Raw genomic sequence first — 53,576 nt, 5'->3', positions numbered from 1 at the left:
AGGCGGCGGTTGCGCGCCGAGATCTCGGCGAACTGCGCCTGCGCCACGCGAACCCGCGCGGCCGCCGAATCGCGCGTCGCGGTCTTGCGGTCGATGTCGGCCTTCGACACGAAGCCGCGTGCGACCAGCTGCTTCGCTCGGTCGAGTTCGGCCTGGGCGATGCCGAGATCGGCCTGCGCGACGCGGATGTTCGCCGCCTGCGACTGGGCGGTCTGCGACTGGACCGAGCGGTCGACGGTGGCGAGCACCTGTCCCGCGCCCACCCAGGCGCCCGGCTCGACCAGCACGCGCGTGACCATGCCGCCTTCGCCGGCGACGCCGACCGGCATCTCGCGCCGCGCGGCGAGCGAGCCGGTGCCGGTGATCGCGCGCTCGATGCTCTGGCGGCCCGGGATCGCGACGGTGACGGTGGAAAGCTGGCGGCCGCCGCCGGCCTGCGCACCCTTGGCGGCGGCACCGGCGGTCTTCTGGCCGTCGCTATCGCCCGAGGACAGCGCGAACCATGCGACCGCTGCGGCAATCACGACCAGTGCCGCGATGATGATCAGCCACTTGCGGCGCGAGCGCACCTCGGTCTCGTCCGTCAACGCCAGCGGTTCGTCCCTGCCCAACATCCCTGCCTCATAATTCATGCGCAACCCCTGCCACTCGGCCCATTTCGGGCATAGCGGGCCATCCCCGTCGCGCTGTATTAGATGAATAAGTCACCGGCCTCAATAGCCGTCTCAATCGTGACCGGGCCATTGCCTGTTTTCGTCTTGTTCCGCAAGCGAAAGCGTGCCGCGATGAGTCACCGGGCATACCCGAATCAGGGTTTGCAGCGCATTCATCCTGGGGCACTCTGCCGTCCGGTCCCGCAGAGGGCTGCAGACAGGAGAATGATATGCCCGACGGTATTCTCGGCTGGATCCTGATCGGCCTGGTGGCCGGCGTACTCGGCAAGCTCATCATGCCCGGAAAGGATCCGGGCGGCATCATCGTCACCATCCTGATCGGCATTGCGGGCGCACTGCTGGCAGGTTTTGTCGCGCCGTCGCTGGGAATCGACCTCAGCACCACCTTCCGCAGCTATGCCGCCGCCACGGTGGGCGCGATCGTGCTGCTGGCGGTGTATCGCTTGATCATGTCGCGGCGAACCTGACGCTTTCATTTCGGGGTCGTTCAGCCCGCGTTGCCCTTCGTGCGTTAGGCGCGGTGGATCAACCGCTGAAAGGCCCCAATATGGTTCGAATGCTTGCCGCCGCCGCGATGATCGCGGCGGTCCCGATCGCCGCCGCGGCGCAGGAGGCGGTGCCGGTCGCCATCGTCGATGGCACCTTGCTCGATGTCGTCGCCGAAGGGCAGGCGAGCCGCGTGCCCGATATCGCGACGATCCGGGCGGGCGTGGTGACCCAGGCGGCGACCGCGGCGGGTGCGCTGTCGGCCAATGCCGCGCAGATGACGCGGGTGCTGGCGGCGCTCAAGGCGGCGGGCGTGGCCGAGCGTGACGTGCAGACCGCGACGATCTCGCTGAGTCCGCAATATCGCTATGCCGAGAACCAGCCGCCGGTGATCACCGGCTATCAGGCATCGAACAGCGTGGCGGTGAAGTTCCGCGACATCGCGCGCAGCGGCGCGATCCTCGATGCGCTGGTGCGGCAGGGCGCCAACCAGATCGACGGGCCGAACCTGTCGATCGATCAACTCGAGTCCGCGCAGGACGAGGCGCGCACCGATGCGGTGAAGCGCGCGCGGGCGCGGGCCGAGCTTTATGCCAAAGCGCTGGGGATGCGCGTCGAGCGGCTGGTGTCGCTGAGCGAAGGCGATGGCGGCATGCCGGGACCGGTGCCGGTGATGATGGTGCGGGCGCAGGCCAAGGACGCGACTCAGGTCGTGCCGGGCGAGCAGCAGGTCGGGATCAACCTGCGCGTGCGGTTCCTGCTCAAATAACGAAAAGGGCCGCCCGGATGGGGCGGCCCTTTGTCTTTGCAGCGATCGCGCTGGCGCTTAGCGCAGCGAACCGCGGCGAACGAGGTTGACGATCGCCAGCAGGATGATCGCGCCGACCAGCGACGACACGAAGGTCATCACGGTGACTGCGCTGTTGATCGAGCCGCCGAACAGCAATCCGCCGATGAATGCGCCGACGATGCCGACGACGATGTTGAGCAATACGCCCTGCTGCGCGTCGGTGCGCATGACCATGCTGGCGAGCCAGCCGACCACGCCGCCGATGACGAGCCAGACGATGAGTCCCACGAGGTCCATTTCTTCCTCCACCTTGATGCCCGCATGCTTGCGGACCGTGTGGGGGCAGGACGCGCGAAGGCCGAAAATGGTTCCGCCCGCGTTTCGAGGCGCGGGCGGACAGGTGTGAGGGGGAAGGAGGAACACCCCTCGGTAATTGCGGTCAGTATTTGTGCTGGCGCTCGTAGAGCGAGCGGTAATGCTGGATGCGCGTCACGCGCAGCCCCGGCATGCCCGAACGGTCGATCGCACGCTGCCAGCCGGCGAATTCCTCGACGGTCAGGCTGTAACGGTCACAGACTTCATCGACGGTGAGCAGGCCGCCATTGACGGCCGCGACCACCTCCGCCTTGCGGCGGACCACCCAGCGCGTGGTTTCGGGCGGCGGCAGCGTGTCGAGCGTCAACGGCTCGCCGAGCGGCCCGATCACCTTTGCCGGACGGATCTTCTGGTTTTCAATCATCGCCTACCTCGATCAGGGCGGGGGGTCCCCGTCTTTGTTCTGTAACGACCATATCCGGCGCGGCTTGAGCATCGGCTAAGCGGCACGGTAAACAGCGCGTTCATGCCTCTTTCCGGCCGGTTAGCAGCATCGGTTCGTCGCCGTTCAGCACCAGCTCGACCTCATGGTTGAACGCGCCGTGCGCCGGCGCGAACAGGCCGGCGGCAGGCGCGGTCCAGTCGAGATCGGACTGCGCCCGCGCCGTCGGGCTGGCGGCCTGGCGCGCGGCGACGCCGACCATCAATATGGCCAGTTCGGTGGGGATCGCGGTGACCGCGGCGCGGTCCATCACATCCCGGTCGAATCGATAGCTCAGGTCCACGAACGCCACTCACCTTGAGTCGAAAACATCCGTTATGGGTAGCGGCGAAGGTTGAAGGCCCGGTAAATGCCGTGCGATTTTTGCATCCGGGGCGCGGCTGCACTATGTGCGCGCCCATGCTTTCCGGCGATTTCCAGCTTGCCGAGCCGCTGAACGCGCGGCGGATCGTCGTCGCCATGTCGGGCGGGGTCGACAGTTCGGTCGTGGCCGCGCTCGCCGCACGCACCGGCGCCGAGACGATCGGCGTGACGCTGCAGCTCTATGATCATGGCGAGGCGGTCGGGCGCGCGGGTTCGTGCTGCGCCGGGCGCGACATCCGCGACGCGCGTGCTGTCTGCGACCGGCTGGGAATCGCGCATTATGTGTTCGATCATGCCAGCAGCTTTCGCGAGACGGTGATCGACGATTTCGCCGACGAATATCTCGCGGGGCGCACGCCGATTCCGTGCGTGAAGTGCAATATGGGTCCGAAATTCACCGATCTGTTCGCGCTGGCGCGCGATCTCGGCGCCGATTGCCTTGCGACCGGCCATTATGTGCAGCGCGTGGTCGGCGAAGGACCGGAGCTGCACCGGGGTGCGGACCCGGCGCGCGACCAGAGCTATTTCCTGTTCGCGACGACTGCGGCGCAGCTCGACTACCTGCGCTTTCCATTGGGCGGCATGCCCAAGGCTCAGGTGCGCGAGATCGCCGCGGAGCTGGGGCTGGGCGTGGCGGGCAAGCCCGACAGCCAGGACATCTGTTTCGTCCCCGACCGCGACTATGCCGGGCTGGTCAAGAAGCTGCGGCCCGAGGCGGATACCGCCGGGGACATCGTCGATGAAGCGGGCAACAAGCTCGGCGAGCATCGCGGGCTGATCCACTTCACCGTCGGGCAGCGGCGCGGGCTGGAGATCGGGGGCAGTCCCGAGCCGCTCTATGTGATCCGGCTCGACGCGGCGCGGCGCGAGGTGGTGGTGGGGTGCAAGGCGGCGCTCGCGGTGCGCGCGGCGCGGATCGAGGGGCTGAACTGGCTCGGCGATGGCCATCAGGGACCGATGACGGCGAAGGTGCGCTCGCTGGCCAAGCCGGTGTCGGCGCGGCTGGAGGGCGATCGTGTGGTGTTCGAGACGCCCGAATATGGCGTCGCGCCGGGGCAGGCTGCGGTGCTCTATGCCGGCGAGCGCGTACTGGGCGGCGGCTGGATCAAGGAAACCGAGCGCGCCGAACTGGCGGCGGCCTGAGCGCGGCGGGAGGCGTCCGGGCCGGCATCGCCAGCCCGGACCAACGGCCTAACGCTTGTAGATCAGCTCCTGCAGCAGCATGTTGCCGCCGAGCTTGCGGTATTTGGCGCGCATGCCGCTCTGCTTGTCCTGATCGCGCGTGGTGGTGGCGAGATAGGCGTTCATCTCCTTCTCGCGCATCTCGTCCTCGGCCGGCGTGGTGACGCGGTCGGCGATGGTGACGAGGTACAGGTCGGGCTCGCCGGCACGTTTGTTGATGTTGGCGAGGATGAACGACTCCTTCACCCAGCCCTTCTTCTTCTGGAAATCGAGGCTCTTGCGGTAAACGCCGGCAAGGTGATCGGCATAGTCGCCGGCATGGCCGTCCTCGACGGTTATTTCCGAAACCGTCCAGAAGTTTCCGCCCTTCAATGGGTAATCCTGCGCGGCCACCGGCGCCGCAATAGCGATCGTCATCGCGCCCAGCGCGGTCAGCATCAGCTTTTTCATGGACATTCCCCTGCTCGGACCGTTGTCCGATCGACGATTTACGGCAGTCCGGCGACTGCCGGGCAGTCAAATCGCCAGCGGGTTATGAACCTGAATGTTTCTGGGCGGTAACGAATAATATCAAGCTTTGCCGCGTTGGAAAAAGGTCGCGATGACCTCTCGCCGGATGCGAAAGCCGATCGTCTCGTAGAGCGCGATCGCGCCGTGATTGTCGGCATAGCTGTGCAGGAACGGGGTCTCGCCCGCCGCGACGATGTGCGCCATCACGATCCGCATCAGCCGGCCGGCATAGCCTCTGCCGCGGAAGTCTGGGTGAGTGCAGACGGCGCTGACTTCGGTCAGGCCGGGTGCACGCATGCGCTCGCCCGCCATCGCGACGAGCCGGCCATCGACGCGCACGCCGATGAAGCTGCCGAGGCGGTGGGTGTGGGAGACGAACGGGCCGGGGCGGGTCAGGGTGGCGAGTTCGAGCATCTCGGGGGCGTCTGCGTCGGAGAGGGCGAGATGGTCGAACGGCTCGGGCGCGGCGGGATGTTCGGCGAGCATCTGGACGAGCATCGCCTGCTTGGTGACCGTCAGGCCGGGCGGGACTGGCATCGACTCGCCCTCGACCGTGACGAGCGCGCCGCCGGGCGGGGCGAGTGCGGCCAGCGCGGCAAGACTTTCGGACGAGGCATCGGCAGAAGCGGCAAGGATGTTGATCTCGGGGCTGAAGCGCAGCGCTGTTGCCGCGTCGCCCGCCGCGAACGCCTGCTGGCGCCCGGTCAGCGCGGTCCAGACGGGACGGTCGAGCGGGTGATTCACAGGGTAAAAATTCCTTCGATCACCGTCACGCACTGGCCGCGGAGGATGGCCTGATCGCCGGTAAGTTCGCAATCGACATGGCCGCCGCGCTTGCTCGCCTGATACGCCGTGAAGCGCGCGCGGCCGAGCCGGGCGGCCCAATAGGGGGTGAGGACGCTGTGCGCCGAACCGGTGACGGGGTCTTCGTCGATCCCCGCGGCGGGGGCGAAGACGCGGCTGACGACGTCGGTCTCCGTGCCCGGCGCGGTGACGATGTTGAGCGTGTCGCCGAGCGCGGCCAATGCGCGGAAATCGGGCTGGAGCGCCAGCACCGCCTCGGCGCTGTCGAGCAATGTGAGGTCGTAGCCGTTGGGATGGTGCAGCGTCTTGCCGCTGGTCACGCCGAGCGCATCGAGCAGGCCGGGAATTTCGGCAGGGGCGGGCGGATAGGCCGGCAGCGCCATCGCATAGCTGTACCCGTCGCGCGCCACCGACAGGATGCCGGCCTTGCGCGTGCGGAAGGTCACGCGGTCGAGCGCGGTGTCGCGACTCAGCAGATAGTGACCGCTCGCCAGCGTCGCGTGGCCGCACAGCGCGATCTCGACCGCCGGGGTGAACCAGCGCAGTTCGTAATCGGCCGCGCCGCTCGCATCGGGGACGATGAAGGCGGTCTCGGCGAGGTTGTTCTCCTCGGCGATGGCTTGCAGCACTGCATCGTCGAGCCAGGCGTCGAGCGGCATCACCGCGGCCTGATTGCCGGAGAATGGGCGGTCGGCGAACGCGTCGATCTGGGCGAAGGCGAGCTTCATTCGGCGTCTTTCAACTGCTCGATCTCGTCGGCCTCGCGCAGCGGGTCGCCGGGCTGGTCGATCTGACCGACGGGATCGACATGGATGAGGATTTCGGTGCCGGGGAAGGCGGCTTCGAGCTTGGCTTCGAGCTCGTCGGTAACGTCATGCGCCTGCGCGACGCTCAGCTCGCCGGGCAGGTGGATGTGGAATTGCGCGAAATCCTGTGCGCCGCTGGTGCGGGTGCGCAGGTCGTGCAGGCTTTCGAGGCGCGGCTCGGTCGCGGCGACCTCGACAAAGGCGCGGCGCTTCTCCTCGGGCCATTCGCGGTCCATCAACTGGCCCATCGCCTCGCTCGCCCCGGTCCACGCGCCCCACAGCAGCCACAGCGCGATGGCGATGCCGAACACCGGATCGGCGCCGCGCAGCGCCAGAAATTGCTCGAGCACCAGCGCTGCGATCACGCCGGTATTGAGCAGCAGGTCGGACTGATAATGGAGCCGGTCGGTGCGGATCGCGATCGATCCGCTCGCGTCGATCGCGTGGCGCTGGTACGCCGTCAGCGCGAAGGTGGCGAGGATCGCGATCAGCGACACGATGATGCCGGATTCGGCCTGCGCGGCGACCTCGCCCGAGAAGAAGCGCTCGACCGCGCGCACCGCGATGAAGCTGGCCGAGACCGAGATCAACGCGACCTGGACCAAGGCGGCGAGCGCTTCGGCCTTGCCGTGACCGAAGCGATGCTTTGCGTCGGCGGGCTGCGCGGCGATGCGCACGCCGGCCAGCGTGACGAGACTGGCGACAAGATCGAGCAGGCTGTCGGCAAGGCTGGCGAGCATCGCCACCGACCCAGTCTGCCAGGCGGCATAGCCCTTGAGCGCGCCGAGCAAGAGCGCGGTGGCGACGCTGGCGAGCGCGGCGCGGGTGGGGGTGACGGTCATGGGTAAAGCAGGCCTTCCGACCAGCCGTCATCGGTGCGCACGAACAATCGGCGCTCGTGGAGGCGGTGCTCGCGGTCCTGCCAGAATTCGATTCGCTCAGGGGTAACGCGATAGCCGCCCCAATGCGGCGGGCGCGGGACGTCGCCGCCCTCGAACCGCGCCTGCATCTCGGCAAAGCGCGCCTCGAAGGTGGCGCGGTCGGCAAGCGGGCGCGACTGGTCGCTGGCCCAGGCGCCGAGCTGCGAATCGCGGCTGCGGCTGGCGAAATAGGCGTTGGATTCGGCGTCGGTGGCGAGGCTGACCGGGCCTTCGATGCGGATCTGGCGGCGCAGCGACTTCCAGTGGAACAGCAAGGCGGCCTTGGGCACCGCGGCGAGGTCGGCGGCCTTTCGTCCCTCGCGGTTGGTGTAGAAGACGAAGCCATCGGGGCCGTGGCCCTTGAGCAGCACCATCCGCACCGAGGGCTGGCCGTCCGCATCGACCGTGGCGAGCGCCATCGCATTGGAGTCGTTGGGCTCGGTTTGTCGCGCCTCGGCATACCAGGAATCGAACAGCGCGAAGGGGTCGCCATAGGGAGTTGCGGTCATGCCGCACCAAATAGGCGGAACGAGTCGGCATCCCAAGCTTTGAATCGGCTTCGCAACGACGGCTTGTAGCAACTGGGAGTCCGGACATGGCAGCGCGCGCATATTGGCAGGGGCAGATTCGCCTCGCGCTGGTCTCGATCCCGGTGGAGATTTATTCCGCGACCAAATCGGGCGCGCAGATCGCCTTCCATCAAGTGCACGAACCCTCGGGCAAGCGGATCAAATATGAGAAGGTCGTGCCCGGCGTCGGGCCGATCGATGTCGACGAGATCGTCAAGGGCTTCGAATATGAGAAGGGCCATTATGTCCTGCTCGAGCAGGACGAGATCGATGCGGTGAAGCTCGAGTCCAAGAAGACGCTGGAGCTGACTCAATTCGTCGATGCCGACGAGATCGACGTGCTTTATTATGAAAAGCCCTATTTCGTGGTGCCGGCCGACGATCTGGCCGAGGAGGCGTTCGTCGTGCTGCGCGAGGCGCTGCGGCGCTCGCGCAAGGTGGGGCTGGGGCAGCTCGCGATGCGCGGGCGCGAATATGTCGTCAGCCTCAAGCCGTGCGGCCGCGGGATGGTGCTCGAGACGCTGCGCTATGCCGACGAGGTCAACAAGGCGCAGGGCTATTTCCGCGACATCCCCGATATCGAGCCCGATGCCGAGCTGCTTGGCCTCGCCGAATCGCTGATCGAGAAGAAGGCGGGCAAGTTCGATCCGGCCACCTTCCACGACCGCTATGTCGATGCGCTGAAGGACCTGATCGAGCGGAAGAAGAAGCAGAAATCGAACCGCAAGATCATCGAGGACAAGGACGACGGCGCCGATCCGCGCGGGTCGAACGTTGTCGATTTGATGGCGGCGCTCAAAAAGTCGCTCGAGAAGCCGGGCGGCGGGGCCGTGGCGAAACCGGCAGCGAAGAAGGCGCCGGCGAGGAAGCCGCCCGCCAAGCCCCCGGCAAAGAAGCGGGCCTGACGATGGAGCTGAACCCGCCGACCGGCTTTGGCGCGTTGCATTGGGACGTGGTGCTGCGGCTGCTCGGCGCGGCGGTGGCGGGGCTGCTGATCGGGATCGATCGCGAAGCCAAGGGGCACGGACCGGGGATGCGCACGCACGCGATCCTGTGCTTCGCGGCGTCGCTGGTGACGGTGTCGGCGCTGGCGCTCTATTATCAGCTCGGCGGCACGCAGTCGCAGGCCGATCCGCTGCGCGTGATCGAGGGAACCGCGGCGATGGCGGGGGTGATCGCGGGGGCGCTGATCGTGTTTTCCCGCGGCGAGATCAAGAACCTGACGACCGCTGCGCATATCTGGCTGGCGGCGGTGATCGGGATCGCGTTCGGCGCGGGGCTGTATCCGATCGCGGTGATCGGGACGGTGGTGTCGGTGGTGCTGCTCACCGTGTTCCAGCGCATCGAAAAAGAGGCGTTCGACGAGACGGACGGGCGCGATGGGAAAGATTGATCCGCTCGACAAATATAATTCGATGCGGGACTTCGCGAAGACCGCGGAGCCGAAAGGCGAGATCGCGCGGGGCGAGGGCCGCAAGTTCATCGTGCAGAAGCATGACGCGACGCGGCTGCACTGGGACTTTCGCATCGAGGTGGACGGCGTGCTCAAGAGCTGGGCAGTGACGCGCGGGCCGAGCCTCGACCCCGCCGAGAAGCGCCTCGCGGTGCGGACCGAGGATCACCCGATGTCCTATGCCAGCTTCGAAGGGACGATTCCCCCTGGCGAATATGGCGGCGGCACGGTGATGCTGTGGGACGAAGGCGAATGGGCGCCGGTGCCGGGCAAGAGCGCGAAGGATCTGGAGAAAGGCCATCTCCATTTCGTGCTGCAGGGCGAACGGATGCGCGGGGAATGGCTGCTGATCCGGCTGCGCCCGCGCGGGAAGGAGAAGCGCGAGAACTGGCTGTTGCGCAAGATCGAGGACGATGCCGCGGGCGCGACCGACGCGCTGGTCGAGACCGGGCTGACCAGCATCAGGACCGGGCGGACGATGCAGGAGATCGCCGAGGGGGTGAAGCCGGGCAAGCCGGCGGCCCGGCGCAAGACCTCACCCCGGCCGGCGATGAAGGCCGCGCCGAAGTTCCGCGAGCCGCAACTGGCGACGCTGGTGGACGCGGTGCCGTCGGGCAATGGCTGGCTGCACGAGATGAAATATGACGGCTATCGCGCGCTGATCGCGGTGGGGAAAGGCGGCGCGAAGGTGTTCACGCGCACCGGGCTCGACTGGACCGAAAAGTTCGCCGGGATCGCCAAGGCGGCGGCGGGGCTGGCGGTGGGGTCGGCGCTGATCGATGGCGAGGTGGTGGCCTTCAAGGACGGCAAGCCCGACTTTTCGACCTTGCAGGAGGCGCTGTCGGCAGGGCGCGGCGAGCTGAGCTTCTTCGGGTTCGATCTGCTGGAGCAGGATGGCGAGGATTTGAGCAAGCTGCCGCAGCTCGAGCGCAAGGAGCGGTTGCGGGCAGTGCTGGCGGGAGCGGACCCACGGCTGATCTTCTCGGAGCATGTGCTGGGCGCGGGCGAGAAACTGTTCGAGGCGATGTGCCGCGAGGGGCATGAGGGGATCGTGTCGAAGCGCGCCGATGCGCCCTATCGCGGCACGCGGACCAAGAGCTGGCTCAAGGTCAAATGCACGCGGCGGCAGGAATTCGTCATCATCGGCTGGTCGGCGAGCAGTGCGGCGGGACGCGGGTTCCGCTCGCTGCTGCTGGGGCTGAACGAGGGTGGCGAGCTGCGTTACGCCGGCAAGGTCGGCACCGGGTTCGACACGGCGACGAGCCATGCCTTGCGGGCGAAGCTCGACAAGCTGGCGCGCAAGTCGCCGCCGGTCGATGTGCCGCGCGAGGCGGCGCGCGGCGCGCATTGGGTGACGCCCAAATTGGTGGCGGAAGTTGCCTTCGCCGAGTTCACCGCGGAAAATGTCGTGCGCCATGCGAGCTTCCTCGGGCTGCGCGAAGACAAGCCGGCGGAGCAGGTCGTCGTCGAGAATGCGGCGAAGGCGCCGGACGCGCCCGAGAGCGACGTGAAGATCAGCAACCGCGACCGCGTGATCTTTCCCGATTCGAACGTCACCAAGGGGGATCTCGCCGACTATTATGCCGCGGTTGCGCCGATCCTGCTGCCGTGGGTGACGCATCGGCCGATCAGCCTCGTGCGCTGCCCGCAGGGGCGGGCCAAGCATTGCTTCTTCCAGAAACATGACGCCGGCAGCTTGGGCGAGCACGTCAAACAGGTCGACATCAAGGAGAAGGACGGGTCGGTCGAGCCCTATCTGTGGGTCGACGACATCGACGGCGTGCTGACCTGTGTGCAGATGGGGACGATCGAATTTCACGGCTGGGGCAGCCGGGTCGAGGATGTCGAGAAGGCGGACCGCGTGGTGTTCGACCTCGATCCCGACGAGGGCCTCGATTTCGAGCGGGTCAAGTCGGCGGCGGCGGATCTGAAGCGCCATCTCGCCGACCTTGGGCTGACCAGCTTTGCGATGCTGTCGGGCGGCAAGGGTGTGCACGTTGTGGTGCCGCTGGTCCCACAGGCGGAATGGCCGGCGGTCAAGTCGTTCGCCGACCGCTTCGCGCGCGCGCTGGCGCAGGCCGAGCCGGATCGGTTCACGGCGAACCTCAAAAAGATCGACCGCAAGGGCAAGATCTTCATCGATTATCTGCGCAACCAGCGCGGCAGCACCGCGGTGCTGCCCTATGTCGCGCGGGCGCGGCCGGGGGCGCCGGTGGCGGTGCCGGTCGGATGGACCGAACTGCGCGACATCGCGACACCGCAGCTGTTCAGCGTGCGCGACGCCGACGCGCTGATCGAACGGTCGACCTCGCGCGCGCTCAAGGGATGGGGGCAAGCGGAGCAGGTGCTGCCCGACATCTGATCTTTGTTGCGCTGCACCCTGATTGCGACCAGAACGCCCCGGCGAAAGGGTTTGATTTGGCAAGCGCTGCGGCGACATCCTTATTCGATGCAGCGACCATCGCCGCGCGCTGGGTCGCCGACTATCGCGCCGCGACCCCCGCGACCGATGTTCTCTATGCCGCCGGGCTCGACGATCCCGCCTGGAACGCGGCGTTCGAGGAACTGGCCGGGCGTTCGGGCGATGATCTTGGCCATGCCCGCGACCGGGCGCAGCGCCATGCCGAGGATATCGGCACCGGCTTTCGCATCGTCGGCGAGGGCGAGGAACGGCCCTGGCCGCTGTCGCCGGTGCCGCTGCTGATCGCCAGGGACGAATGGCAGGGGATCGCGGCGGGGGTGGCGCAGCGCGCCGACCTGCTCGAAGCGGTGATCGCCGATTGCTATGGCGAGCAACGGCTGGTGTCGGGCGGTTACCTGCCCGCCGCATTGGTGACGGGCAGCCCGTTCTTCCTGCGGCCGATGATGGCGCTGACGCCACCCGGCGGCTACCACCTCAACTTCGTCGCGGTCGATCTGTGCCGCGGGCCGACCGGCGAGTGGCGCGTGCTCGCCGATCAGCTGCGCGCGCCGGTCGGGGCGGGCTACGCGCTGGAGAATCGCCTCGCGATGTCGCGGCTGGTCGGCGGTTTGCAGTCGCGGCTCAATATCGAGCGGCATGCGCCCTTCTTCGCGGCGTTCCGCGAGGGGCTGGCGGCGCGCTGCCGCCGGATCGATCCGCGGATCGGGCTGCTGACGCCGGGGCGGTTCAACCCGAGCTATGCCGAGCAGGCGCATCTCGCCCGTTATCTCGGGCTGTTGCTGGTCGAGGGCGGCGATCTCGCGGTGCTCGACGACCGCGTCTATCTGCGCACGATTGCGGGCCTCAAGCGAGTCGATGCGCTGTGGCATCGCGTCGATCCGCGCATGGTCGATCCGCTGGCGTTCGACTCGCATTCGCAGATCGGCGTGGCCGGACTGGTCGACGCGATGGCGGCGGGCGAGGTGGTGATCGCCAACACGCCGGGCGCCGGACTGCTGGAGGCGCCGGCCTTTGCCGCGTTCCTGCCCAAGCTGAGCACGCGGCTGACCGGCGAGAATCTCAAGCTCGCCAATATCGCGACCTGGTGGTGCGGGCAGGCGCGCGAGGCGGCCGAGGTCGCGGCCGATCTCGACAATATGCTGATCGCGCCGGCGTTCGGCGTTGGCACCAATGTGCTGAGCGACGGCGCCGCGGTGCTGGGCGCGAATATGCCGCCCGAACAGCGCGCGGCGCTGATCGCCGATTTCGAGCGGCGGCCGCAGGATTATGTCGGGCGCGAGGTGGTGCGGCTGTCGACCATGCCGGTGGTGACCGAGCAGGGGCTGGCGGCGCGGCCCTTCACGCTGCGCGTGTTCGCGGCGCGCGGGCCGGACGGGGGCTGGCATGTCCTGCCCGGCGGCTTCGCGCAGATCGGCGAGCATCCCGACGAGCGCGCTGCGGTGATGGGCGAGGGCAGCTGGTCGGCGGATGTCGTGATCCACGGGCCGGACCCGGTGCAGCCGGTAACGCTGCTGCCGAGCGACGACACCACGCAGCTGCGCCGCAATCCCGGCACGCTGCCGAGCCGGGTGGCGGACAATCTGTTCTGGCTCGGACGTTATCTCGAGCGGGGCGAAGCGCTGCTTGGCCTCGTTCGCTCGCTGCTCGGCCATTCGATCAGTGCGGATACCGGCGCGGCGCTGTCGGTCGAGACGGTGCGCGAGCTGGTCTCGATCCTCGCGATGTCGGGCGCCGCGGCGGCACCGCCGAGCCTCAAGCGCGCCGACCTCACCCGCTTCGCGGCGGCGGCGATGGACGGCGCTGACGGCTGGACGAGCGTGCGCGCGATCAACCGTCAGGCGTGCGGCATCGGCGCGGTGAGCCGCGACCGGCTGTCTGCCGACATGATCCGGCTGCTCGAAGCGCCGTTTCCGACCAAGGGCGGCCAGCTCGACCGCGCAGGCTCGCTGCAGCGACGCTATTATGCACTGGCTGGGCTGGGCGCGGAGCATCTCGGCCGGACCGATGCCTGGCGGTTCCACGACCTCGGCCGCCGGATCGAGCGTGCGGTCGCGGCGATCCGGGCGATCCGCGGCTTCGGCCACGCGAATGCGACGAGCGACGATTTGTCGACGCTACTCGACCTCGCCGACAGCCAGATCAGCTATCGCCAGCGTTACCTGACCGGCATTGCGCGCGTGCCCGTGCTCGATCTGGTCGCGCTCGATCCCGGCAATCCGCGTGGCATCGCCTTTCAGGTGGCGGCGATCACCGAGCATCTCGCCAAGCTGCCCGTGCTGTCCGACGATGGCCTTGCCGAGGCGCAGCAGGCGCAGGCGGCGGAACTGGCGGCGATCATCGCGACGGCGCAGGCGGCGTCGCTCGACGAGGCCAGGCTCAACGACATCGGCAACCGGCTGGCATCGCTGTCCGACGCGATCGCGCGGCGATATTTCCTGCAAGGGGCGGAGCCGTTGCGCGCGGCGAGCCTCGTGTTCGCCTGATGCTGTATAATATCCGGCATGTGACGCGGTTCGATTACGCGGAGCCGGTGGCGTTCGCGCGCTGCAATTTGCGGCTCAAGCCAATCGCCTGGTCGGGGCAGGAACTGCACGATTATGGCCTGACGATCGAGCCGGGCGGGCGTACCTCGCCGGCGCGGGCCGAGGCGGGGCTGGCCAATGTCGTGCGGCTGGTTGTCGAGCAGGCGTCGACCAGCCTGACGATCGAGAGCCGCTGCCGCATCACCGTCGACCGGCCGGTGCCGGTGCCCGACGCCAGCGACCCGACGCTGGCCGAGGTTGCGAAATGGGCGCGCGAGAGCCGTGACGCCGGGCCGGCGAGCCCGGCGGCTTATCTCTTTCCCTCGCCGCTGCTGCCGCTCGATGCCGACATCGCGGCTTGGTGTGCCGAGGATCTCGATCCGTCGCGCGGCGCGCTGGAGGCGGCGATTACGCTGGCGCAGCGCATCCAGCGCGAGTTCGCGTTCGATCCGACCGCGACGCTGGTCGATACCACGCCGCATGAGGCGTTCGTGAAGCGCGGCGGGGTATGCCAGGACTTCGCGCAGATCATGATCTCCGGGCTGCGCGCGGCGGGACTGCCGGCCGCCTATGCCTCGGGCTATCTGCGCACCTTGCCGCCGCCGGGGCAGCCGCGGCTGGTCGGCGCGGACGCGACTCATGCCTGGGTACTGCTGTGGTGCGGCCCGGCGCGCGGCTGGGTCGGCGTCGATCCGACCAACGGCATCTGGATGGCGAGCGACCATGTGATCGTCGCGATCGGCCGCGACTATGCCGATATCGCGCCGGTCGATGGGGTGATCCTGGGCTATGGCGCGCAGGCGATGAAGGTTTCGGTGGATGTCGAGCCGCTCGAGACGGTTGTCTGACTTGCAACCGGCGGCGTCCGCGCCGATGTAGCCGCGTAAGACGGTGGAAATTCAACGGGGAAGAACGTGGCTGATCCTTACACGACGCTAGGCGTGTCGCGCGGCGCGAGCGAGGACGAGGTCAAGAAGGCGTACCGCAAGCTCGCCAAGGAGCTGCACCCCGACCGCAACCAGGACAATCCCAAGGCCGCCGAGCGCTTCGGCACGGTGACGCAGGCCTATGACCTGCTGATGGACAAGGACAAGCGCGCGCGTTTCGACCGCGGCGAGATCGATGCCGAGGGCAATCCGACGTCGCCGTTCGGCGGCGGGTTCGGCGGCGCGCGCGGCGGGCCGCAAGGCGGGTTCCGGCCGGGCGGCGGCGGGTTCGATTTCGGCGGCGGCGAGTCCGATCTGGGCGATATCTTCGAAGGCCTGTTTGGAGGCCGCGCCGGCGGCATGGGCGGACAGCCGGGCGGCTTTTCCAGCGGTTTCGGGCGGCGCCCGCCGCCGGCCAGGGGCGCCAATGTCGCCTATCGCCTGCGCGTGCCGTTCGAGGATGCGGCGGCGCTCAAGCCGCAGCGCATCCAGCTGCGCGACGGCGCGACGATCGACCTGAAGCTGCCCAAGGGCGTCGAGACCGGCACGCAGATGCGACTGTCAGGCAAGGGCGACGCGGGGCCGGGCGGCAATGGCGACGCGATCGTGACGATCGAGGTGGAGCCGCACCGCTTCTACGCGCGCGATGGCGACAACATCCGGCTCGACCTGCCGGTAACGCTCAAGGAAGCGGTCGAGGGTGCGGCGGTGCGCGTACCGACGCCCGAAGGCGCGGTGAGCCTCAAGGTGCCGGCTGGATCGAGCTCGGGCAAGACGCTGCGGCTCAAGGAACGCGGCTTTCACGGCAAGGGCGGCCGCGGCGACCTGCTGGTGACGCTGATGATCGAGATTCCGGCGGGCGACACGAAGCTCGCCGAGTTCGTAAGTGGTTGGGAGGACAACGGGAACCCACGGGCGCGGCTGGGCGTCTGACGCGGGTGAACGAAACCGAATCCATCCCCGCAATCTCCCCGGAATCGCCGGAGGCGCGGCGGCACGGGTTCCACAAACGGCTGACCGACCTCGGCGTCACCGAGCGCGCGATCGAGGTCGCCAAGCGCGTGCTGCTCGGCGCCTATAATGAGGGGTTCACCCATGCCGGGAACCTCGCCTATCTCAGCCTCGTCACCTTGTTTCCGTTCTTCATCGTGGCGACCGCCATCGCGCGGTTGGTCGGGCGCACCGGCGATGGCTTGCAGGCGGTTGCAGCGTTCCTGCGCACGGTGCCGCCGGAGGTGGCGGAGTTGCTGCGTCCGGCGATCCTCGAAGTGCTGGAGGCGCGCTCGGGCTCGCTGCTGTGGCTCGGCGCGATCGTCGGGCTGTGGACCACCTCGGGCTTCATCGAGACGGTTCGCGCGATCCTGCGTCAGGCCTATGGCGTGCAGTCGGGCACGCCGTTCTGGCGACTCAAGCTCGGCGCGATCGGCATGGTGATCGCATCGGTGGTGCTGGCGATGATGGCATTCAGCTTTCAGGTCGTGCTGATCGGTGCGGAGCAGTTCATCTGGCGTGTGATCCCGTTCGCATCGGATGCGCAGCGGATCATCTCGGTGACCAAGGTCGCACCCGCGATCGCGCTGTTCGGCGCGCTCTACATCCTGTTCTACACGTTGACGCCCAAGCGCTACCGCATGGCCAAATGCCCGAAATGGCCGGGGCCGGTGTTCGTGACCCTGTGGTGGATGGCGTGCACCGCGGCGCTGCCATGGGTGATCGGATCGTTCGGCGGCTATGGCCTCACCTATGGCAGTCTGGCCGGGGTGATGGTGGCGCTGATCTTCTTCTTTCTGATCGGTTTCGGGGTGGTGATCGGCGCCGAACTCAACGCGGCTCTGGCGGAAGTGCCTTCTTCCAGTCTAGAGGAGCCGGGGAAGGAACCGGAGGGTTAATGTGACCGGATTGATGCAGGGCAAGCGCGGGCTGATCATGGGGCTGGCCAACGACCGCTCGCTCGCCTGGGGGATTGCCAAGAAGCTGCGCGAGCATGGCGCCGAACTGGCGTTCAGCTATCAGGGCGAGGCGCTGGAGCGGCGCGTGCGGCCGCTGGCGGAGGAACTGGGCAGCGATTTCCTGATCGACTGCGACGTCAGCGACATGGCGGCGCTCGATACCGCGTTCGCGACGCTTGGGGCGCGCTGGCCGACGATCGACTTCGTGGTCCATGCGATCGGCTTTTCCGACAAGAACGAACTGCGCGGCGGCTATGTCGACACCAGCCTCGACAATTTCCTGATGACGATGAACATCAGCGTCTATTCGTTCGTCGCGGTGTGCAAGCGCGCCGCGGCGATGATGCCCGACGGCGGCTCGCTGCTGACGCTGAGCTATTATGGCGCGGAGAAGGTGATCCCGCACTATAACGTCATGGGCGTGGCCAAGGCGGCGCTGGAGACGAGCGTGCAGTATCTCGCGGTCGATCTGGGTGGGCAGAAGATCCGCGTCAACGCGATCAGCGCCGGACCGATCAAGACGCTGGCGGCGAGCGGGATCGGCGACTTCCGCCTGATCCTCAAGTGGAACGAGCTCAACTCGCCGCTCAAGCGCAACGTCACGATCGAGGATGTCGGCGGCGCGGGGCTGTATTTCCTGTCCGACCTGTCGAGCGGCACCACCGGCGAGACGCACCATGTCGACGCCGGCTATCACGTCATCGGCATGAAGGCCGAGGACGCGCCGGATATCGCGCTGGTTTGATGATCGGACTGGCCTTTCTCCTGATGTTGCAGGCGGCGTCTCCCGCTACGCAGGATTTGCCGCGTTCTCACCGCGAAGGTGCCGGCCCCTCTACAATGTGCGGAATTACCGCGGCAGACGCGAAGGGATTGCGTGCCATGGTGGAGGCGGACTCCCGGTTCATCGTTGGTGACGGCGGGTCACGGTTCGAGCTGTTCGCGACGCCCGATCAGATGATCCAATGGACGTTTGCCAAACCGGGTGAGGCGGCATTTCCGTCGGCCTCGTGTCGTGAAGTGATGCGAACTGCGGATGGCTCGCTTTCTATGAAACGTGATCTCAGGTGCGATGCCGACCGGGTGGCATGCGATAAGCTGGCTTTGGAGTATGGCGACCTTGATGCCCGCTTGACCCGTGCTCTGCAGGGCAAAACCGAGTGACCATCGCGATCCGCCCGGCGACCGGCGGCGACGTGGCGGCGATCGATGCGTTGCTGCGGCGGAGCTTTCCGGCCGCCGACGAGGCATTGCTCGTGCAGCGGCTGTGCGTCGACGGCGACATGGTGCTGACCTTGGTGGCGGACGACGAGGAGACCGGCGAGCTGGCTGGGATGGTCGCGTTCAGCCGGATAAGCATCGAGGCGGGCGGCAACGCGATCCCGGGCGTCGCGCTGGCGCCGGTGGCCGTCGGGCCAAGCTATCGCCGGCAGGGCGTGGCAGAGGCGCTGGTACAAGCCGGGCTCGACCATCTCGGCGATGCTGGCGCGGCGGTGTGCTTCGTGCTGGGCGAGCCGTCTTATTACGGGCGGTTCGGGTTTTCCGCGGAACATGCCGACGGTTTCGAGTCGCCTTATGCGGGCGAATATTTCATGGCGGTGCCATTGCAGGGCGGCAAGCTGGCGTGCGGGGCGCGGGGCAGGGCCGAACATGCGGCGGCGTTCGCGATGCTGGGGCAGGAAGTTTGAGCTACAACACCTTCGGACGCGTGTTCCGCTTCACCACCTGGGGAGAGAGCCACGGGCCGGCGATCGGCGCGGTCGTCGACGGGTGCCCGCCGGGGCTGGCGCTCTCGGAAACCGAGGTGCAGCCCTTCCTCGACAAGCGCCGTCCGGGCCAGTCGCGCTTCACCACGCAGCGGCAGGAGCCGGACCAGGTCCGCATCCTTTCGGGCGTATTCGACGGCAAGACGACCGGCACGCCGATCAGCCTGATGATCGAGAATGTCGACCAGCGTTCGAAGGACTATTCGGAGGTCGCCAACGCCTATCGGCCCGGCCATGCCGACTATGCCTATGACGCGAAGTACGGCTTTCGCGACTATCGCGGCGGCGGCCGCTCGTCGGCGCGCGAGACGGCGAGCCGGGTCGCGGCGGGGGCGGTCGCGCGGCTAGTGATCCCGGAGGTGCGGATCCGCGCCTGGGTCGAGCAGATCGGCCACTCCCCGATCCTCTATTCGCGCTTCGACGAAACCGAGATCGACAACAACGCCTTCTTCTCGCCCGACGCGACCGCGGCTACGGAGTGGGAGCGGCTGGTCGATGCCGCGCGCAAGGACGGCTCGTCGCTGGGCGCGGTCGTGGTGTGCGAGGCCTATGGCGTGCCCGCCGGCTGGGGCGCCCCGCTTTATGCCAAGCTCGACAGCGAGCTGGCCGCGGCGATGATGAGCATCAATGCCGTGAAGGGCGTCGAGATCGGCGACGGCTTCGCTGCCGCGCTGGCGACCGGCGAGGGCAATGCCGATCCGATGCGGCCGGGCGAAGATGGCCCCGAGTTTCTGGCCAACCATGCCGGCGGGATCGCGGGCGGCATCTCGACCGGCCAGCCGGTGCGGGTGCGTGTCGCGTTCAAGCCGACCAGCTCGATCCTGACCCCGGTCGAGACGATCGGGCGCGACGGCGAAGCGACCGAGATTCGCACCAAGGGGCGGCACGACCCGTGCGTCGGCATCCGCGGTGTGCCGGTGGTCGAGGCGATGATGGCGCTCGTGCTGGCCGATCAGAAGCTCCTGCACCGCGCGCAGATCGGCTGAAATCGCCCGGTCCCTGAATCGGCTCGTTTCGGGGGCGAGCCGTATCGGGCACCGGATGGAGCGAGGCCCGGTTCCGAGACTTTTGCGCCGCTTTGCCGTTACTCCGGTGCCACGTAACCAGGAGTAGCTTATGCGAACCAAGACGCTGTTCAGTCTTCTCGTCCTGTGCGGTTCGACCGCCGCGCTCGCCAACCTGCCGGCGGCGCAGGATTCGCCATTGCAGAATCAGCTGACGAATGAGGGCGTGCCGGCACCGGACACCACCGCGCCCGAGACGCAGTCGAACCGGACCGATGTCGAGCCCAGCGCCGATCCCACCGACAACGGCACCGAGGCGCCGCCCAACGCGACCTGGTGAACCGAGTTTCGTCGTTCCGGACGTGGCCCCTGATCCCCCCGCCACGTCCGGGGCGGCGAATGCCGAAGCCGGCCCCGCGTCACGCAGACGCGGGGCCGTTTGCAATCAGTCCGCGAACGGATCGCGGACCAGAATTGTGTCCTCGCGCTCGGGGCTGGTGGAGACCAGCGCGACCGGGCAACCGATCAGCTCCTCGATGCGGCGGATATATTTGATCGCCTGACCCGGCAGCTGCGCCCAGCTGCGCGCACCGGCGGTCGACTCCGTCCAGCCGTCGAATTCCTCATAGATCGCTTCGGCGCGCGCCTGATCCTGCGGGGCGGGGGGCAGATAGTCGTAATGCTTGTCGCCGACCTTGTAGCCGGTGCAGATACGCAGCTTCTCGATCCCGTCGAGGATGTCGAGCTTGGTCAGGGCGATGCCGGTGATGCCGCTGACCGCGACCGACTGTCGCACCAGCACCGCGTCGAACCAGCCGCAGCGGCGCTTGCGCCCGGTGACGACGCCGAACTCATGCCCCTTGGTGCCGAGCAGTTCGCCGATCTCGTTATCCTGTTCGGTCGGGAACGGACCCGAGCCGACGCGCGTGGTATAGGCCTTGACGATGCCGAGCACGAAGCCGACCGAGCCCGGGCCGAGGCCGGAGCCCGAGGCGGCGGAGCCGCTCACCGTGTTGGACGAGGTGACGAACGGATAGGTGCCGTGATCGACGTCGAGCAGCACGCCCTGCGCGCCCTCGAACAGGATGCGGCGGCCGCGTTCCTTGGCGTCCTTGAGCGTCAGCCACACCGGCGCCGCATAGGGCAGCACCGAACCGGCGATCTCGCGCAGGTCGTCGAGCAGCTTGGCGCGGTCGATCGGCGGCTGGCCAAAGCCCGCGCGCAACGCGTCGTGATGGGCGCAGACACGGTCGAGCTGCGCGTCGAGATCGTCGAGATGGGCGAGGTCGCACACCCGAATCGCACGGCGGCCGACCTTGTCCTCATAGGCCGGACCGATGCCGCGGCGCGTGGTGCCGATCTTGCCCGCGCCCGACGCATCCTCGCGCAGCGCGTCGAGGTCGCGGTGGAAGGGCAGGATCAGCGGCGCGGTCTCGGCGACCTGCAGATTCTGCGGCGTGATCTCGACGCCCTGCGCGCGCAGCCGCTCGATCTCGTCGCGGAAGTGCCAGGGGTCGAACACCACGCCATTGCCGATCGCCGACAGGGTGCCGCGGACGAGGCCCGAGGGCAGTAGCGAGAGCTTGTACACCTTCTCGCCGACGACGAGCGTGTGCCCCGCATTATGGCCGCCCTGGAAGCGCACGACGAGATCGGCGCGGCTGGCGAGCCAGTCGACGATCTTGCCCTTGCCCTCGTCGCCCCATTGGGCGCCGATCACTGCGACATTTGCCATGGATACACGTCTCCGCCTGCCGGGCGAACCAGGGCCGCCCTTCGACAGGACTCGGCGGCCGGGCTTTTCAGAAATGCCGGGCGCGTTTGGCCGGGTGGGCGCGCCGCGTCAAGGGGGAGTGGGCCGATGCCGTGGTTGACCCGCTTCGCCCCCTGTGGCAACTCGCCCGTCCCGGAGCGCGGGTATAGCACAATGGTAGTGCAGCAGCCTTCCAAGCTGAATACGCGGGTTCGATTCCCGCTACCCGCTCCACCGGTCCCCTCGCCCGCAACATTGACCTCTTCGCAATTGCCTTCACCGGCATATGCGGCATAACTTTGGTTAATAGATGCGAATCGGAGAGGGTGCTGCGAGTCCGGAGGATTGCGCATGCCTGGGTCGTTGACGCTGATTTTGATCCTTGCCGCGGCGGTGGCCGTGGCCGGCTGGGTTTATGTCCGCCACCGCGCGCAGGCAAAGCTCGTGCGGCGGCGGCTGCGGCACGAGCGCAACATCGCCTACCAACGCGAATGGGACGGCCAGATGCGGCAGTCGCTTGCCGCCGATGCGACGGATAGCAAGCGCGGGGATTGAGGCTGGGCCTGGCCGCCGCGCTGGGCGGGGGGTGGTGGAAGGGACTTCCATCACGTTCCCACACCTAATTCAGGAGCTTTCGGGCTACGATACCCCCAAAGCTACCCCCAAATTATTTTTCGGGCGATTGCTGCTCCGTTTCTGGACACTGCTCGATCCACTCCCGGATATCACTTTCGCGCCACGCTACAACACCGCCGCCGAGGTTGCGTGCGCGCGGGAACGTGCCGCCCGACATCCGCTCGTAAATCGTCGAGCGGCTCAGCGGTACGAGGGTCAGCACCTCCTTGAGGCGGATCAAACGGTCAGTCATGCGGCCCTCCGGGGCATCTTGGCGATAGCAGCGAGCAGGTGTTCGCTGGCGTGATACTGTGAGGAATGGATGGTGCTGCGGACGCTGCAGTCCGCAGACCGCTTGACGTTCTCCTCGGTCCAAGCCTCGCCGTGGAGCAGCGGGTCCATGAGGATATTATCGCCGCAGATCGTCATGTTCTCGTCCCCGTAGAGCTTGAGCAGCTTCGTCACGTCGGCGAGTGCAGCGCGATAGCCGCGTTCGAACCTGGTCACTCGTCCCACTCCAACCAGACATGGATCGGCCAAGTGAACAGGAACACGATATCGGCGTAGAGGCCGCGGCTCTCCGTCTGCGTGACGAAATAGGCGCCGACGGTCAGCCAAGCGCACGCGATCAGCTGGCCGACCACGTCGCCATAGAACGCGAGGGCGGCGATTACAGATACGATAATCGGCGCTATCATGACGGACGACCAGCCGGAGGCATGAATCGTTCTTCGATGGTTTCGGCGGCGAGTTCGGCGAGGTCTCGCATCATTTTCGCCGCCAGCTTCGGCGGCATGGTCGTCACAAGTATCGCCGATGCCGCCTGGATCAGGGTGAAGGGCGCCATTGGATCTCCGGTCACAAAATTTCCTGCAACCTCGCGCGCCGTGCTCTCGACCAGCGCGACCAATGCATCATCATTCATGGCGGTCTCCTGCCTGGCCGACGTGCGCGACCTCTTGTGCGATCACGAAGGCGTCGCGGGGCTGGAGTGTTGCTAGCCGATGCGCCTCGGCTTCGGCGGCCTCGAATGTCGGGTGCGCCCGGCGTGGCCGAGCGCGGTCTGCCTTATGGACGCGGAACGGTCCGGCGACTCTCGCCGTCTCAATGGTCATGCTGTTCTCCGCTGGCCCGCAAGACGGGCGGGATAGATTGGGGTCCAGACGATGGCGTTCCGGCCGCTGGCGTTGCGCCGGCGCTGGCCGCTGTCGCGGACCTTGCCGAGCCGTGAGAGTTCGGTGATGCGCGGGCGGATCGAAAGGATCGACAGGCCGAGCCGGCCGGCCACCTCATCGGCGGTGAGCCCGTTCGAGCGCTCCAGCACCGCCAGCGCCTTGGCGCGCAGCAGCGGCGCGGACTCGGCGGCTGCGGTCGCGGCGTCCCTCGACGTGTCGCGGTCCTGCGCACCGGGCTGGTGCGGATATGAGAATAGATCGCTCATTCCGGCACGTCCCACCGCGTGCTGCGCGGGCGCTGCTCAAAGCCATAAACGGTGACCACTACGGCGCCCTGCAGGACCAGCCGCGTCTTCCGGTTGATCTTCACATAGGTGCAGCCGAACTGGATGGCGGCTTCGATGATGCGGGCGTGCTGCTCGATCACGCCGATCGCCTGCACCGGCGTAAGGGACGGATTGACCCGCTCGCACCAGCGCTCGGCGGCGTGCAGCGATACGACGAAGCTGGTCATGCCGAAGCCTCGGTTTCGGGCGCATGCCAATGCCACAGCATCAGGGCGAGTTCGCGCTTGGTGGGCGCGCTTAACAACCATCCTCGAACTCCGACGGTCCAGAGGTTCGGCCCTTTGCTGAACGGTATCGGCTGGATGCGGTTGATCGCTGCTCGCACAATGCGACGCCGGCGATCTTCCGATCGCGCGTGACTCCGATGGGGAGGGTGAATGCGCGCGATCGATATCATGCCGCACCCGCTTCGCTGTAGGCGGTGACGAGGAAGTCGCGCAGGTGCCGGTTTCGATCGGTGCCGCCCTTGCACTCCCCAATCAGACTGGCCCATCCAGCCATGTCGAACGTGCGCACGGCCGCGAGCAGACGGGACTTGTCAGCGCCGAAGCTTTTATCAGCGAGGACGCTGGCAACCGCTGTGAAGACTGGGGAGCCGACGACGAGCCTCTGCCCGGCGAAGGCCTCGGACATAATCTCCAGCGCGCCGCGAGCGACATCGTCGCCGTACCGACGGCGGGCCTTCGCGATCGCACTGGTGAAGGCCACCTCGCCGGGCGCCCACGCGCCCGAACCTGTTTTCCGGCTCACCGTGAAGCCGACGCCCTCGATCATGGCGGTGATCGCCAGCACGTCCGCGTCGCCGCCGGCCTGCGCCGCATGGAAGTCGTCGAGCCGGTTTATGGCTCGGCGCGAACGGTTCATCGCCACGAACATCGCGGCTTCCTCGGCGACGCTGTCGAACACGAAGACGCAGCAGGGCAGATAGGGGATATCACCGCGCAGCTTGGTCGCCGCGAGCCGGTGCTGACCGTCAATCACATAGAAGCCGTCGGCGCGCTTCGACACGACCAGCGGCAAACACATCCGCCAATCCCATTCGTTCGCGATCTTGCTGATCAGCGCGCGGCTGGGGCCTGTGTCGATCGACCGCTGGTAGCTGTCGTCGATCTTCAACTCGCCCGGGTGGCGCATCTCGATCGATGGCGGCATGCCCTTCGGCGGCGCGAACTTGCGGCGGTTGGGGGTGGTGACCATCGCAAGCGATTCGCAGGGTTTTGCGGCGGATTTCTGCGGTTTTTGGGTGGTGCTGGCCCTAAACGATTCGCTCATCTGCACCGGCGGCTCGACCCCGCGCATCCGCAGCGAGATATCATCGGTATCGTCGGTCAAATCGGCGACATCGGCGACCGCCCGGCCATCAGCCGCGGTGCCCTTGGGCAGCAGGCCGTATGCTCCGCTTTCCTTCTCGTCCAGCTCGGCGAGGAAGGCGCGCATCTCCTCCGGGTGGCGGGTGTAGGCGACGCCCTTGCGTTCCACCACGATGTAGCCCTTGAGGACGCGCGCCTGCATCTGGCGATCGTCGATCATGGTCTTGAGCAGGAACGACCCGTTCGGATCAGGCCGGCCGACGGTGTGCGCCAGCAGCCAGCCCGGCCAGGTCGATTTCGGCTGGCCCTTGTTGAGCCACGAACGGACGCCGAGCGGTTCGGTCATGCCGCCGGCCTCGGCTCGTCGTCGCCACTCGCCGCGAGGTACAGCGCGCGCCATTCGTCCCATAGGCGCGCGACTTCCTGCGCGGCCTCCATGCGCGCTGCACGCTCGTGATCGATCGATAGCCGTTCGACCCGGTCGTACATGCGCTTGAAGCGGATGGCGGCAGCGTCGAATGCAGCCCAGGCGGCGTCTACCGGGTCATTGCTGGCGGCGAGGCGAATGCCGGTCATGCGCGCCTCCCGCCAATCGAATAGATTTTTTCGACGAAGCCGGCGCCGCGACCGTGGACCATCGTCTGATTGACCCATGTCACCCGGTCTGGACCAAGGCGGCGGATATGGCCTCGCCGTAAGTGGGCGCGCCGACTGGAGATGCTGCCGGTGCCGTCGCCAGTGCCGACAGCATTTCCGGCCAGCTCGAGCACATGGAACGGCTTAAGCGGCTCCTTGCCCTTCCTGACCCGCGCCCGGTTCAGGTTGGCCGGGGCTGGATGCTCGCTCGCTGATATATTTTTGCATGCAAGCGCCCAGCACAGGTCCATGTACGCGGCGGCCTCGTCCATCACGTCGGCCGCCAGCATGTCCATGGCCTGCGCGCCGCCCACGGTTGAGATCGCGGCGATGCACGTCTCGGGGGACATCGGAACGGCGGTTCCTGGCAGGGTGCGGCTCTCGGCAACGGCCTTTGTCATTCGCCCGGCCGCCATCATTTCGCGGCGGAAATTGCTGTCTCGCTGTTGAGCTATCCAGTCGCCATCATACTCGACATGCATCGCAACGGCGGTGGGCATCCACGCCCCCTCGCTGTCGTAGAATGGAATCGACGCGATGATCACGCCTGGGGGCAACGGACCTCCCATGATTCGTTCTGCGAATGGCGGAAGGTCGTCCTTGTGATCCCAGGCGAGCGAAATGCGCTTCGAGCACTTCGACATTGTGTAAACCGAGTCCCCCCACTCATGGCTTGCCGATGCATATTCGAGCGCAACGACGGGGAATGGCGGTCGCAGAACAAGGCCGGGCAACTCTGGGCGCGGCTTAGACCGATCCAGAAGTTGGCCCGAATCGAAAAGAACGAAGACCTGCGCCGACCTCAGCTTATCGACGAGATAGCGGAGCCCGATGGCGGTCATGGGCGCCGTGTGCTCGGCGACGGCGGCCATGGCGCTAAGATCAGCGATGGCTTTCGGCGTGTAGTTCAGGGGCTGGGTCATGCCTCAGCCCCCAATTTGCCCAGTCGGCGAATGTCGGCCTTGATCGCGGCCATGTAGTCGTCAGGGATCATACCGCCCTCAAAGCGGTCCTCGATCAGCGCCAGCTTATAAAGGATATCCGCATGGCGAGGCGCCGGCAGGTCGATCAGCTTGTCCATTGCGACGCACCAGACATCGGTCAGCTCGTCCACATTCGGAGCATCGTCGGGCGTCGCCTCGGAAATCGTCCGTGCGACGATGTAGGCGGCAATTGCCTCCAGCCATGCGGTCGCCGCCGTAGCAGGCGGCGCGGTGACCTGGCCGGCCTTCTCGATGGTCTCCCCGACCGATGAAACCTCACTGGCGAGCGTTTGAATAACGTCCGCGAAGTCGAGGACCAGGCCAGAGTTGCACTGCGGGCCTTCGTCCGAAACCAGCTTCAGTCCTTCGCAAAGCGAGCGGATGCGCGAGCCAACTTCGTAGAGCCGGATCGCTGCGGCATGGGTGTCGTCACGGGTCATGCTGCTGCCTCCAGAACTCGCCAGCCATTGTTGGTGGGCGTGCCGAGCATCCGCAGGGCGCGCTTGAGTTGAGGATCTGCGCGGTAGCGCTTGCGGACATCGATGAAGGTCATGGTAGCCACGCGGCACGCCTCGACTTCCTCGTCGGTGCCGTCGATCAAGGCGCGGGGTACGCCGCCGCCGATGAACACCCGGCCCGCCGGGGTGAGCAGGAGGCGACCGCCGGTCTGGATGAAGCTGCGCAGCGCTGCGGTCGTTTCCCGCGGATTGCGTGGCCGCCGATCCGAATAGCAGCCCCGCTCTTCAAGATAGTCGGCAAGCAGTTCCTGCCTTCCATCGATGCGGGCGAGGTCTTCGAACAGGAAGTGCATGTACCGCGAGCGGTGACGGATTTGAGGGTCACACGGCGTCCAGTGCATGAGGCCGCGGGTAGCGTCCCGATCATAGTCGAGCAGGACCTTGCAGCCGACGGTGTCGACCATGCGCAGCCACAGTGCGACATATCCAACCTCGTCGTCATCAAGCTCGCGTAAGACGTCGAGCATCTGCTCGATCGGCATGACGACGGCGATGTCGGGGCCTTGCCAATCGCGTCCGTTGAGAGGCTGGATCGGCTCGTCGGCGGTCGCGCAGTGAATAGGAAGGTCGCTCATTTCGCGCTCCCCTCGAATGCGGCCGGGTTGTAGATGCCCACCACCTTGCCGACGATCTTGTTGGTCAGCTGGATCTCGTCGAGCGGACCATCCGTGCAGATGAACACACCCGGCCGCGCATCGCGCAGAGGCCGCGTTTGCCACTTGTCCTCGCGACCGGGCATTGAACTGCGACTGGCGACGACGAGTTCGTACTGTACGTCGAGCAGGCTGGGACAATACCCCGCCCGACCGGCCCACCACATGTCCCAGGTCATCGCAGCGGTGGGGCGCTGATATTGGATGACGTAGACGCCGCCATCTTCGACGAGCGGCTCGTCCTGCGGCTTACCGCTCGTCCAAAGCTCGTCGTACACGGCGACTTCACCGGCACGGAACATCGTGGAGGAATATTTGACGGCAATGACGCCAAACCGCGGCGGGATGGCGGGAAAGATGCGAAATCCACCCTCTCGCTCGTCGCGCGCCGTGAGGATGCGCTTGGCGATAGCACCCTGCCCGGGAAGATGGCTCATGCCATTCCTCCCTGCGCCTGCGCAGCGCTGGCGAGATCATGGCTCGCCGGCACAAACTGGTCGCACCGCGAGCAGCGGACCGGCGAAACGGTTTCGGGGTAAAGCTCGTCGAAATACGGACGGGTCCGAACCCGCCATGCTCGGGCATAGGCGAGGCCATCTTCGACTTCCTGCTTCGTGCGACGCGTCCGCTGAAATTTGGACGCAACTTTCCCATCACGCACCGAGGGTGCGCGTTCTGCCACGGCGGCCATAAGCCTACCTCCTGCTCAAAGTGATGCAGGTCAGATCGGTGGAGGCTGGTCCCTATAGCCGGTGACCGAGCGCGCCTTTCCTAACCCTGCGGATCAGCTCTGCCAGGGCGTCGTGCGAGTCGTGCGCACCAGCTCGGCTGATGCGTTAACTATGGGGTGTGTCGTGGCACACTGTCAAGCGGCTAAGTGTTTTTTAGCACACCCGCGGAAATCTGGCATTCAGTGCCTCCGGAAGGACCCGACGATGCGGCCGACGATCGCGAGGTCATCCGTAGTGACCTCCACGTTCGGGACGTCCGGGTTGTCGCTGATCACAAGGATCTTCTCTTTCCCGACCACCTGCAGGCGCTTTACGGCGCCGACGCCGAACAGCGAAATTGCCCATATGCGGTCCTGCATGTTCAGCACGCGCTGCCCGAGATCGAGAATCAGTTCCTCGTTATCGTTGATGGTGCCCTGCATCGAATCGCCAATGCCGTTGACCACGCGTAGCAGGTTTGGACTGGAAGGGGTCAGACGTCGCAGAAATCCCAAGTCGAACACAACCGGCTCGCCTTCGATGTAGCTCTCATCAATGTTTGTGCCGTCGCCCATGGCGTAAGACAGGTCCATGCGCATGACGGGCACGCCCTCGCCGCCATCTGCGGTTAGGGTTGTCGGTTGATCGGAGTGCACAATCGAGCCCGATCCAGGCAGCAGCGACGCGAGCGGTATCCTCAGCTCTGCAGCGAGCTTCTCGATCGTGCCGAGCTTCACGTCCTGCGTTAATCCCCGGGTGATGTCGCGAACCACCGTCTCGCCGAGGCCAGCGGATTTAGCGAGGGACTTTGCGGTCACGTTGCGCTGGTTCATTGCCTGCGCAAGGCGCGTTCGCAGGGTGTCGAGTGCGTCGGATGCCATGCTGCGGTGTGCCATTTCACATCCTTTTGCGATAGGTGGTGATGTAAAACACTATATGCCTTGAAAATGTGTTACGGCACACGCTAGAGTGCGGTTAATGACTGACCCATTCCGAGACGAGGTCGAGGCTTTCCTCCGCCTCACGAGCATGAAGCCGACCCGCTTCAGCGCCCTGGCGACCCGCGACCGCCATTTTGTGCGAAAGTTGCGCCTCGGCCGTCGCGTCTTCGACGACACCAAAGATCGGGTGCGGCAGTTCATGCGCACTTTCGACCCGGTAACGGGCACCTCCTCCTCGGCCGGGAAGTGATCTGATGGTCGGAGGCGCAAGAGCGGCGGGGCGGCGCGCCCGCCAGCGGCTTGACGATGCCAGCTTTCGGCGGCTGGTCGACGACCTCAAAGCAGCGGTGCCGATGTCCGCGGTGGTGGGGCGCGGGGACAAGTTGATCCGCGCCGGACGGGAGTGGAAATGCTGCTGCCCATTCCACGTTGAGAAGTCGGCGAGCTTCTATGTGAACGACGCAAAAGGGTTCGCGCACTGCTTCGGCTGCGGCTGGCACGGCGACATCGTCCGGTTCGTAATGGATCGCCAAGGCTGCGATTTCCGTGAAGCCTATAATCGGCTGGCGAACGACGACCTGCCGACATGGGCGCCCGCCGAGCGGGCGAAGGCGATAGCGGAGCAACGGCTCGAGGATTTGGCGAAAGAGCAGGATGCTCGCCAATTCTACAAGGTGTCCGTGCCGATCGCGGGCACGCCGGGCGAGGTCTATCTGCGCGCGCGCGGCATCACGATCCAGCCCCCCGACGTTGTCCGGTTCGGCATGGTGCCGAGCTGGCGCGATCCCGAAAGCGGCGACTGGGGACGGAAGCGCCCTGCGATCATTTGCGGCGCGCAGGACGCGACTGGCGCCGTGGTCGGCATCCAGCGTATCTTCTTCGAGAAGGACGATCCTCGCCGCGGTCGCAAGGACTGCAAACTCAGCCTCGGCACGATTCGCGGGTCAGCCTTGCGCCTGGCTCCAGCCGGACCCTGCATCGTCATGGCAGAGGGGCCGGAAGACGGTCTGTCGATCATGCAAGAGGGGCCAGGACTCCCCGTATGGGTGCCGTTTGGCACAAGCATGATGCCGCAGGTGCAATATCCACCGCAGGTGAGGAAGGTCATCATCGCGGGGCAGAACAACACGCCCGGTCGCGTGGCTGCGAATAAGGCGGCAATCGCGCTGGCGGATCTCGGCCTTGAGGTGAGTTTCGTGTGGCCGTCATCACGGTTTGACGATTGGAACGACCAGCTGCGCGGGGTCGCCAACGATGGCTGACGGTTTCGCCCAGCAATTCGCCGACGCCGCTCCGGTCGCATCACAGCCGCTCGATCTGCGCGGCGCCACGGCCGACGCCGTCGAATACCCCATCGGCGCGCTCAGCCCAACCCTCCGCAATGCGATATTGGCGATTGAAGCAATCGCGCAGGTGCCAGTGTCGCTCGCGGCGCAGTCGGTCCTATCGGCGGCGTCTTTGGCGACGCAGGGCTTCGTCAACGTTGAGACAATCACCGAGCGCATCGTGCCGACGTCGCTGTTCTTCTTCACGATCGCCGCATCGGGTGATCGGAAGTCGACGTCCGACAATCTGGCTATCGCCCCGGTCAAAGAGCGCGAGGAACAGCTCGCCGTCAACTTCGAGCAGCGCAAGCACGAGTACGCCATCGACGACGCTGCCTTCAAGGCGGCGACGACGAAGGCGAAGAACGGATCGAACAAGAGCCGCGACGATATCCGAAATCAGCTTGAGGCTTGCGGCAAACCGCCGATTCCGCCTGTGCAGCCGCTGCTGACGGTGGATGAGCCGACGGGTCCCGGCATCCAGCGCCTATTCGCCGAAGCCATGCCGGCACTCGGCCTGTTCTCGGACGAGGGCGCGACGTTCCTCGGCGGCTGGTCGATGCAGGAAGAGAACCAAGCGGCAACGGGCGGCATGCTGTCGAAACTGTGGGACGGATCAGCGATCAAGCGCGTTCGGGCCGACAAGGAGAACGGCACGCAAATCCTCTATGGCCGTCGCCTGTGCGTGCACCTGATGGTGCAGCCGGACATCTCTACCAGGCTGCTCGGCAACCCCGCGGTGCGTAATCAGGGTCTGCTGAGCCGAATCCTTGTAGCCGCGCCGAAAAGCCTAAAAGGCACTCGGTTCTGGAAGGAGCCGAGCGACGATCATCGAAAGGATCTCGCCACCTATCAGGCCCGGCTCGGCCGATTGCTTGCGACCGAGTTCAGATATCGTGATGCGCAGACCCGCGCCCTCGACCTCTCGATCGTCAAACTGACATCCGGCGCCAAGGCCAAGCTGATTGCGTTCAGCGATCACTGTGAACGTCAGCTCGCGGCCGGCGGCATTTATGAGCAGATCGCGGACTTCGCGTCCAAGATGACCGAGAACGCAACCCGGCTGGCGGCGACGATCAGCTTTTTTGAGGGTCGGTTCAAACTGGTTGAAGAGGGGCTAAGCGAGCAGGCGGTCAGCGCCGGCATCGCGTTGATGGAGTTCTACGCAAGCGAGGCGGTGAGGCTGTACGGTACCTCGGCCCTTGATAATGACACGGCCAATGCCGCGACGTTGATCGAATGGATCAGGAAGCGCGGACTTGGCGCGGTGGGCCTTCGCTTCCTCAATCGCCGCGGTCCAACGCAGACCCGCGGCGCCGCCGCGCTCAAGCGCGCCATCGAAATTCTCGTCGAGCATAAGCATCTAACCGAGATTAAGGGCGGGGCGCACCTGTCGCTCGAAGGCGACGAAACGACGTTCTACGCGCAGGCCTATACCGTCATTCCGGTAGGCGGCGAATGATCGCCGATCTTTTCAGCGCCGGCTTTGCTTGGGATGATGTCGCGCCCGTTGCGACACCCGTTGCGACACGCCCCTGTGAATATGCAGGCACCCGCCCGGCGGCCGCGTCGCAGTCGGGTGCGACAGGTAATGCGACGGCGTCGGCTCAGGCTTTCTCAGGCGATTTCGGGTGGAACGATGATGATGTCGCAAATGTCGCAAATGTCGCAGAACCGGACGGCCAAGCGCGCGCTGTCGCAGTGTCGCAACCGAGTCACGCGACAGACGATGCGACACAAGAAATCGCGGTTTTCTGCGCTTCCGAGAGTGAGTTCCTTGGCAGTGTCGCACCTGTCGCAAGTGTCGCAAATTGGTCGTCTGCGATCGAGGCTATTCGCGGCACGACCGCGCCAGACGGTATCAGGGCGTCGGATTGGCGGCGGCTGATTGCCGACGCGAGAGCGCTGGTCACGAACTGGGGCGAAGATCTCGTCAAAGCCGGCTGGTCGACGGTGGACGTCTTTGGGGTTGAACTCGACCAACGCGCCCGGCGTCTCGACCGGGTGGGCCTGTGCCGCTTCCTCAAGGGCGCCAGCGTCGAAGCGATAGATGCCGACACCGCCCTGATCCGGGTGACCGCCGCCGATACTCACACATTTGACCGCCGCCTTCTCGCGGCGGGCGGGGTTCCATTCTGGGTCTGGGCAGGGGGCCGGTTAGATGGCCTGCCAGCGCGCCAGCCTGGGGAGGGGTATGGGGAGCGCGCTAACGCGCTACCCCATCCACCCCGCTCCCGTCAACAGGCAGAGGAAATCCGGTGAGCGATTTGAGTGAAGGGGCGGAGGAATTGACGGTGGAGACGAATGATCGGCGCCGAGCGCAGGAGCGCCTGGAACGCATTGCCGAGGCTCGGCGGATGTTGGCCAAGCGCTACGAGACAGATCCGGCCGCCGTTCAGCAGTTCAACCGTCGCATGGCGAAGCTGGCCGCGGCGGCGAAGCGCGAGCGTCAACGGGTTGATCACCTCGTCTTGGGCAAGCCGCGCCCGGCACCGGTCGAGCTGAAGCGCCCGGACGGCATGACGAAGGCGACGTGGAAGATCGAGCGGAAGCGATTGCTGGCGGAGGGTGCAAAGCTCGAGCCCGGAATCGAGGAAGCCGTGCAGCTGCGCGAAAAGTGGTCGCACAAGGCTGTCGGGACGCCCGAGACCTGGGAACAGGACGGCAAGCATACCGATGCGCTGATCCAGATGGAGAAGAACGGCACGATCACCAAAGAGCAGGTCGAACACGCCGCCCAGATCGCAAACGTGCATCGCAGCATCGAGTCCGATGTCGCGGTCAAGGTCGCCAGCCTGGAGGCCCGGGTCGACAGCTCGCGCCGCGGTGGTGCGGTCGCCGAGCGCATTCATCGCGTGCGTATGCATCACGCCTATACGATCTGGCGCCAGACGCTGCCCCTGCCGCGAGAATTGACGCTCGACATGATCGTCGGCGAGGAGGGTTACACCGTCGTGGCCCGGCGCTACCGCGTCCACAACCGAAAGGCCCGCCGCCTGCTTATCGTTGCGCTCGATCGCTGGCCGCTATGCGTCGCCAGCGCGTTTTCGGCCATCGATCAGGAGACGGTTGATGCGATGAACGAGGCGCGCCCACCTCGTGTCCTTCCGACATCCGAACCGCATGTTCGCCGCACGGCCGCCGACTATGAACTGGCTCGGGCGATGGAGGCGGGTCGTGACAAGACCGACGAGCCGTACCTGCTGCCCCCGATCGACCCCGTGTTCCTCGACGATCGCGGCTTGCTCAAGCCGTGGCATGATATCGCCGAAATCGTCCGCGAGCGGGCGTTCGGCGCTGAGAGCACCGGAGACGCAGAAAGTGCTTGAAGGTGGCCACGAAAATCGGCAAAAAGGCCCTGCCACAGCTATGCCTGAAGCGCTTCCCCCACATGATTGAGCCCCTCGCGGCTCCCGCGCCGATAGTCTTTCGCGACATCCCGCTGCTCGTCAAAATCGAGCAATGGATCGCGCAGGAACGCGGCGTGACATGGCGGCCGGAGTTCGAGGCTAAGGTCGACGAGGTCTCGGTCGCGCTGTTCGGGATCAAGCGCTACCCCAAGCCGCAGCAGGCGGATTTCGTCAGCGAGGGCTCCTTCCGCGTTGCTGAGCACGCATATGACGAATGGCAGGCCAGCCTCGCCATTCCGGCTGGCGCGCCTGAAGAATGGGACGATGTTGACTGGCTCGAGCATCTCGGCATCGACATCTGGGACGAGCACGACAACGAACTGAACTGCGCCGAATGGTTCGAGGATCAGGCCATCGCCGCAGCGCGCGGGCTGCGCGGGGCAAAGTTCACGCCCGACGGGTCAGGATCGTTGGCCGCACAAGATGCCGAGGCATGGGGCGCGGCGTTTGCTCGCGACGCCGCCAATTTCCGGCCGAAGCGTAGATAGTATCCCCTTGTCGGGCATGCCCCGGCAGATAGCGGCCACGGCTGGAATACCAGCCAGGCGCGTTGGTCTTCATCACCGCGTCCGCCTAAGTGCCCGTGTATCGTTCGGGCCGGCTACGCCGCTTCGCTTCGCCACCGTCCTTCCCGATTAGCTCAGCTGGTAGAGCGCGACCGTTCGTCACGACCGAGTGGCAATGGCCGAGGGCGCGGGTTCGAGTCCCGCATTGGGCTGGGCGGTGGCGATCACCATGCTGCTGCGGACGAGTTCGCGCGATCGACGTGAAGTCCCGGCGGCGGCTTCAGACTGGATCAGCGCTGCGGCCCAGCGGTAGGCATGGTCGCGGCGCTGGAAGCGCCCGTACATCGTCGCCTGATGGTTGAACGAGGCCATTGCAGCACCGCCAGTGTATTCCCGCATTCTGCGGCGGATGACACAATGCAGTCCGCCCATATGTTCCACGGTGAAGACGTCTTTGATGGACCGGCTGTGCGCGCAGAACCCTTGCACCGCCTTTGCGGTCCGGTCCGTGATAGGTGCCTTGCCGCGCTCCATGAGGCCCACCGTCACACGGGAAAGGCCGATCAGTTCGCCCAGCTCATGTTGCGACAGGCCAGCAGCTTTGCGGGCGGCCTTGAGTTCGTCAGGTTGCATTAACCGGGCTCCATCTATATTTCAGCCCTTGGAGCCCGACGCCGATATTTCGGTCGCCGGACCCCGGTTAGGTTAGAAGCGGGTCTCGATCTCGATCGTGAACCACTTCGTCACCAACCGAATGATTAAGCTGATCATCAGCTTTCTCCTTCGGTTCGTCAGCGGGAGGGCTTTCCCGCCGACATGCTTTTGATAGGCTGCTTATCTTTCCTATGCAAGCGGAAAGATAAGTGGCCTATCTTTTTATCTGTCGGAGGTGCGGATGGGCCGAACCGGCAGCGCCGCCCATGATCTGCAGCGCATTGCACGCGACGTCGAATGGCTGGCGCAGGACTATGCACTGCCCGCACGGTCGCATGCCGAGACCGAACGCCGCATCGAGCAGGGCGAGCAACTGGCCGCGCGCCTGCGGTTGATCGTGAGGGGCGGATAGCATGGGTGACTATCGACCAAGCGTCGCAGTGATGGATGATGCGGCCAAGCGCCTCGGCGCACCCGACCATCGCGCGTTCCTCGCCATCGCCGAACCGTCAATGAAATGCGCTTTTAAGTTGATCTGCCGTCTGATCGAGAAGCACGAGCCGCCTGTCGAGGTCGGGCCATGACCGCAGACGAGATGCGGGCGCTCAAGCCCGGCGATCTGATCCGGCACAAGCACAGCGCTGCTGCGGTGATTGTGCACGCCAACAACGGCGGCGTGACCGCGGTCCGCGTGACCACCGTCAGCAACCCGGCCGAGTGGGATCGGGTCGATGGGGCGGGGCGCGTGATTACGGACATCGCACCATGAGCAGCGCCTATCGATGCTTCCACTGTGAGGCGCCGGTCGAGGCAGGCGCTGGCCATCGGTGCGCGGACACCAAGCAACCCGCGCAGCCGCCCGCATCGGTGCCGCGATGAACCCGACGACCCCCTTCCCATGGGTCCTTCCGGCGCTCTGGGACAATGCGGGGGGCGAAGGCGCATAAAGTGTCTAGCCACAGTTTTTCGCTATGGTTCTTCCTCCCTGATGCGGCGAGAAACGGCGGAAATCCGCCAATATTGGCGCTCACGCATGGGAACTGGCGATAGCGCTGGAGGGAAGTCCGGTGGAAATCGACATCGACGAACCGACCCGCCCCCAGCTCGCCGCCGTGTTCGGCGTGTCAAGCCGCTGGATCGGCGAGCTTCGCGCGCAGGGCGATCTGCCCAAGGATGGCGCCAGCCTGCTTGAGAATATCGAGGCTTGGGCGCAGGCGAAGTACGGCGTTGAAGGCGCGCAAGGCGATATCGACTTCGACACCGAGCGCGCGCGCCTGACCAAGGAACAGGCCGACAGTAAGGCGATGGACAACGCTGAGCGCCGGAAGGAACTGGCGTCGCTGCCCGACATGAGCGGTGCCGTGATCAGCGTGATCGCATTGACGGTCACGCGCCTTCAGCAAGTCGGCCTCGAAGTCGCCAACGGGGACCACAAGCTGCGCGCTCGAATCGACCGAGCCATAGCGGACGCGCTCGACGAAATGAGCGTGGCCAAGGTCGAGGAAGCGAGAGGCGGGGGCCTGCATGAGGAAGATGGCCCCGACGACGAAAGCTGAATTGCCGCCGCTGGTGGTTGCCGGTGGCGTGATCGCAAAGGCTGTCCGCGAATGGCTGATGATTTTCAAGCCGCGCGAGAAGCCGCTGCTGTCCGAGTTCATGGCGGAGCATGGGCGCACCGACGACGGTCGCCGTATCCGACCGTTTCCGTTTCAAGCCGACATGGCCGATGCTTTCCCGGACCCGGAAACCGAGCAGGTGTCGGTCCGCAAGAGCAGCCGCATCGGCTATTCGACCATCCTGCAATGCTGGGTCGCTTATCGCATTCGGTACGATCCAGCGCGCGACCTGATTTACCAGCCGACGATCGACGACGCCGAGAAGTTCAGCCGCGATGACCTCGACCCCGTTTTGCAGTGGCCGATCGTCCGCGAAGTCGCGACGTTTAAGCCGCGGCATGCCGACAACCAGATCCGGGCCAAGCGCTACAAAGGCGGATGGGTCCAGATCAAAGGCGCGAACAGCCCGAAGGAGTTCCGCCGCGTTACCGCCGACGGCGTGTATCTCGAGGAATGCGATGGTTACCCATGGGCATCGAAGGAAGAAGGTGACCCTGCCCGGCTGGCGTACAAGCGAAATCTGACCTCACCGCGCCGGTTCAGCGCGGCCGGTTCGACCCCAAAGGTCAAGGGGTTCAGCCGCATCGACACCATGTTCGAGCAGGGCAGTCAGGAGTACCGTTACGTCCCTTGCCCCCATTGCGGGCATATGCAGATCCTCACCTTCGGTGATGGCACCGGCCCCGGTATCCGCTGGGAGCCCCGCCATGCTCCGACCCGCGCCTGGTATCAGTGCGCCGGCTGCAATGAAGCGATCGAGGAATCGCACAAGGCATGGATGGATGAGAACGGCGAGTGGCGGGCGCACAATCCCGCCGCGTACCCGCGCCATCGCTCCTTCCATATCTGGGCGGCCTATAGTCAGCACCCCGGCGCTGCGTGGCTGAAGTTAGCGCTGGAGTTCCTGGAAGTGAGGAACGACCCCAACCAGTTGCGCACGTTCGTCAACCAGGTGTTGGGCGAGGCGTGGCAGGAAACCGGCGAAGCGCCCGAATGGCAGCGCCTGTACGAGCGCCGCGAAGCGAGCCTGCCGATCGGCACCGTGCCCGACTGGGCGGGCATCATCGTCGGCGCGGCCGACGTGCAGCGCGCCGACGGCGGGCGCATCGAACTTGATATCTGGGCATTCGGCCCGAACCGGCAACGCGCGCTGGTCGATCACATCGAGGTCCACGGCGCGATTGCCGACAAGAAGACGTGGGCGAAGCTCGACAAGGAAGTCGACCGCGAATGGCTCACCGCCGACGGTCGCCGCCTCCGGCTCACCCGGGTCGGCATCGATTCCGGCGACGGTGAGAACACCATGTTTGTCTATGGCTGGGCGCGCCGGCGTCCGGCCTTCGTGATGGCGCTGAAAGGGCGCGCAACGCTTGGCGCCGAACAGGCCATCGCTGGGCCGACGCGCGTCGATGCGACGATCGACGGGAAGAAGGTCAGGCGGGGCGTGAAGCTCTGGCTCGTCGGCACGAGCATGCTGAAGCTCGAGCTCTACGGCAATCTGCAGCTGGATAAGCCGGTCGACGGCGAGGACTATCCCGACGGCTATGTGTTCCTGCCGGACGGCGCGACCGACGAATGGACGAAGCAGCTGGTTTCCGAGCAGCTGGTGACCATCAAACGCCGCAACGGCAAGATGGCCCGCGAATGGCAGCAGACCCGCCCGCGCAACGAGGCGCTCGATAACGCGATCTACGCCCGCGCGGTCGCGATCGCGGTGGGCGTCGACCGATGGACCGACCGCGACTGGAAGAAGATCCGGGGCGAACTGCCCAAGGCAAGGATCAAGGCGCAGCCACCGGGCGAATATGCGGCTCCACCGCCGCAGCCCGATGCCCAACGCCCTGCCAGCCAGCGCAAGCCGCGCCGGCCGAACCCGTTTACGACGAGGAGGAGGTAACATGGCCTATACCGCCGACGACCTCGTCGCGATCCGCGCCGCCATCAAGAGCGGCATCCGCAAGGTCACCTTCGCCGATGGCCGATCGACCGAATATCAGTCGCTCGACCAGCTGCTGAAAGCCGAAGAAGTCATTGCCGCACAGGTTGCGATGCTCAACGTGTCGGCCAGCAGCATCCGCCGCCGCCGCGTGCCCTATTATCGGAGCGGCGTGCGCTGATGGTGTGGAATCCGCTGCGGATCCTGTTCGGCGACCCGCCCGCCGCGCAGATGATCGGCGAAAAGCCGAAGACGTCTGCGCCGCGCCGCGGTCCTCGCGCCGAATATGACGGCGCGACCGACGGGCGGCGTGCCGCAGGCTGGCGGCGATCGATCCGCGATGCCAACGGCGAGCTTACCCCGCGTGCCCAGCGGCTGCTCCGGGCCACGGCGCGCGAACTGGTGCGCAATAACCCGTTCGCGGCGCGTGGTGTCGCCTCGATCGCGGCAAACATCGTCGGCACCGGCATCACGTTTCAGGTCTATCGTGACGGCAAGGTCGACGACGCGCTGAACGCGGTCGCCCGCCGCCATTTCGACAAGCCCAACTGCGATGCGGCCGGACGCCACGACCTCTACGGGCTCCAGTTGCAGGCGGCGCGGGCCATCGTTGAAAGCGGCGGGGCGGTCATGCGCCGGCGCTGGCGCAGGGCGAGTGACCGGCTGCCCCTTCCGTTTCAGCTTCAGGTGCTGGAAGCGGACTATATCGACCCGTCGAAGACCGGGCCGCTCAGCGCCTCGCCCGGTGTGACCCCGGGATATTCGATCTACGGCATCCAGTTCAGCCCGATCGGTCGGCGCGAAGGATACTGGCTCTACAATTCTCATCCCGGCAGCCTCGGCATGCACGGCGTTGGCTCAACGTTCGTCCCCGCCCGCGATATTGCGCATATTTACCGCGCGGACCGCCCCGAGCAGGAGCATGGCGCGACCTGGCTCGCGCCCGTGCTCCTTCGGATGAAGGATTTCGGGGACTTCGAAGACGCCGAGCTGAGCCGCCAGAAGCTGTCCGCAGCCTATGTCGGTGTGGTGACCGGCGAAGACATCGACGCGACGATCCCCGGCATCGTGTCCGAGGGTGACGATCCCGATGCGATGCCGGTTCCGATCGATCAGGAGCCGCTCGACTATCTGGAGCCCGGAACGTTCCAATATGCCCGGCCGGGCGAGGAAGTGACGTTCTCAACCCCGCCCAAGTCGGACGGTTATCCCGATTTCACCAAGGTTTCGCTGCGCGCGGTCGCGGTCGGCATGGGGGTGCCATACGAGGAACTGACCGGCGACCTGTCGGGCGTGAGCTTCATCTCCGGCCGCCTTGGTCGCCTCTCGTACAAGCGAGATGTCGCGACGTGGCAATGGCTGATGTTCATCCCGCAATTTTGCGCGGCGGTGGAGGCCTGGTACATCGAAGCGCTCGAGGCGACCGGCGTTGACACGACCGGCGTCGAGATGCGGTGGACGCCGCCGAAAACCGAAATGCTCGACCCGGCGAGCGAAATCGTCGCCAACCGCGACGCCGTTCGCTCCGGGCAGGCCACGCTTTCTGGTCTGGCGCGCGAGCGCGGCGAAGACCCGGACACCTTCTTTGCCGAGGCTGCCGCGGACGCCAAGCGGCTCGATGAGCTCGGCCTGATTTTCGACAGCGACCCGCGACACGTCACCTCGGCGGGCAACGCCACGAACCTAAACGACGCGGTCGAGGGCCGCGCGCAGCGCGAGAAACCTTAATGTCTGAAATCCTGATCTACGGGATCGTCGGCGACAGCTGGGACGGTCTCGATGCGGCGACGCTCGTTCCGATGATCTCGGCCGGCGACGACGACCTCGATGTTCGCATCAACAGCCCGGGCGGTTACGTCATGGAGGGGCTGGCGATCTACAACGCCATCATCCGCGCCGCGGCGAGCGGCCGCAAGGTGACCTGCCATATCGACGGCCTTGCGGCCTCGATGGGCTCGGTGATCGCTATGGCGGGCAGTGAAATCGTCATGGCCGACAATGCCCTGATGATGATCCAAAAACCACGGATTTGACCGATTTGCGGGCTGAAACCCGCAGAAATCTGCCGTTTCTTAGGGGGCTTCGGCCCCCTTTTTACCGCCTCCGCTACGGATGAGGACGGATGACTAAGTACCGGAAAACATTGGAGCGGATCAGCGCGGACGGCGGTGCTGTTGCGCATCATTTTACGCATGGAGTTACGCATGAGTGACGCACAGAATGTAGGCGCGGACCTGCTATATGGGCTTGAAGCAATCGCCGATTTTGTGGGGCTGACGATCCCTCAAACGAAACACCAGATCGCGATTAGCGGCTGGCCCACGTTCAAGCAGGGGCGCATCGTCTGCGCCCGCCGCTCGACCCTCGCCAAGCATTTCGCCGCGCAGGAGGCCGCAGCGGCGGCTGCATCGCGTGATGCATGAGCCGGAAAGCGGTCGAGTGGGCGGGAAGGCAGCGCCCGCCGGCGGCGACGGACAAGCTGGTGCTGTGGGCGCTGGCGGATGCGATGAACGAAAAGACCGGCCTGTGCTGTCCATCCGTTGCGGCGGTCGCCGAGTTCACGATGCTGGAGCGGAAGCGGGTGATGGCGAGCATGGCGCGGCTTGAGCGGTGCGGGCTCATCTTCGACACCGGCGACCGGATCGGCAAGACGCGGCAGGTGAAATGCTGGCGCTTGGTCATCCTCGAAACGGTCCCGAAACCGGACTGTTAGGCCGCGACTTTTCGGGCTCGAACCGGTCCCGTTTTTACCACCCTTTCGCCGGCTGAAACGGTCCCGCCACGGGACACGGAACCTTAGTACTAGATACTACCAGCGGAGCGCCTTCCGCACCGTCAGCAAGAAAGCACTGCTCTCATGCCCAGCACGGCGGCGCGCTCAAGCGCCGCACGTCCCGTAGCGTTAGCGGTAGGGACGGAATTGAAGCGCGGGACAGATGATCCACGCGAGCGCCGGTCTCTGCGAGGCATCCGCGCGCGAGCTACCCGAAAATCGATGGAGGAAAGCATGACCGCAATCGTGCCGTTCAATTTCGACGAGCATGCCGTGCGCGTGATCGAGCGCGACGGGGTGCCGTGGTTCTCGCTCAACGATGTGTGTGCAGTGCTCGGCATCGCCAACCCGCGTGACGCGGCCGGGCGACTGGATGAGGACGAGAAGGATGTCGTTATTGCCGACACCCTTGGGGGGCGGCAGGAGGCGACCGTTATCGACGAGTCCGGCCTCTACAAGCTGACCATGCGCAGCCGAAAGGCGGCGGCCCGCCGCTTTACGAAATGGATCACGCGGGACGTCCTGCCGTCGATCCGGGCGACGGGCAGCTATGGCGCGCCGGCGGCGGCGCTCGACCTTACCGACACGGCAACCCTGCACCGGCTGCTGTTGAGCCACACCGGCAAGACGCTGGCAAGTGAGGAGCGCATCGCCGAACTGGAGCCGAAGGCGGCGGCGCTCGACCGCCTAGCTGATTCGACGGGCTCACTCTGCATCACGGACGCGGCGAAGGCGCTGGGCGTGCCGCCCCGCCGCCTGTTCGCATGGCTGGAGGCGAACAGCTGGACCTATCGGCGCAGCGAGGGCGGCCATTGGGTCGCGTTCCAAGCCAAGCTCACGAGCGGGATGCTCGAGCACAAGGGAACGCGGATCGAAGTGCGCGGACGGCCTGACAAGCTGGTCGAGCAGGTGATGATCACGCCGAAGGGGTTGGCGCGGCTGGCCGAGTTGAACGCGGGCGCATGAAGGAGAATGCCATGAACACCGAACTGATGCTGAGGCAGACCAAGATGGCGGCGGCGCTGACCGACAAGGCGAGGTTGCTCACGCCGGATCCGGTCGAGCAGGTCGGCGCGCTGCTGACCGCCGCGGCGATCGAGATCGAGCGGCGCGTCGGCCATGAGGAAGCGCACGTCTTCCTGCTGGCGATGCTCAACCCGATCATCACGGCATGGGCCGCGCCGACGGCTGCGGACACCGTGCAATGAGCCTCGCCAACATGAGCGACGCGCAGCTGATGCAGGCGCTGCTGACGATGGCGACGACGACGATCGCAAAGGAGGTGGGGGCCGAGCGTCTGGCCATCATCATGATCGGCGCGGCGTGCCAGCTGGCGATCGATGTCGAGGGGCCGGCCAAGGCGGCGACGATGCTGCGCGAGGCAGCCGAGCACGCCCGCCAGATCGCCCACCCCAAACCGCGAGCCGTGACCTGACCCCCCCACCCTTAGGTTCTTGCTGGGGTCTGGGACAATGCGGGGGGCGAAGGGGCAACATGGCTCTAGCCATGAGCTTTTGTGAGTGAGTGCCGCCCCCTCCGGTATATCAAAGGAGCGAGAAATGGCAGAAAACCGTCGATACAGCTGCTGCCTCAAGGCATTAGACGAGGCACAATTGCGTGATTTCAAGCCGACCCGAGAGGATATCGCCTGGCTGTTCAGCATGTCCCCCCGGTGGGTGGGCGAGCTGCGCAAGCGCGGCGTGTTCCCTCGCGACGCTACCTTGCCCCAGCTGGTCAAGATCATGGCCCGGTATAAGTCAGAGGCGCGGCAGGCCGGGTCTCTGGCTGCGAGGGAGAGGCGTCGCAATGGCTGACTTCGACCATGACGAAGCGCAGGCCGCGCGGATCCTTGGCGTCTCGACGGACACCCTACGCCGCTGGCGGCGCATGGGCGCGATCGGCTTTCACCGGATGCCCGGCGGTCGCATCCGCTATAGCGTTGATCAGTTGGCGGCCTTCCGCACGAGCTGCCGCGTAAACCCGACGAAGCAACCCGGCTGACCACACAAAGCCGCGCTTGCCCACACATGCCAGTCGCGCGCACCCGCCGCGCCGCCGATGACAGGGCATGGCTGAAATCATCCTGTACGGCATCATCGGCAGTCCCGAGGACAAGTGCGACGCCGCCACCGTCTGCGCCACGATCCGCGCCGCGCGCGGCCCCCTGTCGATCCGCGTCAATTCGCCGGGCGGTTATGTCATGGAAGGATTGGCAATTGTCGCCGCGATGCGTGCCTATCAAGGCGGCCGGGTCACAGCCTATATCGACGGCCTCGCGGCCTCGATGGGGTCAGTGATTGCCGCCGCCGCCGATGAAGTCGTGATGGCGGAGAGCGCCCTCTGGATGATGCACAAACCTTGGGATGCCTCGATCGGCAATGCCGAAGAGATGCGGAAGGACGCCGAGCAGCTGGATCGCGTCGAAGCCCAGATCATCGGCATCTACGCCAAGCGGTCTGGCCTCGAACACGGCGAGCTGGCCGGGATGCTTGCCGAAGAAACGTGGCTGACCCCCGAAGAGGCGCTGGCGCAGGGCTTCGTCACCTCGATCGCCGAGCCGCTCAAAATTGCCGCAATCGCCGACCTCACCCCCTTTGGTTTCCGGCACGCGCCGGCCGCCACGACCGAGAAGGAAACTCAAATGCCGACCCCGACCCCGACTCCTTCCGATCCCGTTGCAATCGAGCGCGGGCGCATTGCCTCCATCATGGCGCTCTGCGGGAAGCACGGCCTGCCCGAGACCTTGCGCGACGAGCTCATCAGCAAGGGCACGGCCCTCGATGCGGCCCGCGAAATCATTCTCGACCGGCTGGCGACGCGAGACGATGTGAAGAACATCGGCCACTGCAACCCGAACGAGCAATCTTGGGCCAACCCGGCGTTCAGCTTCAATGCGATGCAGGATGCGCTGTTTGCACGCATCAGCGGCGAAGCGCCGAGCGCGCCAGCGAAGGAACTGATGGGCCTCAGCCTTGTCGATATGGCACGTGATATGCTCGACCGTCAGGGGGTTTCCGGCGCGCGGCGCATGTCGCCGAAATCAGTTTTGGACACATTTAACGGGCGCGGGAAGGGCGGAGCGAAGCAACCGCAGGCCGCCGCCAGCGGCGGGTGGATGGGTAGCGGCGCCATCACGCAGGGCACCGCGGATTTTCCGGACCTGCTGACGGGTACGGGAGACCGATACCTCGCGGCGCAATTCGCGGTGGCGTCGAATCCACTCAAGAAGGTGGCCCGTAAAACCAACGCGAAGGACTTCCGGCCGAAAACCTCCATCATCACGACTGAGTTCAGCCAGTTGGATCGCACGCCCGAGTTCGCCGAAGTTAAGCATGGCACGCTGCTGGCCCGCTCGGAAAGTTACCAGCCGGAGACGTTCACGAAGCAATTTACGCTCTCCCGGCAGGCAATCATGAACGATGATTTGGGCGCGTTCGCCGACACGCTGCGCATCATGGCCCGCAGCGCGGCCGAGATCGAAGCGACAATCCTCGCGGCTCTGCTGAACAGCAATCCGGTCATGAGCGACGGCAATGCCCTTTTCTCGACCGCTCACGGGAACCTGATCGCCACCGGCAGCGGCGGGCCGCCGACCGTGGCGAGCTTTGACGCGGCGCGGGTCAAGCTTGCCAGCCAGCGCGATCCGAACAGCGGTTCCTATCTTGAGGTGGCCCCCTCCGTCTGGCTTGGACACACGACACTGGGCGGCGCGGCCCGCGTCGTGAACGGCAGTCAGTACGACCCCGATGTCGCCAACAAGCTGCAGCGTGCCAACGTCGCTCTCGGCATGCTGAACGACGTCATTGATACGCCCCGCCTAACCAACACGACGGCATGGTATCTCTTCGCCGACCCCGAGCAATATCCGGTCTTGGAATATTGCTACATCGACGGTGTGGAGGAGCCCCAGCTCGACAGCAAGGAAGGCTGGGACGTGCTCGGCATGGCCTATCGCATCGTGCATGATTTCGGCGCTGGGTTCGTCGACTGGCGCGGCGCGGTGAAGAACGAAGGCGCTTAACGAGAAAGCAGGGCGGATACTCGCCATTAGGGGCCGCCCGGCGAATAGAGGCGCTTGGATCCCCAAAGGGCAAATGGCGCACGGCGCGCCACAAGCGGGCAGGGTCGGTCGGCCCTGCCCGCAGCCGATTTAGGAGATAGCCATGGCTCGCGCAGCATCTGACATCGTGGCGAGGCTGACCATGAACGGGCAGCAATTCACGGCTGAGACAAATCGGCTGTTTGGCTCGCTCCAGAGCGTCTCCCGCTCGGCCGCCACCGCGATGAAGACCGAATTTGCCAGCGCGGGCGTTGAACTGGAGAAGATCGCCAAGCGGGCCGCCTCCGCGCCCCGCGCCGCCGGCGGTGCGCTGAATATCGACGCGGCCGGCACGCGCGCGGCGGCGCAAGCGGCGCAGGTGGAGGCAGAGGCCCTTCGCGACGTTGCCGCCGCGGCGGAGCGCCTGGCTCTGAAAAAGGGGCAGCTATCCGAGGCCGACAGCGCGCGGATCATGGGAATGCGGCAGGCCGTGACCGCGGCCGACGCCCATGCGCGCGCGATGGCGCAGGAAGCGAACTTCGCCGACATGTTGCAGGCCGAGTTGAACCAGACGGCCGATGCTACCGGGCGCGTCGTTCAGCAGAACAGGCTCATGGAACGCTCGACGCGCGGCGGCGGGTCGGCGATGGTCATGGCGGGCCAGCAGGCTCAGGATTTCTTCATACAGGTCGGCGGCGGCGCAAACATTATTCAGGCGTTCGCCATGCAGGCGTCGCAGGCCGGTATGGTCCTGCAGCACACCGGCGGCACTGTCGGCAAGGTGGCGGGAATCATCAACGGCCCGTGGGGCTTGGCGCTCATGGCGGGCGCGATGGGGCTCACCATGTTCGCTGGCAAGGCGAAGGACGCGGGCAAGGAGATCGAGGACGAGGGGAAAAAGATCGCCGAGAATGAGGCGAAGACCCGGGCAATGGAGGCCGCGAAGGCCGCCTATGCGCAAACAGCCGATGGCCTGATCGATAAGATCAGGAAGGAAACCAAGGCTTGGGACGAACAGAACCGTACCATCTTCGAGAACCTCGCCGCGCGCCAGATCGCCCACCGCGACGACGCCCAGTCGGCGGAAAAGGCGGCGACGAAAAACGTCAAGGATCTGGAGAAGGCGTATAACGCGCTCAGTCTCGCCGAGGGCAGGGTCAACGACCTGCGGAAGCGCGCGGCCAAGAATCTCGGCGCCGGCGGCGAGGCGGCGCGCGGCGATTTGAAGGCAGCAGAGGAGGCGCTGAAGGACAAGCGGGCGGAGGTGACACGTCTCGAGCGGCAGGCGTCCGAGCTGCAACAGACCATCAAGGATTCGCGCCGGCTCGAGCGCGCTGTTGAGGCCGAGGCGGTCGGGGCCAAGCTGGCGCAGAAAATGGACGAGGAGCGGGCTTCTGCGGAGCGCCTGTCGGACGCGATTAAAAAGCTCGACCGTGATTATGCCGACGGCACGATCACGCTGCGCCAGCACGGCGCGGAAAGCCGGAAGCTGCACGAGCAGCGCGAGCGCGAGCGGAAGGATATTGAAAAGAGGGGGGAAGCCGAGCGGCGCTCCGGCGGCACCCGCGAGCAGCGTCAGACCATCGCCACGCCATTTGGCGACGATCGCATCACGTCCGGCTATGGCTCGCGCAGCCGGCCGCGCAAGGGCGCATCCGCCAACCATCTCGCGATAGACTATGGCGTGCCGATCGGCACCGATGTGAAGGCCGGTGCGGCTGGCACGGTGGTCAGTGTGGGGCGCATGGCCGGTTTGGGGAATGTCGTGATCGTCGATTATGGCGACGGCATCAAAGCGAAGTTCGCCCACCTCAGCGAAGCGCTGGTGAAGCCGCAACAGCAGGTCGCCGCCGGGCAGGTGATCGCGAAATCGGGCAACACCGGCATCTCGACGGGTCCCCACCTCCACTATGCGCTTGAGGTGAATGGCCGCCCGGTCGATCCGCGGGGCCGCACGGTGCGGCAGGGTGCCGGCGAGAAGGCGGCGAACGACAATGCCCGGGAACTGGCGGAGCTGCGCAAGCGCGAAGCGGACCAGTATGACCGCGTGCTCGCCGCATCGCAGCGCCAGCTCGACGTAGACGCGGAATCGATGCGCTTTCTCGGCTTGAAGCTGCGCGGACTCGACGAGCAAGCCGCGGTCGAAATGCGGATCGCTGGCCTCCAGCGGGAGCACACCGACCGCATGGCCGAATTGACCGGCGCGCAGCGCGAGGAACAATCGAAGCTGCACCCGATGATGAATGCGGCGCTGGCCGTGCTCCGGGCGCAGGGGGACATCTATGCGGATCTGCTCGCCAAGGCCGGTGACCAGACCAACCTGACCGAGCAACAGCGCAAGGCCATCGACGACGCCAACACGGCCCTCCTCGCACAGCTCGACGGCGCACGGGCGCTGGCGAAGACCGACGAGGACCGGCTTCAGATCAAGATTGCCATGGCGCGGATTGAGGCTGCCATGGGCACTGGGCGGGCGGCGGGAGAGGACCGGGCGAAAGCCGAGGCGCGCGCAGCGGAGCGGCTCGCGAACGATAACGAAAGGGCCGACCGGGACCGTGCCGATCGCCAGCGTGACCAGATCTACTCGCTCGCCGATCTGTATCGCGCGGCCATGGACGGCGGCACGAAAAGCGTCGTTGAGCGATTCCGCGACGAGATGAAGGACGCCATCGCGGAAATTGGCGCTCGATACACTATCGCGCTGCTGACCGGCCAGAAGACCTCGCTCGGCAGTATCCTGTCCGACATGGGCGCGACCTCCGGCGGCGGTGGCGGCGGATTGCTGGGCGCGCTCGGCGGACTTCTCGGCGGCAAATCGAAAGCGGACAAGTTCGCCGGCGGATTAATGCCGGGCGGCGAAATCTTCGGCGCCACGAAGGCGAGCGGCGTGCTTGGCGGGCTGGGCGGGATCGGCAGCGCGATCAGCTCGGCATTGCCCTATGCGGCGATCGCCATGGCGGTTCTGCCGATGATCACGAGCCTGTTCACGTCGCCGAAATGGGGCAGCGCGAGCCTGTCGCTCAATGGTGGCGTGGTGTCAGGCGCGCAGGGTGTCGGCAAGGGCGCGAGCCAGATCAAGGCTGCGACCGGCAACGCCGGATCCGTCGCGGAAGGCATCAACCGCCTGGCCGAACAGCTCGGCGCCACGATCAGCAGCATCCCGGGCGTCACCATCGGAAGCTGGGACGGCAAGGCCCGCGTCGCGCTCACCAGCACGAACGCCAAGCTGCACAGCAAGAATTTCGGCCCCGATGTCCTCAAGGATTTTGGCGAGGGCGGCGAGCAGGAGGCGATCCAGTACGCCATCCAGTATGCGTTCACGAACGCGGCGCTGGAGGGGATCAGCCAGGCCTCGAAGAATATCATCAAGGCTGGCGGCGATGATGTCGCGTCCGCGATCACGAAGGCCCTGCTGATCGAGGACGTGCCGAAGCGCCTGCAGGCGATGCTGGACCCCGTGGGGTACGAAATCGACCAGTTCAACAAGTCGTGGGAAAAGACGATCGCCGCGCTCAAGGAAGGTGGCGCGTCCGCCGAGCAGATGGCCGAGGCGCAGAAGCTCTACAAGATGGAGCTGGCCGAGACGAAGAACGCGGCGCTGGAGGCGGCGGCTGACCTGCGTAGCTTCCAGAAGAGCCTAAATTACGGCTCGACGTCGCCCTACTCGACGCGGGACCAAGAGCGGCTCGCCGCCGCCGCGTTCAAGCCGTTCGAAGAAGCGATCTTGCGCGGCGAACGCGTCGATCAGGGCAAGTTCACCGAGGCTGCGCAGACCTGGCTCGACCTGCAACGCCAGTTGTTCGGCTCGACCGGATCGTTCTTCGAGGCGATGGACAAGGTTCAGAGCCTCACCAACAAGGCCATCAGCGATATCGACAATGCCAAGCCGATCCGGGTTGAAACCGACCCTTGGGTGAAGGCAACGGCGACCAGCACGCAGGCGAGCGCCGAACTGCTTGACCAGATTTCGGGACAGACGGCGGAAACGAACCGCATCCTCGCGCAAATTCAGGCGGCGATGGGCGGAGGCGGCGGCTTCATGAATGAGAACCGCCTGTTCGCCTGACGCGCGGAAGCGACCCCTTTGGCGAGAGGTGCTTGCGCTGAAATCTGGTTCGGTGCATCTTGGTCCGTGGGCGTAGAAACCCGGACTGAAATAGGCGGTCGATCCGTTGGCGCGGAATCGTCTGCCGAATTGGACACGTGCTTGGCGGCACGGCGTCACCTGGCCCTTATGGCCGGGGGCGACGGGCCATGTCCAGAGCGGAAACGCTTAAAAGCACGTCGGCGGTCTTTCAGTCCGTTTTCTACCCCCCGGTTACAGGTCCGCCACCTGTGACGGCCGTAGAAAGCCGATACTGAAAGACGAAACCATGTATCATGATGGGACAATACTGCCGCCCGGCGTCCGCCTGGGCGAATTTGCGCGCATGATCGATGCGTTCGAGCGCGACCAGATCGAGCTTGCCGTCGAGTTGCTGATCGCCCGGCTGGACGCTGAGGACGGTGATTGCGACCTTGAGGACGACGACCCCGCCGGCGGCAATGTCGAGGATCAGGGCGAGCCGGGTTCGTGGCCCGAGCTTGGCCCAGACGGGCGGTCGTTCGGCATGTCACCGATCGGCGACGATGACCGGGAGCCAGAGGACGTTTCGCTGCGCGCCCGGCATCGCCGGCATATCCAGATGGAGCGCTGCTATCCGCAGTACCGGTATGGCCGTGTCGAATATCGGTTGCTCGATGGCGAGCACCTGCCGGCCGGTGTGCAGCCGTGGTGATGAGCATGCCGCGCCTGCTGCGGGGTGCTGACGCGATCGGGGAATATCTCGGGATCAGCGCCGCGCAGGTGATGCACAAGCACAAGCAAGGGCAGCTGCCGACCTTCCGGGTCGGCGGGTGCCCCTATGCGACGACAGGGGCGCTCGACGACTGGCGCACCCTCTACCGCGCCGGGAAGCTGCCCGGTTGATTACCTGCCCGCCCGGCTGGCGTCGGGCGGGCCTTTCACGGAGATACTCATGAGCGAAAAACAGGACGCGGACCTGCTTTACGGCCTCGCCGCGATCGGCGGGCATATCGGCCTCACAGCGCGGCAGGCGGAACATCTCGTCACAAAGGGCGAGCTGCCGTCATTCAAACTTGGCGCGACCATTTGCGCCCGGCGCTCGACCCTTGCCAAGCACTTCGCGCGGCTGGAACGGGAGGCGCGACATGGCGAGCGTTAACAAGCGCAAATGGACCAAGCCGGACGGCTCGACCGGCGAGGCGTGGATCGTCCGCTATAAGGACGGCCCCGCGCACCGGCAGAAGACATTTGAGCGCAAGAAGGAGGCCGACGCCTTCGCGCGCAAGGTTGAGAATGAGATGGAAGCGGGAACCCATGTTTCCCGCGCCCGGTCACGGACCATCTCTCAGCTGATCGATGAGGTGCTGGCAGACTTGGGACGCCGGCGCGACGAGGGGCAGGTGGGCGAGAGCTACGTGAAGCAGAACCGCATCACGCTCGCCTACGCGCGGTTGCATCTCGGTCACGTCGTTGCCGCCGACCTGACATGGCAGCAAGTGGACGATTACGGCCGGAAGCTGCGCGGCATGAAAAGCCGGGTCTACGGCCAACCCCTGTCCGCCGGAACTATCCAGCTGGCTATGGCGGCGCTGAACCTCGCGGTGGGGTTCGGCGTGCGCCGAGGCTATGCCGCTCGCAATGTAGTAGGCGATGCTATGAAGGAGCTCGGCTCGCTCCCGGCGGCGGCGATCGAAACCTTCACACAGGACGAAATCCGTCTGCTGCTCGGCACGATCGAGGATCGGCCCGCGCATATCAGTCGACGTGGCCAAGCGCTCATGCGCTGCATGGTCTACCTCGCCGTGATGTGTGGGCTTCGCAAGGGCGAGATCCTTGCGCTGACATGGGACGACATTGATTTCAAAGCCGGGCAGGTTCGCGTGAGCAAGAGCCTGACGCCGGCCGACCTGCTCAAAGGGCCGAAAACCGCATCAGGTCGCCGCGTAGTACCTCTGTCCCGGTTGGCGGCGCAGGCGCTCGAGCAATGGCGCCGCTTCGCCGTTTTGGACGGCCGGGGGCTGTTGTTTCGAACAAAGGGCGGCACCGCCATCACGGATACCTTCTATCGTGACGCATGGTACCCCCTACTCCGCCGGGCTCAAATCGCCACGAATAGCAAGGTGGGGCACAGGCACTTCCACGCGCTCCGGCACTTCGCTGGAAGCGCGTGGCTGGATGCTGGAGTCCCGCTGCCGGAAGTCTCTCGTATGCTTGGTCATGCCAACGTCATGATCACAGCGCGGGTCTACTCGCACGTCATCCAAGAGGTGCATCACCGCGCTGACCAACTCGACGCCTGCGCGGCCAATTTGCTTGCCGCGCCGCTGCCCGCGATTGCGCATGGGATGCGCACGGCGGCATAAATCGGCGGAAATCCGCCATTGTGGAATAGTGATCCACAACCCCTGGGACTGCGCCTGCGGCGATGCCACGGAACTTCGCCGCGCGGCGGACCAGCTCGACCGCATCCGCGATCAGATCGTCGGCATCTATTCGAAGCGCACCGGCATCTCCCCGGCCGATCTCATCACCATGCTCGATGAAGAGACCTGGCTGACGGCGCAGGACGCCCTCGACCAGAAATTCGTGACGTCGCTGTCGGAGGGCCTGACGGTCGCCGCCTGCAACGTCCAGCCTTTCGGGTTCCGCAAGGTGCCCGAATCCCCCCGTGTCACCGCGATGGCGATGGCCCGGTTCCCGCGATCGGCGACCGCCGCTCCATCACGTCCACAGGAGAAAACCATGGACCTCTACAAGACCCGCGCGGCGCTGGTTGCCGCGATTTCCGCTTTCCAGAAGGACGGCGGCGACAAGGATGAGATCAACAAGATCAAGATGTCCGCAATCGCGCTGGATGCGCAGGACGCGCTGCCCGCGACTGGCGCTCTGGCGCTTGCGCCGCCTGCCGCAGCCCCGGCAACCGAGACTTCGGTCACGGCGCTCACCGCCGCCGACGTGCAGAACGCCGTCGCGGCGGAACGAAGCCGCGTCGCCTCGATCCGAGCCCTCGGCAAGAAGCATGGCGTCGCCGAAGACGTCATTGACGGCCTGGTCAACTCGGAGACCACGCTTGCGGCTGCCCGCGAGAAGATCCTCGACGAGCTGGCCGAGCGTGACGACGCGCAGAACATCGGGCACAGCAGCCCGGCGCGTGTGACGCAGGACGAGCGCGATAAGTTCGCCGAAGGTGCGGCCAACTGGATCATGGTCCGCTCGGGCGTCGCCGATCTGGTCAAGAAGGCGGCCGAGGCCAAGGGTGAAACCGTGAAGATCGATCCCGGCGAGTTCCGGGGCGTCAGCATGGTCGATCTGGCTCGTGAATCGCTGCAGATGTCCGGCGTTCGCCTCACCTCGCGCTCGCCGAAGGAAATCATGGGTCAGGCGTTCACCGCACGCGCGGCGATCACGCAGGGCACTGGCGACTTCCCGATCCTGCTCGAAAACGTGCTGCACAAGATCCTGATCGCGTCCTACACGGTCACGCCGGACAAGTGGCAGCGGTTCTGCGGCAAGACCACGGTCACCGATTTCCGCACGCACCAGATGTACCGCCGCGGCACCTTCGGCGTTCTGGATTCGGTCAACGAGCTTGGCGAGTTCAAGCAGAAGCCGATCCCGGACGGCGCGCGCGAGCCGCTGATCGCCTC

General features: G+C 65.9%; 69 protein-coding genes, 2 tRNA genes and 1 pseudogene (2 of these 72 cut by a window edge). 46 read left to right on the top strand and 26 right to left on the bottom strand.

What is annotated here, in order from left to right; genetic code table 11:
- Positions 1–632 carry the 5' portion of an efflux RND transporter periplasmic adaptor subunit gene (locus tag M9978_RS16815; protein WP_254295206.1) on the bottom strand. 577 nt of this gene lie to the left of the window's left edge, so 632 of the gene's 1,209 nt are visible here — the first part of the coding sequence; it begins with the start codon at positions 630–632; the stop codon falls past the left edge of the window.
- A 251-nt stretch (positions 633–883) separates the two neighbouring features.
- Between M9978_RS16815 and M9978_RS16810 the strand changes: the two genes are divergently transcribed.
- Positions 884–1,141, top strand: coding sequence for a GlsB/YeaQ/YmgE family stress response membrane protein (locus M9978_RS16810; RefSeq protein ID WP_254295204.1), 258 nt, complete (start codon positions 884–886; stop codon positions 1,139–1,141).
- 80 nt (positions 1,142–1,221) lie between these two features.
- Positions 1,222–1,929, top strand: a complete 708-nt coding sequence (locus M9978_RS16805; RefSeq protein WP_254295203.1) for an SIMPL domain-containing protein — start codon at positions 1,222–1,224, stop codon at positions 1,927–1,929.
- A gap of 57 nt (positions 1,930–1,986) precedes the next feature.
- Here M9978_RS16805 and M9978_RS16800 read toward each other — a convergent pair whose 3' ends face one another.
- From M9978_RS16800 to M9978_RS16790, 3 genes are all read right to left on the bottom strand, one after another.
- On the bottom strand, positions 1,987–2,238 hold the full coding sequence (locus M9978_RS16800; protein ID WP_254295223.1) for a GlsB/YeaQ/YmgE family stress response membrane protein: 252 nt from the start codon (positions 2,236–2,238) through the stop codon (positions 1,987–1,989).
- A gap of 151 nt (positions 2,239–2,389) precedes the next feature.
- A complete protein-coding gene (gene sciP / locus M9978_RS16795) occupies positions 2,390–2,689 on the bottom strand; it encodes a CtrA inhibitor SciP (protein ID WP_254295201.1) in 300 nt (99 codons plus the stop codon).
- 100 nt (positions 2,690–2,789) lie between these two features.
- Positions 2,790–3,059 carry a hypothetical protein gene (locus M9978_RS16790; protein WP_254295200.1) on the bottom strand — a complete coding sequence of 90 codons (270 nt, stop codon included), beginning with the start codon at positions 3,057–3,059 and terminating at the stop codon, positions 2,790–2,792.
- Positions 3,060–3,166: 107 nt separating this feature from the next.
- Here M9978_RS16790 and mnmA point away from each other — a divergent pair, with 107 nt between their 5' ends.
- Positions 3,167–4,273, top strand: coding sequence for a tRNA 2-thiouridine(34) synthase MnmA (mnmA, locus tag M9978_RS16785; RefSeq protein ID WP_254295199.1), 1,107 nt, complete (start codon positions 3,167–3,169; stop codon positions 4,271–4,273).
- 48 nt (positions 4,274–4,321) lie between these two features.
- On the opposite strand, the gene M9978_RS16780 is transcribed toward mnmA, so the two are convergent.
- The 5 genes from M9978_RS16780 to pdxH all read right to left on the bottom strand — a co-directional run bounded on the left by M9978_RS16780 (position 4,322) and on the right by pdxH (position 7,861).
- Positions 4,322–4,762: a hypothetical protein gene (locus M9978_RS16780; RefSeq protein ID WP_254295198.1), complete on the bottom strand. Its 441-nt coding sequence runs from the start codon at positions 4,760–4,762 to the stop codon at positions 4,322–4,324.
- Between the two features lie 120 nt (positions 4,763–4,882).
- The gene (locus M9978_RS16775; protein ID WP_254295197.1) at positions 4,883–5,566 is read right to left on the bottom strand and encodes a GNAT family N-acetyltransferase; all 684 of its coding nucleotides are present in this window, start codon (positions 5,564–5,566) and stop codon (positions 4,883–4,885) included.
- Entirely contained in the window at positions 5,563–6,354 is a 792-nt protein-coding gene (locus tag M9978_RS16770) for a PhzF family phenazine biosynthesis protein (protein WP_254295196.1), read from the bottom strand. Before M9978_RS16770 ends, M9978_RS16775 begins: the two co-directional genes overlap by 4 nt.
- The gene (locus M9978_RS16765) at positions 6,351–7,274 is read right to left on the bottom strand and encodes a cation diffusion facilitator family transporter (protein ID WP_254295195.1); all 924 of its coding nucleotides are present in this window, start codon (positions 7,272–7,274) and stop codon (positions 6,351–6,353) included. Before M9978_RS16765 ends, M9978_RS16770 begins: the two co-directional genes overlap by 4 nt.
- Positions 7,271–7,861: a pyridoxamine 5'-phosphate oxidase gene (pdxH, locus tag M9978_RS16760; RefSeq protein WP_254295192.1), complete on the bottom strand. Its 591-nt coding sequence runs from the start codon at positions 7,859–7,861 to the stop codon at positions 7,271–7,273. Before pdxH ends, M9978_RS16765 begins: the two co-directional genes overlap by 4 nt.
- Before the next feature lie 86 nt (positions 7,862–7,947).
- Between pdxH and ku the strand changes: the two genes are divergently transcribed.
- From ku to M9978_RS16700, 12 genes are all read left to right on the top strand, one after another.
- Complete coding sequence (ku, locus tag M9978_RS16755) at positions 7,948–8,826, top strand: non-homologous end joining protein Ku (protein WP_254295190.1); 879 nt, start codon at positions 7,948–7,950, stop codon at positions 8,824–8,826.
- A 2-nt stretch (positions 8,827–8,828) separates the two neighbouring features.
- The gene (locus M9978_RS16750; RefSeq protein ID WP_254295188.1) at positions 8,829–9,314 is read left to right on the top strand and encodes an MgtC/SapB family protein; all 486 of its coding nucleotides are present in this window, start codon (positions 8,829–8,831) and stop codon (positions 9,312–9,314) included.
- Entirely contained in the window at positions 9,301–11,736 is a 2,436-nt protein-coding gene (ligD, locus tag M9978_RS16745; RefSeq protein ID WP_254295186.1) for a DNA ligase D, read from the top strand. Before M9978_RS16750 ends, ligD begins: the two co-directional genes overlap by 14 nt.
- Before the next feature lie 56 nt (positions 11,737–11,792).
- On the top strand, positions 11,793–14,279 hold the full coding sequence (locus M9978_RS16740; protein WP_254295184.1) for a circularly permuted type 2 ATP-grasp protein: 2,487 nt from the start codon (positions 11,793–11,795) through the stop codon (positions 14,277–14,279).
- Complete coding sequence (locus tag M9978_RS16735; protein WP_254295182.1) at positions 14,279–15,166, top strand: transglutaminase family protein; 888 nt, start codon at positions 14,279–14,281, stop codon at positions 15,164–15,166. Before M9978_RS16740 ends, M9978_RS16735 begins: the two co-directional genes overlap by 1 nt.
- A 66-nt stretch (positions 15,167–15,232) precedes the next feature.
- Entirely contained in the window at positions 15,233–16,177 is a 945-nt protein-coding gene (locus M9978_RS16730) for a DnaJ C-terminal domain-containing protein (RefSeq protein ID WP_254295180.1), read from the top strand.
- 5 nt (positions 16,178–16,182) lie between these two features.
- A complete protein-coding gene (locus M9978_RS16725) occupies positions 16,183–17,133 on the top strand; it encodes a YihY/virulence factor BrkB family protein (RefSeq protein WP_254295179.1) in 951 nt (316 codons plus the stop codon).
- Between the two features lies 1 nt (position 17,134).
- The gene (fabI, locus tag M9978_RS16720; RefSeq protein WP_367305111.1) at positions 17,135–17,938 is read left to right on the top strand and encodes an enoyl-ACP reductase FabI; all 804 of its coding nucleotides are present in this window, start codon (positions 17,135–17,137) and stop codon (positions 17,936–17,938) included.
- A complete protein-coding gene (locus M9978_RS16715) occupies positions 17,938–18,357 on the top strand; it encodes a hypothetical protein (protein ID WP_254295178.1) in 420 nt (139 codons plus the stop codon). The genes fabI and M9978_RS16715 overlap by 1 nt, the downstream gene beginning before the upstream one ends.
- Positions 18,354–18,881 carry a GNAT family N-acetyltransferase gene (locus tag M9978_RS16710; RefSeq protein WP_254295177.1) on the top strand — a complete coding sequence of 176 codons (528 nt, stop codon included), beginning with the start codon at positions 18,354–18,356 and terminating at the stop codon, positions 18,879–18,881. Before M9978_RS16715 ends, M9978_RS16710 begins: the two co-directional genes overlap by 4 nt.
- Positions 18,878–19,945, top strand: a complete 1,068-nt coding sequence (aroC, locus tag M9978_RS16705; RefSeq protein WP_254295176.1) for a chorismate synthase — start codon at positions 18,878–18,880, stop codon at positions 19,943–19,945. Before M9978_RS16710 ends, aroC begins: the two co-directional genes overlap by 4 nt.
- 130 nt (positions 19,946–20,075) lie before the next feature.
- Positions 20,076–20,303 (top strand): hypothetical protein, encoded by a 228-nt coding sequence (locus M9978_RS16700; protein WP_254295175.1) that lies wholly within the window; start codon positions 20,076–20,078, stop codon positions 20,301–20,303.
- Between the two features lie 105 nt (positions 20,304–20,408).
- On the opposite strand, the gene M9978_RS16695 is transcribed toward M9978_RS16700, so the two are convergent.
- Positions 20,409–21,698: an adenylosuccinate synthase gene (locus M9978_RS16695; RefSeq protein ID WP_254295174.1), complete on the bottom strand. Its 1,290-nt coding sequence runs from the start codon at positions 21,696–21,698 to the stop codon at positions 20,409–20,411.
- 178 nt (positions 21,699–21,876) lie between these two features.
- On the opposite strand from M9978_RS16695, the gene M9978_RS16690 reads away from it, so the two are divergent.
- Positions 21,877–21,950 (top strand) — tRNA-Gly (locus M9978_RS16690).
- Between the two features lie 129 nt (positions 21,951–22,079).
- A complete protein-coding gene (locus M9978_RS16685; protein WP_254295172.1) occupies positions 22,080–22,271 on the top strand; it encodes a hypothetical protein in 192 nt (63 codons plus the stop codon).
- 112 nt (positions 22,272–22,383) lie between these two features.
- On the opposite strand, the gene M9978_RS16680 is transcribed toward M9978_RS16685, so the two are convergent.
- The 15 genes from M9978_RS16680 to M9978_RS16610 form a co-directional block, all read right to left on the bottom strand.
- Complete coding sequence (locus tag M9978_RS16680) at positions 22,384–22,584, bottom strand: helix-turn-helix transcriptional regulator (RefSeq protein WP_254295170.1); 201 nt, start codon at positions 22,582–22,584, stop codon at positions 22,384–22,386.
- Positions 22,581–22,838 (bottom strand): hypothetical protein, encoded by a 258-nt coding sequence (locus M9978_RS16675; protein WP_254295168.1) that lies wholly within the window; start codon positions 22,836–22,838, stop codon positions 22,581–22,583. Before M9978_RS16675 ends, M9978_RS16680 begins: the two co-directional genes overlap by 4 nt.
- Positions 22,835–23,029 (bottom strand): hypothetical protein, encoded by a 195-nt coding sequence (locus M9978_RS16670; RefSeq protein ID WP_254295166.1) that lies wholly within the window; start codon positions 23,027–23,029, stop codon positions 22,835–22,837. The genes M9978_RS16675 and M9978_RS16670 overlap by 4 nt, the downstream gene beginning before the upstream one ends.
- Entirely contained in the window at positions 23,026–23,256 is a 231-nt protein-coding gene (locus tag M9978_RS16665; RefSeq protein ID WP_254295164.1) for a hypothetical protein, read from the bottom strand. Before M9978_RS16665 ends, M9978_RS16670 begins: the two co-directional genes overlap by 4 nt.
- The gene (locus M9978_RS16660) at positions 23,249–23,446 is read right to left on the bottom strand and encodes a hypothetical protein (protein WP_254295161.1); all 198 of its coding nucleotides are present in this window, start codon (positions 23,444–23,446) and stop codon (positions 23,249–23,251) included. The genes M9978_RS16665 and M9978_RS16660 overlap by 8 nt, the downstream gene beginning before the upstream one ends.
- The gene (locus tag M9978_RS16655) at positions 23,443–23,772 is read right to left on the bottom strand and encodes a hypothetical protein (protein WP_254295160.1); all 330 of its coding nucleotides are present in this window, start codon (positions 23,770–23,772) and stop codon (positions 23,443–23,445) included. Before M9978_RS16655 ends, M9978_RS16660 begins: the two co-directional genes overlap by 4 nt.
- Positions 23,769–24,020 (bottom strand): hypothetical protein, encoded by a 252-nt coding sequence (locus M9978_RS16650; protein WP_254295158.1) that lies wholly within the window; start codon positions 24,018–24,020, stop codon positions 23,769–23,771. The genes M9978_RS16655 and M9978_RS16650 overlap by 4 nt, the downstream gene beginning before the upstream one ends.
- Positions 24,021–24,246: 226 nt before the next feature.
- A complete protein-coding gene (locus M9978_RS16645) occupies positions 24,247–25,509 on the bottom strand; it encodes a DUF6551 family protein (RefSeq protein WP_254295157.1) in 1,263 nt (420 codons plus the stop codon).
- Positions 25,506–25,739 (bottom strand): hypothetical protein, encoded by a 234-nt coding sequence (locus tag M9978_RS16640; protein ID WP_254295156.1) that lies wholly within the window; start codon positions 25,737–25,739, stop codon positions 25,506–25,508. Before M9978_RS16640 ends, M9978_RS16645 begins: the two co-directional genes overlap by 4 nt.
- Positions 25,736–26,722 (bottom strand): hypothetical protein, encoded by a 987-nt coding sequence (locus M9978_RS16635; RefSeq protein WP_254295155.1) that lies wholly within the window; start codon positions 26,720–26,722, stop codon positions 25,736–25,738. Before M9978_RS16635 ends, M9978_RS16640 begins: the two co-directional genes overlap by 4 nt.
- Positions 26,719–27,222 carry a hypothetical protein gene (locus M9978_RS16630; protein WP_254295154.1) on the bottom strand — a complete coding sequence of 168 codons (504 nt, stop codon included), beginning with the start codon at positions 27,220–27,222 and terminating at the stop codon, positions 26,719–26,721. Before M9978_RS16630 ends, M9978_RS16635 begins: the two co-directional genes overlap by 4 nt.
- Complete coding sequence (locus M9978_RS16625) at positions 27,219–27,875, bottom strand: hypothetical protein (RefSeq protein WP_254295152.1); 657 nt, start codon at positions 27,873–27,875, stop codon at positions 27,219–27,221. Before M9978_RS16625 ends, M9978_RS16630 begins: the two co-directional genes overlap by 4 nt.
- Positions 27,872–28,390 (bottom strand): hypothetical protein, encoded by a 519-nt coding sequence (locus tag M9978_RS16620; protein WP_254295150.1) that lies wholly within the window; start codon positions 28,388–28,390, stop codon positions 27,872–27,874. The genes M9978_RS16625 and M9978_RS16620 overlap by 4 nt, the downstream gene beginning before the upstream one ends.
- The gene (locus tag M9978_RS16615; protein WP_254295147.1) at positions 28,387–28,644 is read right to left on the bottom strand and encodes a hypothetical protein; all 258 of its coding nucleotides are present in this window, start codon (positions 28,642–28,644) and stop codon (positions 28,387–28,389) included. Before M9978_RS16615 ends, M9978_RS16620 begins: the two co-directional genes overlap by 4 nt.
- Positions 28,645–28,863: 219 nt before the next feature.
- Positions 28,864–29,559 (bottom strand): S24 family peptidase, encoded by a 696-nt coding sequence (locus tag M9978_RS16610; RefSeq protein WP_254295145.1) that lies wholly within the window; start codon positions 29,557–29,559, stop codon positions 28,864–28,866.
- 82 nt (positions 29,560–29,641) lie between these two features.
- Between M9978_RS16610 and M9978_RS16605 the strand changes: the two genes are divergently transcribed.
- The 7 genes from M9978_RS16605 (at position 29,642) to M9978_RS16575 (ending at position 35,057) form a co-directional block, all read left to right on the top strand.
- Positions 29,642–29,854, top strand: coding sequence for a hypothetical protein (locus M9978_RS16605; protein WP_254295143.1), 213 nt, complete (start codon positions 29,642–29,644; stop codon positions 29,852–29,854).
- Between the two features lie 4 nt (positions 29,855–29,858).
- Entirely contained in the window at positions 29,859–30,866 is a 1,008-nt protein-coding gene (locus tag M9978_RS16600; RefSeq protein ID WP_302054061.1) for a CHC2 zinc finger domain-containing protein, read from the top strand.
- Positions 30,859–32,391: a YfjI family protein gene (locus M9978_RS16595; protein ID WP_254295141.1), complete on the top strand. Its 1,533-nt coding sequence runs from the start codon at positions 30,859–30,861 to the stop codon at positions 32,389–32,391. The genes M9978_RS16600 and M9978_RS16595 overlap by 8 nt, the downstream gene beginning before the upstream one ends.
- On the top strand, positions 32,388–33,191 hold the full coding sequence (locus tag M9978_RS16590) for a hypothetical protein (protein WP_254295139.1): 804 nt from the start codon (positions 32,388–32,390) through the stop codon (positions 33,189–33,191). The genes M9978_RS16595 and M9978_RS16590 overlap by 4 nt, the downstream gene beginning before the upstream one ends.
- Positions 33,188–34,258, top strand: a complete 1,071-nt coding sequence (locus M9978_RS16585; protein WP_254295137.1) for a shikimate kinase — start codon at positions 33,188–33,190, stop codon at positions 34,256–34,258. The genes M9978_RS16590 and M9978_RS16585 overlap by 4 nt, the downstream gene beginning before the upstream one ends.
- Positions 34,255–34,827 carry a hypothetical protein gene (locus M9978_RS16580; RefSeq protein WP_254295135.1) on the top strand — a complete coding sequence of 191 codons (573 nt, stop codon included), beginning with the start codon at positions 34,255–34,257 and terminating at the stop codon, positions 34,825–34,827. The genes M9978_RS16585 and M9978_RS16580 overlap by 4 nt, the downstream gene beginning before the upstream one ends.
- Before the next feature lie 142 nt (positions 34,828–34,969).
- A tRNA-OTHER gene (locus M9978_RS16575) sits at positions 34,970–35,057 on the top strand.
- Between the two features lie 289 nt (positions 35,058–35,346).
- Here the strand turns inward: M9978_RS16575 and M9978_RS23390 are convergent.
- Positions 35,347–35,478 (bottom strand): annotated as a pseudogene (locus tag M9978_RS23390) (helix-turn-helix transcriptional regulator); the annotation flags it as partial.
- Between the two features lie 262 nt (positions 35,479–35,740).
- Between M9978_RS23390 and M9978_RS16570 the strand changes: the two are divergent.
- From M9978_RS16570 to M9978_RS16465, 22 genes are all read left to right on the top strand, one after another.
- Positions 35,741–35,911, top strand: coding sequence for a hypothetical protein (locus tag M9978_RS16570; RefSeq protein WP_254295133.1), 171 nt, complete (start codon positions 35,741–35,743; stop codon positions 35,909–35,911).
- A gap of 31 nt (positions 35,912–35,942) precedes the next feature.
- On the top strand, positions 35,943–36,083 hold the full coding sequence (locus M9978_RS16565; protein ID WP_254295131.1) for a hypothetical protein: 141 nt from the start codon (positions 35,943–35,945) through the stop codon (positions 36,081–36,083).
- Positions 36,080–36,268 (top strand): NlpC/P60 family protein, encoded by a 189-nt coding sequence (locus tag M9978_RS16560; protein WP_254295129.1) that lies wholly within the window; start codon positions 36,080–36,082, stop codon positions 36,266–36,268. Before M9978_RS16565 ends, M9978_RS16560 begins: the two co-directional genes overlap by 4 nt.
- Before the next feature lie 298 nt (positions 36,269–36,566).
- Positions 36,567–37,055 (top strand): terminase, encoded by a 489-nt coding sequence (locus tag M9978_RS16555; protein WP_254295127.1) that lies wholly within the window; start codon positions 36,567–36,569, stop codon positions 37,053–37,055.
- Entirely contained in the window at positions 37,024–39,012 is a 1,989-nt protein-coding gene (locus M9978_RS16550; RefSeq protein ID WP_254295126.1) for a phage terminase large subunit family protein, read from the top strand. Before M9978_RS16555 ends, M9978_RS16550 begins: the two co-directional genes overlap by 32 nt.
- A gap of 1 nt (position 39,013) precedes the next feature.
- Positions 39,014–39,232, top strand: a complete 219-nt coding sequence (locus M9978_RS16545) for a phage head-tail joining protein (protein ID WP_254295123.1) — start codon at positions 39,014–39,016, stop codon at positions 39,230–39,232.
- Positions 39,232–40,779 (top strand): phage portal protein, encoded by a 1,548-nt coding sequence (locus tag M9978_RS16540; protein WP_254295121.1) that lies wholly within the window; start codon positions 39,232–39,234, stop codon positions 40,777–40,779. Before M9978_RS16545 ends, M9978_RS16540 begins: the two co-directional genes overlap by 1 nt.
- The gene (locus M9978_RS16535) at positions 40,779–41,084 is read left to right on the top strand and encodes a Clp protease ClpP (RefSeq protein ID WP_254295119.1); all 306 of its coding nucleotides are present in this window, start codon (positions 40,779–40,781) and stop codon (positions 41,082–41,084) included. Before M9978_RS16540 ends, M9978_RS16535 begins: the two co-directional genes overlap by 1 nt.
- A 135-nt stretch (positions 41,085–41,219) precedes the next feature.
- Entirely contained in the window at positions 41,220–41,474 is a 255-nt protein-coding gene (locus M9978_RS16530) for a hypothetical protein (protein WP_254295117.1), read from the top strand.
- Positions 41,471–41,764 carry a helix-turn-helix domain-containing protein gene (locus tag M9978_RS16525; protein WP_254295115.1) on the top strand — a complete coding sequence of 98 codons (294 nt, stop codon included), beginning with the start codon at positions 41,471–41,473 and terminating at the stop codon, positions 41,762–41,764. Before M9978_RS16530 ends, M9978_RS16525 begins: the two co-directional genes overlap by 4 nt.
- A 294-nt stretch (positions 41,765–42,058) precedes the next feature.
- Positions 42,059–42,790, top strand: a complete 732-nt coding sequence (locus tag M9978_RS16520; RefSeq protein WP_254295113.1) for a phage antirepressor — start codon at positions 42,059–42,061, stop codon at positions 42,788–42,790.
- An 11-nt stretch (positions 42,791–42,801) separates the two neighbouring features.
- Positions 42,802–43,032, top strand: coding sequence for a hypothetical protein (locus tag M9978_RS16515; protein WP_254295112.1), 231 nt, complete (start codon positions 42,802–42,804; stop codon positions 43,030–43,032).
- Entirely contained in the window at positions 43,029–43,259 is a 231-nt protein-coding gene (locus M9978_RS16510; protein ID WP_254295111.1) for a hypothetical protein, read from the top strand. The genes M9978_RS16515 and M9978_RS16510 overlap by 4 nt, the downstream gene beginning before the upstream one ends.
- 124 nt (positions 43,260–43,383) lie before the next feature.
- On the top strand, positions 43,384–43,638 hold the full coding sequence (locus M9978_RS16505; RefSeq protein ID WP_254295110.1) for a hypothetical protein: 255 nt from the start codon (positions 43,384–43,386) through the stop codon (positions 43,636–43,638).
- Positions 43,631–43,825, top strand: a complete 195-nt coding sequence (locus M9978_RS16500) for a helix-turn-helix domain-containing protein (RefSeq protein WP_254295109.1) — start codon at positions 43,631–43,633, stop codon at positions 43,823–43,825. The genes M9978_RS16505 and M9978_RS16500 overlap by 8 nt, the downstream gene beginning before the upstream one ends.
- Positions 43,826–43,892: 67 nt before the next feature.
- On the top strand, positions 43,893–45,845 hold the full coding sequence (locus tag M9978_RS16495) for a head maturation protease, ClpP-related (protein WP_254295108.1): 1,953 nt from the start codon (positions 43,893–43,895) through the stop codon (positions 45,843–45,845).
- Between the two features lie 142 nt (positions 45,846–45,987).
- Entirely contained in the window at positions 45,988–49,929 is a 3,942-nt protein-coding gene (locus M9978_RS16490) for a peptidoglycan DD-metalloendopeptidase family protein (protein WP_254295107.1), read from the top strand.
- A gap of 307 nt (positions 49,930–50,236) precedes the next feature.
- Entirely contained in the window at positions 50,237–50,641 is a 405-nt protein-coding gene (locus tag M9978_RS16485; protein WP_254295106.1) for a hypothetical protein, read from the top strand.
- Positions 50,641–50,832 (top strand): hypothetical protein, encoded by a 192-nt coding sequence (locus tag M9978_RS16480; RefSeq protein WP_254295104.1) that lies wholly within the window; start codon positions 50,641–50,643, stop codon positions 50,830–50,832. Before M9978_RS16485 ends, M9978_RS16480 begins: the two co-directional genes overlap by 1 nt.
- A gap of 49 nt (positions 50,833–50,881) precedes the next feature.
- Positions 50,882–51,088: a hypothetical protein gene (locus tag M9978_RS16475; protein WP_254295102.1), complete on the top strand. Its 207-nt coding sequence runs from the start codon at positions 50,882–50,884 to the stop codon at positions 51,086–51,088.
- Positions 51,075–52,292 (top strand): tyrosine-type recombinase/integrase, encoded by a 1,218-nt coding sequence (locus tag M9978_RS16470; protein WP_254295100.1) that lies wholly within the window; start codon positions 51,075–51,077, stop codon positions 52,290–52,292. Before M9978_RS16475 ends, M9978_RS16470 begins: the two co-directional genes overlap by 14 nt.
- Before the next feature lie 28 nt (positions 52,293–52,320).
- Positions 52,321–53,576: the 5' portion of a ClpP-like prohead protease/major capsid protein fusion protein gene (locus M9978_RS16465; protein WP_254295098.1), read on the top strand. 640 nt of this gene lie beyond the right edge of the window; the window shows 1,256 of its 1,896 coding nt (coding positions 1–1,256); it begins with the start codon at positions 52,321–52,323; the stop codon falls past the right edge of the window.

Origin of the sequence: Sphingomonas tagetis, assembly GCF_024211275.1 — a bacterium.
GTDB lineage: Bacteria > Pseudomonadota > Alphaproteobacteria > Sphingomonadales > Sphingomonadaceae > Sphingomonas > Sphingomonas tagetis.
This window is presented reverse-complemented; position numbering and strand designations above follow the sequence as displayed.

Excerpts from the sequence above, each read along its gene's own strand:
- M9978_RS16650 (WP_254295158.1), bottom strand. The coding sequence starts at position 24,020 with ATGACCAGCTTCGTCGTATCGCTGCACGCCGCCGAGCGCTGGTGCGAG.
- M9978_RS16475 (WP_254295102.1), top strand. The coding sequence starts at position 50,882 with ATGAGCGAAAAACAGGACGCGGACCTGCTTTACGGCCTCGCCGCGATC.
- M9978_RS16625 (WP_254295152.1), bottom strand. The coding sequence starts at position 27,875 with ATGAGCGACCTTCCTATTCACTGCGCGACCGCCGACGAGCCGATCCAG.
- M9978_RS16680 (WP_254295170.1), bottom strand. The coding sequence starts at position 22,584 with ATGACTGACCGTTTGATCCGCCTCAAGGAGGTGCTGACCCTCGTACCG.
- M9978_RS16715 (WP_254295178.1), top strand. The coding sequence starts at position 17,938 with ATGATCGGACTGGCCTTTCTCCTGATGTTGCAGGCGGCGTCTCCCGCT.
- M9978_RS16595 (WP_254295141.1), top strand. The coding sequence starts at position 30,859 with ATGGCTGACGGTTTCGCCCAGCAATTCGCCGACGCCGCTCCGGTCGCA.
- M9978_RS16600 (WP_302054061.1), top strand. The coding sequence starts at position 29,859 with ATGGTCGGAGGCGCAAGAGCGGCGGGGCGGCGCGCCCGCCAGCGGCTT.
- M9978_RS16630 (WP_254295154.1), bottom strand. The coding sequence starts at position 27,222 with ATGACCCGTGACGACACCCATGCCGCAGCGATCCGGCTCTACGAAGTT.
- M9978_RS16640 (WP_254295156.1), bottom strand. The coding sequence starts at position 25,739 with ATGACCGGCATTCGCCTCGCCGCCAGCAATGACCCGGTAGACGCCGCC.
- M9978_RS16495 (WP_254295108.1), top strand. The coding sequence starts at position 43,893 with ATGGCTGAAATCATCCTGTACGGCATCATCGGCAGTCCCGAGGACAAG.
- M9978_RS16470 (WP_254295100.1), top strand. The coding sequence starts at position 51,075 with ATGGCGAGCGTTAACAAGCGCAAATGGACCAAGCCGGACGGCTCGACC.
- M9978_RS16540 (WP_254295121.1), top strand. The coding sequence starts at position 39,232 with ATGGTGTGGAATCCGCTGCGGATCCTGTTCGGCGACCCGCCCGCCGCG.
- M9978_RS16615 (WP_254295147.1), bottom strand. The coding sequence starts at position 28,644 with ATGGCCGCCGTGGCAGAACGCGCACCCTCGGTGCGTGATGGGAAAGTT.
- M9978_RS16735 (WP_254295182.1), top strand. The coding sequence starts at position 14,279 with ATGCTGTATAATATCCGGCATGTGACGCGGTTCGATTACGCGGAGCCG.
- M9978_RS16485 (WP_254295106.1), top strand. The coding sequence starts at position 50,237 with ATGTATCATGATGGGACAATACTGCCGCCCGGCGTCCGCCTGGGCGAA.
- M9978_RS16695 (WP_254295174.1), bottom strand. The coding sequence starts at position 21,698 with ATGGCAAATGTCGCAGTGATCGGCGCCCAATGGGGCGACGAGGGCAAG.
- M9978_RS16515 (WP_254295112.1), top strand. The coding sequence starts at position 42,802 with ATGAACACCGAACTGATGCTGAGGCAGACCAAGATGGCGGCGGCGCTG.
- ku (WP_254295190.1), top strand. The coding sequence starts at position 7,948 with ATGGCAGCGCGCGCATATTGGCAGGGGCAGATTCGCCTCGCGCTGGTC.
- M9978_RS16500 (WP_254295109.1), top strand. The coding sequence starts at position 43,631 with ATGGCTGACTTCGACCATGACGAAGCGCAGGCCGCGCGGATCCTTGGC.
- pdxH (WP_254295192.1), bottom strand. The coding sequence starts at position 7,861 with ATGACCGCAACTCCCTATGGCGACCCCTTCGCGCTGTTCGATTCCTGG.
- M9978_RS16620 (WP_254295150.1), bottom strand. The coding sequence starts at position 28,390 with ATGAGCCATCTTCCCGGGCAGGGTGCTATCGCCAAGCGCATCCTCACG.
- M9978_RS16805 (WP_254295203.1), top strand. The coding sequence starts at position 1,222 with ATGGTTCGAATGCTTGCCGCCGCCGCGATGATCGCGGCGGTCCCGATC.
- M9978_RS16520 (WP_254295113.1), top strand. The coding sequence starts at position 42,059 with ATGACCGCAATCGTGCCGTTCAATTTCGACGAGCATGCCGTGCGCGTG.
- M9978_RS16750 (WP_254295188.1), top strand. The coding sequence starts at position 8,829 with ATGGAGCTGAACCCGCCGACCGGCTTTGGCGCGTTGCATTGGGACGTG.
- M9978_RS16480 (WP_254295104.1), top strand. The coding sequence starts at position 50,641 with ATGAGCATGCCGCGCCTGCTGCGGGGTGCTGACGCGATCGGGGAATAT.
- M9978_RS16570 (WP_254295133.1), top strand. The coding sequence starts at position 35,741 with ATGGGCCGAACCGGCAGCGCCGCCCATGATCTGCAGCGCATTGCACGC.
- mnmA (WP_254295199.1), top strand. The coding sequence starts at position 3,167 with ATGCTTTCCGGCGATTTCCAGCTTGCCGAGCCGCTGAACGCGCGGCGG.
- M9978_RS16535 (WP_254295119.1), top strand. The coding sequence starts at position 40,779 with ATGTCTGAAATCCTGATCTACGGGATCGTCGGCGACAGCTGGGACGGT.
- M9978_RS16660 (WP_254295161.1), bottom strand. The coding sequence starts at position 23,446 with ATGACCATTGAGACGGCGAGAGTCGCCGGACCGTTCCGCGTCCATAAG.
- M9978_RS16665 (WP_254295164.1), bottom strand. The coding sequence starts at position 23,256 with ATGAATGATGATGCATTGGTCGCGCTGGTCGAGAGCACGGCGCGCGAG.
- M9978_RS16510 (WP_254295111.1), top strand. The coding sequence starts at position 43,029 with ATGAGCCTCGCCAACATGAGCGACGCGCAGCTGATGCAGGCGCTGCTG.
- M9978_RS16770 (WP_254295196.1), bottom strand. The coding sequence starts at position 6,354 with ATGAAGCTCGCCTTCGCCCAGATCGACGCGTTCGCCGACCGCCCATTC.
- M9978_RS16605 (WP_254295143.1), top strand. The coding sequence starts at position 29,642 with ATGACTGACCCATTCCGAGACGAGGTCGAGGCTTTCCTCCGCCTCACG.
- M9978_RS16565 (WP_254295131.1), top strand. The coding sequence starts at position 35,943 with ATGGATGATGCGGCCAAGCGCCTCGGCGCACCCGACCATCGCGCGTTC.
- M9978_RS16550 (WP_254295126.1), top strand. The coding sequence starts at position 37,024 with ATGAGGAAGATGGCCCCGACGACGAAAGCTGAATTGCCGCCGCTGGTG.
- M9978_RS16490 (WP_254295107.1), top strand. The coding sequence starts at position 45,988 with ATGGCTCGCGCAGCATCTGACATCGTGGCGAGGCTGACCATGAACGGG.
- sciP (WP_254295201.1), bottom strand. The coding sequence starts at position 2,689 with ATGATTGAAAACCAGAAGATCCGTCCGGCAAAGGTGATCGGGCCGCTC.
- M9978_RS16525 (WP_254295115.1), top strand. The coding sequence starts at position 41,471 with ATGAGCCGGAAAGCGGTCGAGTGGGCGGGAAGGCAGCGCCCGCCGGCG.
- M9978_RS16780 (WP_254295198.1), bottom strand. The coding sequence starts at position 4,762 with ATGAAAAAGCTGATGCTGACCGCGCTGGGCGCGATGACGATCGCTATT.
- M9978_RS16655 (WP_254295160.1), bottom strand. The coding sequence starts at position 23,772 with ATGAGCGATCTATTCTCATATCCGCACCAGCCCGGTGCGCAGGACCGC.
- M9978_RS16700 (WP_254295175.1), top strand. The coding sequence starts at position 20,076 with ATGCGAACCAAGACGCTGTTCAGTCTTCTCGTCCTGTGCGGTTCGACC.
- M9978_RS16610 (WP_254295145.1), bottom strand. The coding sequence starts at position 29,559 with ATGGCACACCGCAGCATGGCATCCGACGCACTCGACACCCTGCGAACG.
- M9978_RS16560 (WP_254295129.1), top strand. The coding sequence starts at position 36,080 with ATGACCGCAGACGAGATGCGGGCGCTCAAGCCCGGCGATCTGATCCGG.
- M9978_RS16765 (WP_254295195.1), bottom strand. The coding sequence starts at position 7,274 with ATGACCGTCACCCCCACCCGCGCCGCGCTCGCCAGCGTCGCCACCGCG.
- M9978_RS16590 (WP_254295139.1), top strand. The coding sequence starts at position 32,388 with ATGATCGCCGATCTTTTCAGCGCCGGCTTTGCTTGGGATGATGTCGCG.
- M9978_RS16545 (WP_254295123.1), top strand. The coding sequence starts at position 39,014 with ATGGCCTATACCGCCGACGACCTCGTCGCGATCCGCGCCGCCATCAAG.
- M9978_RS16505 (WP_254295110.1), top strand. The coding sequence starts at position 43,384 with ATGGCAGAAAACCGTCGATACAGCTGCTGCCTCAAGGCATTAGACGAG.
- M9978_RS16635 (WP_254295155.1), bottom strand. The coding sequence starts at position 26,722 with ATGACCCAGCCCCTGAACTACACGCCGAAAGCCATCGCTGATCTTAGC.
- M9978_RS16670 (WP_254295166.1), bottom strand. The coding sequence starts at position 23,029 with ATGATAGCGCCGATTATCGTATCTGTAATCGCCGCCCTCGCGTTCTAT.
- ligD (WP_254295186.1), top strand. The coding sequence starts at position 9,301 with ATGGGAAAGATTGATCCGCTCGACAAATATAATTCGATGCGGGACTTC.
- M9978_RS16810 (WP_254295204.1), top strand. The coding sequence starts at position 884 with ATGCCCGACGGTATTCTCGGCTGGATCCTGATCGGCCTGGTGGCCGGC.
- M9978_RS16645 (WP_254295157.1), bottom strand. The coding sequence starts at position 25,509 with ATGACCGAACCGCTCGGCGTCCGTTCGTGGCTCAACAAGGGCCAGCCG.